The sequence below is a fragment of the Roseateles sp. GW821-FHT02E12 genome, from assembly GCF_059421665.1.
This window is the reverse complement of the sequence record NZ_JBWKVK010000003.1, coordinates 112,140-169,810: the sequence shown is the minus strand read 5'-3', so window position 1 is coordinate 169,810 and position 57,671 is coordinate 112,140. Positions and strand designations below refer to the sequence as shown.

Annotated in this window: 48 protein-coding genes (2 of these 48 cut by a window edge); 19 read left to right on the top strand and 29 right to left on the bottom strand. The window is 67.3% G+C overall.

Going from position 1 to position 57,671, the window contains the following annotated elements; translation table 11 throughout:
- The 7 genes from AC07V5_RS18770 to AC07V5_RS18740 all read left to right on the top strand — a co-directional run.
- On the top strand, positions 1-1,749 hold the 3' portion of the coding sequence (locus AC07V5_RS18770; protein WP_495117229.1) for a tetratricopeptide repeat protein. 21 nt of this gene lie to the left of the window's left edge; only the last 1,749 of its 1,770 coding nucleotides appear in the window; the start codon falls outside the window, past its left edge; it ends in the stop codon at positions 1,747-1,749.
- Positions 1,746-3,371, top strand: a complete 1,626-nt coding sequence (locus tag AC07V5_RS18765; protein ID WP_495117228.1) for a toll/interleukin-1 receptor domain-containing protein — start codon at positions 1,746-1,748, stop codon at positions 3,369-3,371. Before AC07V5_RS18770 ends, AC07V5_RS18765 begins: the two co-directional genes overlap by 4 nt.
- 76 nt (positions 3,372-3,447) lie before the next feature.
- Positions 3,448-4,482: an asparaginase gene (locus AC07V5_RS18760; RefSeq protein WP_495117227.1), complete on the top strand. Its 1,035-nt coding sequence runs from the start codon at positions 3,448-3,450 to the stop codon at positions 4,480-4,482.
- 89 nt (positions 4,483-4,571) lie between these two features.
- A complete protein-coding gene (locus AC07V5_RS18755; protein ID WP_495117226.1) occupies positions 4,572-5,213 on the top strand; it encodes a TetR/AcrR family transcriptional regulator in 642 nt (213 codons plus the stop codon).
- The gene (locus tag AC07V5_RS18750) at positions 5,210-6,655 is read left to right on the top strand and encodes an efflux transporter outer membrane subunit (RefSeq protein WP_495117225.1); all 1,446 of its coding nucleotides are present in this window, start codon (positions 5,210-5,212) and stop codon (positions 6,653-6,655) included. Before AC07V5_RS18755 ends, AC07V5_RS18750 begins: the two co-directional genes overlap by 4 nt.
- Positions 6,656-6,660: 5 nt before the next feature.
- Complete coding sequence (locus tag AC07V5_RS18745) at positions 6,661-7,761, top strand: efflux RND transporter periplasmic adaptor subunit (protein ID WP_495117224.1); 1,101 nt, start codon at positions 6,661-6,663, stop codon at positions 7,759-7,761.
- A gap of 14 nt (positions 7,762-7,775) precedes the next feature.
- Positions 7,776-10,865 (top strand): efflux RND transporter permease subunit, encoded by a 3,090-nt coding sequence (locus tag AC07V5_RS18740; protein WP_495117223.1) that lies wholly within the window; start codon positions 7,776-7,778, stop codon positions 10,863-10,865.
- Here AC07V5_RS18740 and AC07V5_RS18735 read toward each other — a convergent pair.
- The 6 genes from AC07V5_RS18735 to hutC all read right to left on the bottom strand — a co-directional run bounded on the left by AC07V5_RS18735 (position 10,852) and on the right by hutC (position 17,261).
- Entirely contained in the window at positions 10,852-12,405 is a 1,554-nt protein-coding gene (locus AC07V5_RS18735) for a methyl-accepting chemotaxis protein (protein ID WP_495117222.1), read from the bottom strand. The genes AC07V5_RS18740 and AC07V5_RS18735 overlap by 14 nt on opposite strands.
- 148 nt (positions 12,406-12,553) lie before the next feature.
- Positions 12,554-13,951 carry a formimidoylglutamate deiminase gene (hutF, locus tag AC07V5_RS18730; RefSeq protein WP_495117221.1) on the bottom strand — a complete coding sequence of 466 codons (1,398 nt, stop codon included), beginning with the start codon at positions 13,949-13,951 and terminating at the stop codon, positions 12,554-12,556.
- Entirely contained in the window at positions 13,939-14,739 is an 801-nt protein-coding gene (gene hutG, locus AC07V5_RS18725) for an N-formylglutamate deformylase (RefSeq protein WP_495117220.1), read from the bottom strand. Before hutG ends, hutF begins: the two co-directional genes overlap by 13 nt.
- Positions 14,736-15,926 (bottom strand): imidazolonepropionase, encoded by a 1,191-nt coding sequence (gene hutI / locus AC07V5_RS18720; protein ID WP_495117219.1) that lies wholly within the window; start codon positions 15,924-15,926, stop codon positions 14,736-14,738. Before hutI ends, hutG begins: the two co-directional genes overlap by 4 nt.
- Complete coding sequence (locus tag AC07V5_RS18715) at positions 15,923-16,504, bottom strand: HutD/Ves family protein (RefSeq protein WP_495117218.1); 582 nt, start codon at positions 16,502-16,504, stop codon at positions 15,923-15,925. The genes hutI and AC07V5_RS18715 overlap by 4 nt, the downstream gene beginning before the upstream one ends.
- Positions 16,505-16,529: 25 nt before the next feature.
- Entirely contained in the window at positions 16,530-17,261 is a 732-nt protein-coding gene (gene hutC / locus AC07V5_RS18710; protein ID WP_495117217.1) for a histidine utilization transcriptional repressor HutC, read from the bottom strand.
- A 66-nt stretch (positions 17,262-17,327) separates the two neighbouring features.
- On the opposite strand from hutC, the gene hutU reads away from it, so the two are divergent.
- Genes hutU through AC07V5_RS18695 form a run of 3 tightly spaced genes read left to right on the top strand, consistent with a single transcriptional unit; the run spans position 17,328 to position 21,341 of the window.
- A complete protein-coding gene (gene hutU, locus AC07V5_RS18705) occupies positions 17,328-19,016 on the top strand; it encodes a urocanate hydratase (RefSeq protein ID WP_495117216.1) in 1,689 nt (562 codons plus the stop codon).
- 8 nt (positions 19,017-19,024) lie between these two features.
- Complete coding sequence (gene hutH, locus AC07V5_RS18700; protein ID WP_495117215.1) at positions 19,025-20,530, top strand: histidine ammonia-lyase; 1,506 nt, start codon at positions 19,025-19,027, stop codon at positions 20,528-20,530.
- Positions 20,531-20,585: 55 nt separating this feature from the next.
- Entirely contained in the window at positions 20,586-21,341 is a 756-nt protein-coding gene (locus tag AC07V5_RS18695) for a hypothetical protein (protein WP_495117214.1), read from the top strand.
- 28 nt (positions 21,342-21,369) lie between these two features.
- On the opposite strand, the gene clsB is transcribed toward AC07V5_RS18695, so the two are convergent.
- The 11 genes from clsB to AC07V5_RS18640 form a co-directional block, all read right to left on the bottom strand.
- On the bottom strand, positions 21,370-22,632 hold the full coding sequence (gene clsB / locus AC07V5_RS18690) for a cardiolipin synthase ClsB (RefSeq protein WP_495117213.1): 1,263 nt from the start codon (positions 22,630-22,632) through the stop codon (positions 21,370-21,372).
- A gap of 143 nt (positions 22,633-22,775) precedes the next feature.
- Entirely contained in the window at positions 22,776-23,567 is a 792-nt protein-coding gene (locus tag AC07V5_RS18685; RefSeq protein ID WP_495117212.1) for an endonuclease/exonuclease/phosphatase family protein, read from the bottom strand.
- On the bottom strand, positions 23,564-24,037 hold the full coding sequence (gene nudB / locus AC07V5_RS18680) for a dihydroneopterin triphosphate diphosphatase (RefSeq protein ID WP_495117211.1): 474 nt from the start codon (positions 24,035-24,037) through the stop codon (positions 23,564-23,566). Before nudB ends, AC07V5_RS18685 begins: the two co-directional genes overlap by 4 nt.
- 42 nt (positions 24,038-24,079) lie before the next feature.
- Positions 24,080-24,865, bottom strand: coding sequence for an NPP1 family protein (locus tag AC07V5_RS18675; RefSeq protein ID WP_495117210.1), 786 nt, complete (start codon positions 24,863-24,865; stop codon positions 24,080-24,082).
- A 72-nt stretch (positions 24,866-24,937) separates the two neighbouring features.
- Positions 24,938-25,741, bottom strand: a complete 804-nt coding sequence (locus AC07V5_RS18670) for a curli production assembly/transport component CsgG (protein WP_495117209.1) — start codon at positions 25,739-25,741, stop codon at positions 24,938-24,940.
- 142 nt (positions 25,742-25,883) lie between these two features.
- Positions 25,884-27,677 (bottom strand): aspartate--tRNA ligase, encoded by a 1,794-nt coding sequence (gene aspS / locus AC07V5_RS18665; RefSeq protein WP_495117208.1) that lies wholly within the window; start codon positions 27,675-27,677, stop codon positions 25,884-25,886.
- Between the two features lie 87 nt (positions 27,678-27,764).
- On the bottom strand, positions 27,765-28,484 hold the full coding sequence (locus AC07V5_RS18660) for a DUF502 domain-containing protein (protein WP_495117207.1): 720 nt from the start codon (positions 28,482-28,484) through the stop codon (positions 27,765-27,767).
- On the bottom strand, positions 28,457-28,762 hold the full coding sequence (locus AC07V5_RS18655) for an FmdB family zinc ribbon protein (protein ID WP_495117206.1): 306 nt from the start codon (positions 28,760-28,762) through the stop codon (positions 28,457-28,459). The genes AC07V5_RS18660 and AC07V5_RS18655 overlap by 28 nt, the downstream gene beginning before the upstream one ends.
- Before the next feature lie 55 nt (positions 28,763-28,817).
- Positions 28,818-30,281 carry a high affinity choline transporter 1 gene (locus AC07V5_RS18650; RefSeq protein ID WP_495117205.1) on the bottom strand — a complete coding sequence of 488 codons (1,464 nt, stop codon included), beginning with the start codon at positions 30,279-30,281 and terminating at the stop codon, positions 28,818-28,820.
- A gap of 66 nt (positions 30,282-30,347) precedes the next feature.
- The gene (gene ubiB, locus AC07V5_RS18645) at positions 30,348-31,910 is read right to left on the bottom strand and encodes a ubiquinone biosynthesis regulatory protein kinase UbiB (protein WP_495117204.1); all 1,563 of its coding nucleotides are present in this window, start codon (positions 31,908-31,910) and stop codon (positions 30,348-30,350) included.
- Positions 31,907-32,452, bottom strand: coding sequence for a hypothetical protein (locus tag AC07V5_RS18640; protein WP_495117203.1), 546 nt, complete (start codon positions 32,450-32,452; stop codon positions 31,907-31,909). The genes ubiB and AC07V5_RS18640 overlap by 4 nt, the downstream gene beginning before the upstream one ends.
- A gap of 136 nt (positions 32,453-32,588) precedes the next feature.
- On the opposite strand from AC07V5_RS18640, the gene AC07V5_RS18635 reads away from it, so the two are divergent.
- The 8 genes from AC07V5_RS18635 (at position 32,589) to rfbC (ending at position 41,312) form a co-directional block, all read left to right on the top strand.
- Positions 32,589-33,977 carry an undecaprenyl-phosphate glucose phosphotransferase gene (locus tag AC07V5_RS18635; protein WP_495117202.1) on the top strand — a complete coding sequence of 463 codons (1,389 nt, stop codon included), beginning with the start codon at positions 32,589-32,591 and terminating at the stop codon, positions 33,975-33,977.
- Entirely contained in the window at positions 33,967-35,214 is a 1,248-nt protein-coding gene (locus tag AC07V5_RS18630; protein ID WP_495117201.1) for a hypothetical protein, read from the top strand. The genes AC07V5_RS18635 and AC07V5_RS18630 overlap by 11 nt, the downstream gene beginning before the upstream one ends.
- Entirely contained in the window at positions 35,214-36,233 is a 1,020-nt protein-coding gene (gene galE / locus AC07V5_RS18625) for a UDP-glucose 4-epimerase GalE (protein WP_495117200.1), read from the top strand. Before AC07V5_RS18630 ends, galE begins: the two co-directional genes overlap by 1 nt.
- 16 nt (positions 36,234-36,249) lie before the next feature.
- Complete coding sequence (locus AC07V5_RS18620) at positions 36,250-37,683, top strand: mannose-1-phosphate guanylyltransferase/mannose-6-phosphate isomerase (protein WP_495117199.1); 1,434 nt, start codon at positions 36,250-36,252, stop codon at positions 37,681-37,683.
- Positions 37,684-37,746: 63 nt separating this feature from the next.
- Positions 37,747-38,802, top strand: coding sequence for a dTDP-glucose 4,6-dehydratase (rfbB, locus tag AC07V5_RS18615; protein ID WP_495117198.1), 1,056 nt, complete (start codon positions 37,747-37,749; stop codon positions 38,800-38,802).
- Positions 38,803-38,969: 167 nt separating this feature from the next.
- On the top strand, positions 38,970-39,866 hold the full coding sequence (rfbD, locus tag AC07V5_RS18610) for a dTDP-4-dehydrorhamnose reductase (protein WP_495117197.1): 897 nt from the start codon (positions 38,970-38,972) through the stop codon (positions 39,864-39,866).
- The gene (rfbA, locus tag AC07V5_RS18605; RefSeq protein ID WP_495117196.1) at positions 39,863-40,759 is read left to right on the top strand and encodes a glucose-1-phosphate thymidylyltransferase RfbA; all 897 of its coding nucleotides are present in this window, start codon (positions 39,863-39,865) and stop codon (positions 40,757-40,759) included. Before rfbD ends, rfbA begins: the two co-directional genes overlap by 4 nt.
- A gap of 1 nt (position 40,760) precedes the next feature.
- A complete protein-coding gene (rfbC, locus tag AC07V5_RS18600) occupies positions 40,761-41,312 on the top strand; it encodes a dTDP-4-dehydrorhamnose 3,5-epimerase (protein WP_495117195.1) in 552 nt (183 codons plus the stop codon).
- Positions 41,313-41,316: 4 nt separating this feature from the next.
- Here rfbC and AC07V5_RS18595 read toward each other — a convergent pair whose 3' ends face one another.
- The 5 genes from AC07V5_RS18595 to AC07V5_RS18575 all read right to left on the bottom strand — a co-directional run bounded on the left by AC07V5_RS18595 (position 41,317) and on the right by AC07V5_RS18575 (position 46,875).
- Complete coding sequence (locus AC07V5_RS18595; RefSeq protein ID WP_495117194.1) at positions 41,317-42,642, bottom strand: UDP-glucose dehydrogenase family protein; 1,326 nt, start codon at positions 42,640-42,642, stop codon at positions 41,317-41,319.
- A 138-nt stretch (positions 42,643-42,780) separates the two neighbouring features.
- Positions 42,781-43,788: an NAD-dependent epimerase gene (locus AC07V5_RS18590; protein WP_495117193.1), complete on the bottom strand. Its 1,008-nt coding sequence runs from the start codon at positions 43,786-43,788 to the stop codon at positions 42,781-42,783.
- A gap of 39 nt (positions 43,789-43,827) precedes the next feature.
- A complete protein-coding gene (locus tag AC07V5_RS18585) occupies positions 43,828-44,577 on the bottom strand; it encodes a WecB/TagA/CpsF family glycosyltransferase (RefSeq protein ID WP_495117192.1) in 750 nt (249 codons plus the stop codon).
- Positions 44,570-45,712, bottom strand: a complete 1,143-nt coding sequence (locus tag AC07V5_RS18580) for a glycosyltransferase family 4 protein (RefSeq protein ID WP_495117191.1) — start codon at positions 45,710-45,712, stop codon at positions 44,570-44,572. The genes AC07V5_RS18585 and AC07V5_RS18580 overlap by 8 nt, the downstream gene beginning before the upstream one ends.
- An 8-nt stretch (positions 45,713-45,720) precedes the next feature.
- Positions 45,721-46,875, bottom strand: a complete 1,155-nt coding sequence (locus tag AC07V5_RS18575) for a glycosyltransferase family 4 protein (protein WP_495117190.1) — start codon at positions 46,873-46,875, stop codon at positions 45,721-45,723.
- A gap of 175 nt (positions 46,876-47,050) precedes the next feature.
- On the opposite strand from AC07V5_RS18575, the gene AC07V5_RS18570 reads away from it, so the two are divergent.
- The gene (locus AC07V5_RS18570) at positions 47,051-49,456 is read left to right on the top strand and encodes a heparinase II/III domain-containing protein (RefSeq protein ID WP_495117189.1); all 2,406 of its coding nucleotides are present in this window, start codon (positions 47,051-47,053) and stop codon (positions 49,454-49,456) included.
- Between the two features lie 19 nt (positions 49,457-49,475).
- On the opposite strand, the gene asnB is transcribed toward AC07V5_RS18570, so the two are convergent.
- The 7 genes from asnB to gmd form a co-directional block, all read right to left on the bottom strand.
- A complete protein-coding gene (asnB, locus tag AC07V5_RS18565; protein WP_495117188.1) occupies positions 49,476-51,356 on the bottom strand; it encodes an asparagine synthase (glutamine-hydrolyzing) in 1,881 nt (626 codons plus the stop codon).
- A gap of 155 nt (positions 51,357-51,511) precedes the next feature.
- Entirely contained in the window at positions 51,512-52,399 is an 888-nt protein-coding gene (locus AC07V5_RS18560) for a glycosyltransferase family 2 protein (protein WP_495117187.1), read from the bottom strand.
- Positions 52,377-53,300 (bottom strand): glycosyltransferase family 2 protein, encoded by a 924-nt coding sequence (locus tag AC07V5_RS18555; RefSeq protein ID WP_495117186.1) that lies wholly within the window; start codon positions 53,298-53,300, stop codon positions 52,377-52,379. Before AC07V5_RS18555 ends, AC07V5_RS18560 begins: the two co-directional genes overlap by 23 nt.
- The gene (locus AC07V5_RS18550; RefSeq protein ID WP_495117185.1) at positions 53,297-54,751 is read right to left on the bottom strand and encodes an O-antigen ligase family protein; all 1,455 of its coding nucleotides are present in this window, start codon (positions 54,749-54,751) and stop codon (positions 53,297-53,299) included. Before AC07V5_RS18550 ends, AC07V5_RS18555 begins: the two co-directional genes overlap by 4 nt.
- A complete protein-coding gene (locus AC07V5_RS18545; RefSeq protein ID WP_495117184.1) occupies positions 54,748-56,268 on the bottom strand; it encodes a lipopolysaccharide biosynthesis protein in 1,521 nt (506 codons plus the stop codon). Before AC07V5_RS18545 ends, AC07V5_RS18550 begins: the two co-directional genes overlap by 4 nt.
- Complete coding sequence (fcl, locus tag AC07V5_RS18540; protein WP_495117183.1) at positions 56,268-57,242, bottom strand: GDP-L-fucose synthase; 975 nt, start codon at positions 57,240-57,242, stop codon at positions 56,268-56,270. Before fcl ends, AC07V5_RS18545 begins: the two co-directional genes overlap by 1 nt.
- A protein-coding gene (gmd, locus tag AC07V5_RS18535) for a GDP-mannose 4,6-dehydratase (RefSeq protein WP_495117182.1) crosses the window boundary here: on the bottom strand, positions 57,235-57,671 show its 3' portion. Its footprint extends 688 nt past the window's final position; only the last 437 of its 1,125 coding nucleotides appear in the window; its start codon lies beyond the right edge, outside the window — the gene reads right to left on this strand; the stop codon is at positions 57,235-57,237. The genes fcl and gmd overlap by 8 nt, the downstream gene beginning before the upstream one ends.

Sequence of the window (57,671 nt, the reverse complement as noted above, 5' to 3'; positions counted from 1 at the left end):
CGGCGCATGCCGAGGCTCTGGCTGGCCGCAGCGCTCGCCTCGATGGCGATGCTCTTTCCTTTCGAGGCGATGTCGGCCACGGAATGGTTGGTGAACGACATCGTCCGCAACGGCGCCTCAGCTGACACCGCCGACCTGCAGATCCGCGGGCCCGGCGCCTCCGCCGCCGGCACGGTCACGGTGCGGCGCCAGCACTCGCTGCCAGTCGGCACCACCCTATGGGTGCCGCAGGGCATCCGCATTCAGCTCGAAAGCCCGAACGGGCAGCTCATCAGCAGTCACGACGTCGGCAGTGCCATCAAGCTGAGCACCGTCAGCGCGCGTGGCGAGTCCTACGACGTGCAGTCGGGCAACTGGCTCTTCCAAGTCCGAAGGAAGCTGGATTTCTTCAACGTCCAGGTGCGCTCTGTATCGGCGCAAACTCGCGGGACGACTTTTTCAGCGGGTGTCGACGAAGCGGCCGGCGGCGCGCGCTACGAAGTGCTGCAAGGCAGCATCCAGATCCGCTATCCGAAGCTCGCGCGCATTGGCACCAACGTCGACGCGCTGGTGCTGGCCAACGAGACGATGGCGGCCGGCTCTCCGGCCAAGACCTTCGCATTCACACCCGAGAGCTACCTGCTGACGTTCGGCAACTACGGCGAAGCCGTCACGTATTTCGCGCAACGGCTCGCCGAGGCCAGGCAGGCTCACGACAGCGACGCGATGGTCGACATGCTGATCGCACTCGGCGACGTCTACAGCCTGCTGGGCGAAGCCGAGAAGGCCTTGCCGCCCTACACGGAGGCACTGGACCTGATGCGAAGCACGTCCGAAGGCTATTGGCAGGCGGTACTGCTGGGACGGCTGGGTGGCGCCCACCAGAGGCTGGGCAACTTCGGCGAGGCCATCGGCTACTTCGAGAAAAGCATGGCCCTGCACGCGCAGCAGGCACCGCGCGAGGGGGAGTTCACGGTCGCGGAGCAGGCTTCCAACCTGGCAGCGGCCGTGCTGGCAGCAGGGAAGTACCGCTGTGCCCGACGTTTCAGCGAGAAGGTTCTCGCGCAACTGTCGTCCCAGTATGCGGGCCGCAACCACCCGGCTTTCGCCCAGTTGCAGGGCGTGATGGGCAGCGCCGCCTACGGTTTGGCAACCTACGAGCAGGCCGCGGTTGCCCACCAGGCCGCGCTGGACATTCAGCTGCGCCTGCGCTTCGCCGCTCGGCGCGCCGACGGCCTCACGTACCACGAGGACGTGGTCGAAGCCCTGAATGCGCTGGGCCGAGACTTGTCGGCGCTTCGGCGCCTGGAGCCTGCGCAGGAGACTCACCAGCAGGCGTTGAAGATCGCCAAGACCCTCTTCACGGGTCCGCATGCGATGCAGGCTGATGCGCTCCACGGCCTGGCGTTGGTCTTGGCCGGCCGCGGCCGCCATGTCGAGGCGCTCGCTGAACATCAACGGGCGCTGGCCCTGCTGGAGTCGGCACCGCGTGACGTGCTCAGGCTTGGGTCTGCGCATGTCTACATCGGCGAGACCCAGATCTCGGCAAACCGGCCGGCGGCGGCAGTAGCCAGCCTGCTGAAGGCGAAGGACTTGCTTCGGGAGAAGATCGCCAACCAGGTGCATCCGGTCTTCATCGATCTCTACACCGACCTGGCGACTGCCTACACCCGCTGGGGTGGTCACGCCGCCGACGCTGCCGCCGCGCGGGCGACGGCACAGGATATCGAGCGCCGCGTGCAGGCTGGCGAGTCCGAATGTCCGGCATGAGGGTGCGCCACTACCTGCTGTTCTTCGTGCTGCTGCTGGCGCTGACGGCTGCACTGCAGCAGGCACTGGCGGGGCTGGACTGGCGGGTCTTCAAGGCTCTGCACACTCAGCGAGCCGTCTGGCCGGACGACTTCCACCTCGTCGACGTGGAATGGAACGGCAACCCTGCCACCACCAAGGAGTTCAGGCTTGAGCTGGGGCGCACCCTGCGCGCACTGGCCGACACCAGGCCAGCGCGCGTGGTGATCGATTTCTCGATCAGTTCACTGCCACTGGTACTGGACGAACTGGCAGCCGACATCAAGGCCTTGAAAGACGCCGGCACCCAGATCTACGCGGCAGTCGACGTGCTGGACCCCCTGAGTGGCGAGGTCAAACCCGACTACATCCAGTTCCATGCCGAGCAGGCCGTGTACAACCAGCTGACGGGCTACGGGCACACCGAGCTGCATGTCGTGCGTGACACCGTCTGGTACCGCCCCTGCGAGCCGGGCACTGCCGGCACGGCTGCCGAAGGCATGTGCATACCGTCTTTGCCGCTCAGCGTGGCCGAGGACCAGCGCGTGGACGGCCAGAAGCAACGCGACTCGCAGCCTGTCGTCGTCAGCATCGGCCCGCCGTCGAGCGTCGCCGGCCACATCTGGCGACGGGACGCCGAAAGCGGAAGGTTCGTACCGGCCGAGCCCGTGGCCGGCAAGGCAAGCAGCGCGCAAGCCGCTTTCCGCAATGGGGTGGTGATCGTCGGGAACCTGAAGCACGACCGCATTGGCATCATCGGCAACCGGCCCGGCCCTGAAGTGCTGGGATGGGCGCTGGCCGGCCAATTGGCAACAACCGACCAACGGCCGCTGAAGCTGCTGGTGCAGCCGGGCTGGCTCGAAGGCTCCGTGGTCGTGTTCTCGGCCCTGGCCGTGTGGGCCTTCTCCACGTTGAATCGCAAGGTGCCGGCGCTTCGCCTGAACATCCCTGCGGCATGGGGGGCGGCACTGGTGCTCATGCTGCTGTTGCTGGCACTCACGGTGCTCGGCCTGAGATATGCGCTGAATGCCGTCTATCCCCAGGTGACGATGGTGGCCCTGACCATGCTGTACGCGGTCAGCCTGGCCGCGCACCGCAAACACATGCAGCTGCGCACACGTGCCATCCAGGAAGACGTATCGGGCAGCGCCGCCGCGCCAGAGCCCGAGGAGGCCATCGACGTCTTCATCAGCTACTCGCGCACACCCAAGGAAAACGCGGCCTGGGTGAGAGAGAACCTGGTCGCGCCGCTCACCAAGATGAAGATGGACGACCGTCCACTGCGCGTGTTCTTCGACGAGAGCTCGATTCGCGTCGGTGTGCAGTGGTACTACAAGCTGGCCGTCTCCATACAGGCCAGCCGCTGCTTTGTCGCCGTGTACAGCCCGGAGTACCTGCGCAAGGACTTCTGCAACTTCGAGCTGAACAAGGCGGCGGCGCGGCATGTGAAGGACAAGGGCTTCACCATTCTGCAAATCCTGCGCGACGAATCGATCACGCTTCCACTGGTGACCAACCACATCCAGGCGATGCCTGCCGGCACGCCGAAGGAAATGGCAGACATGATCCTGGCGGCATTGAAAAACCCGGCGCAGTACCGTTGAGGCTGTCATGGGCACCCGCCCTCACCGGTCTCCGATGACCCGTTGAGCGCAAGCCCCGGGCGCCTAGACTGCCCCCATGAACCCCGTCCTCATCGAAGTCCTGCGCGGCAGCGCCGTCGAGTCCCGCCACGCCGGTGCGCTCGCCATCGTCGACGCCTCGGGCACCGCGCACACGGCCCTGGGCGACATCGACCGGCCCATCTTCCCGCGCTCGGCCGTCAAGCTGCTGCAGGCCCTGCCGCTGGTGGCCAGCGGCGCGGCCGAGGCGTTTGGGCTGACCGACGCAGAACTCTCACTGGCCTGCGCCTCGCACAGCGGCGAGCCCGAGCATGTGGCCACCGCCGCCGGCGTGCTGGCCAAGCTGGGCCTGACGGCCGACGCGCTGGAATGCGGCACGCAGTGGCCCAGCCGCGAGCCGGTGCTGCGCGGCATGGTGGCGCGCGGCGAGCTGGCCACGCCGCTGCATAACAACTGCTCGGGCAAGCACAGCGGCTTCGTCTGCGTGGCCTGCCTGATGGCGCGCAACGCGGGTGCCGAGCCGGCCGAGTTCGTGCGCGGCTATGTCGCGGCGGAGCACCAAGTCATGCGCGAGGTGTCGGCCGCGCTGTCGGCAGCGACGGGCGTGGACGTCGAGCAGGCGCCGCGCGGCATCGACGGCTGCTCGATCCCGACCTTCGCCCTGCCCCTGCGCTCGCTGGCCCAGGCCTTCGCCCGCTGCGGCACGGGCCAGGGCCTGTCCGACGGTAACGCCCGCGCCGCGCGTCGGCTGCGCCAGGCCGTGGCGGTGGCGCCCTTCATGGTGGGCGGCACCGACCGCTTCGACACCCGCGTCATGCAGGCCTTCGGCGAGCAGCTCTTCTGCAAGATCGGCGCCGAGGGCGTGTACTGCGCGGCGCTGCCCGAGCTGGGCCTGGGCGTGGCGCTGAAGATCGACGACGGCGCCGTTCGCGCGGCCGAAGCTGCATTTGCCGCCGTCGCTGCGGCACTGCTGAAAGATGAAGGCGAACTGCTGGCCAGCTACAGCCACCTGCAACTGCGCAACTGGCGCGGCACGGACGTTGGCTCGCTGCGCCCGGCGGAGGCGCTCACCCGCGCGCTCGCCCCGCACTGAAGCCATCGGGCTGAAACCATCGCGCCACGACAAGAAACGATACAAAACGAGACCAAGCAAGCGCTTGATTGGCTTTACAGTGCGGCTCCATGCCTGCTGCCAAGCCGCCTACCCCTGCCGCACTGCCGCCCCGTGACCGCCTGTTGCAGGAGGCCATGCGCCTGTTCGGCGAGCGTGGCGTGGATGCCGTGCCCACCCGCGAGATCTGCGCCGCGGCCGGTGTGAACCCCGGCGCCATCCACTACCACTTCGGTGACAAGGACGGCCTTTACACCGAGGTGCTGCGCCTGCCGGTGCGCGAGCTGCAGCAGCAGCTGGCCGGTTTCGACGACGCGGGTTTGAGCCTGCACGAAGCGATCTGCCGCTTCCTGCGCCCCTTCCTGTTCGACGACGGCGCCTGCAGCGCGCAGCTCTTCTTCCGCGAGATGCAGGCGCCCAGCCCCATCTTCATGCAGACCGTCGCGCAGGAAGTCGGCCCCATCTTTGATCGCTTCGCCGGCCTGCTGGCCCGCCACGCCGGCCTGGCCGAGCCCACGGCCGCCATCCACCAGCTCGCGATGGGCCTGCAGGCGATGGCGCACGACTACTCCATGACGCGGCCGATGCTGGACGCCTTCCACCCCGAACTGCTGGCCGACGACCCCCAGCTCGAACGCACCTGCGCGCGCCTGGCCGACTGGGGCTGCGCCCTTGTCGAGTACGAGCGCGCCCAACACGCCAAGCCCCAATGAATCGACGCCTCCTCCTCGCCGCACCTCTGCTGGCGCTTCTCGCCGCCTGCACGACGGCCCCGCCCGCCGCGCCACCCGCCGCCGCGGCCATTCCGCCAGCCTGGCGCTCGCCCCTGCCCCACGGCGGCAGCACCGCGGCGCTGAACACCTGGTGGCAGGCCTTCAGCGACCCGCAGCTGGCCCGCCTCATCGAGCGCGCACAAGGCCAGAGCCCCACGCTGGCCCAGGCCGCCGCACGCCGCCGCCAGGCCGAAGCCGGTGCCGCCCAGGCCCGTGCCGGGCTGCTGCCCCAGCTCAACGCCAGCGCCCAGGCGCAGCGGGGTCGCGCGCTGAACGGCATTCCCGGCGACAGCACCCAGGCCAGCGGCCAGTTCAACGCCAGCTGGGAGCTGGACCTCTTTGGCGGCCATCGCGCCGCCGCGGCCGCTGAAAGCGCCCAGGCCACGGCCGCAACGGCCGACTGGCATGCCGCCCGCGTCAGCCTGGCCGCCGACGTGGCCCAGGCCTACATCCAGCTGCGCCTGGCCCAGGCGCGCGAGGAATCCGCCGAGCTGGACGCGCGCTTTGCCGATCAGATTGCCGGCTGGGCTCGCCAGCAGCAGAAGGCCGGGCTCTTCAGCGCCAGCGACGCCGCGCTGCTGAACACCGAGCGCGCCGTAGCCGTGGCCTCGCGAAGCCAGTGGCGTGCCGAGGCGCAGATCGCCCTGCAGACGCTGGCCCTGCTGTGCGGCGAGCGCGCCGATGGCCTGGCCGCCGAACTGGCGCCGCCCGCGATCGCCACCGAGGGCTTCGAGCTGCGACGCGACCAGCCCAAGGTGCCCGGTTTCGACGTGAGCGCCCTGCCCGCCCAGCTGCTGGCCCAGCGCCCCGACCTCGCCGCCGCACACCAGCGCTGGCTGGCCGCCGTGCAGCAGCAGCGCAGTGCCGAGGCCCAGCGTTATCCGCAGCTCAGCCTGACGGCGTTGGCCGGTGAGACACGACTGCGCGCGGGCGGCGCGAGCAGCAACGGCTCGATGTGGGCGTTTGGCCCCAGCCTGACGCTGCCCATCTTCGACGGTGGCCTGCGCCGCGCCCGCGTGCAGGGCGCCGAGGCCGCGGCCGACGAAGCCGCAGCCGCGCTGCAGCAACGCTGGCAGACCGCCGTGGCCGAGGTGGAGGAAGCGCTGCAACGCGTGGCCGCCGGCGCCGAGCGCGAGCGCGAGGTGGACGCCGTGAAGCGCGAGTGGGAGGGCATTGCTCGCCGCTCCGGCGCCCAGGCCCAGGCCGGCCTGCAAAGCGGCGCCCAGCGCAACACCACTTTCCGCAACGCCCTGGCCGCCTACGACGCCGTGCTCAGCGTGCGCGCCGAACACGCGCTGGCCTGGATTCGCCTGTACCGCAGCCTGGGTGGCGGCTGGAACGCCGACACCCTCACGAACACGAACACCGCATCCCTGCGCTGAACGCCATGAAGCCCCTGAAAATTTCCACTCCCCTGCTGACCACCGCGCTGACCGTTGCGCTGGCTGTGGCCTTTGTCGTCGCCCTGTCCAGCGGTCCCGCCTTTGCCGAGACTGCAGCGAGCGCGGCGCCCAAGCCAGCGCTGACCGTCAAGCGCGTGCTGGCCCAGGCCGGCACCTGGCCGCAGACGCTGTCCGGCACCGGCTCCATCGCCGCGTGGCAAGAGGTCGTCATCGGCGCCGAGATCGGCGGCCAGCGCCTGGCTGCATTGAATGTCGACGTGGGCGACCGTGTGAAGAAGGGCCAGCTGCTCGCCAGGCTGAGCCCCGGCACGCTGGAGGCCGACCTCGCTGCCGGCCGCGCCGCGCTGCTGGAGGCCGAAGCCTCCGCCCGCGAGGCCCACCAGACGGCCGAGCGCGTGAAGACGCTGCAAGGCAGCGAGGCGCTGTCGCCACAAGCCATCGACCAGGCGCTCGCTGCAGACGCCGCCGCGCAAGCCCGCGTGGCTGCGGCACGAGCGCGCGTGCAGGCCGACCAGCTGCGCCTGTCGTACACGCAGATCACCGCACCGGACGACGGCATCATTAACGCCCGCCTGGCCACACCCGGCGCGCTGGTACAGCCGGGGCAGGAACTCTTTCGCCTGCAGCGCCAAGGCCGCCTGGAGTGGCGCGCCGAGGTGCCGGGCGCCGAGCTGGCACAGCTCAAAGCCGGCCAGCTCGTGCGCGTGCAGCCCAGCGGGGCGCCAGCCGTGGAAGGCCGCATCCGCCGGGTCGCGCCGCAGATCGACCCGCAGACGCGCAACGGCCTCGTCTACGTGGACCTGAAAGCTGCAGAACCACTGCGCGCCGGCCTGTTCGCGCGCGGCGACTTCGTGCTCGGCGACAGCGCCGCGCTGACGCTGCCGCAGAGCGCCGTGCTGCTCCGCGATGGCTTCAGCTATGTCTTCCGCATTGATGGCAGCAAGGTGCGCGAGCAGAAGGTGCAGATCGGCCGGCGTGAGGGCGCGCGTGTCGAAGTGCGCTCCGGGCTGACAGCCGGTGCTGCCGTTGTCGAGTCGGGCGTCGGCTTCCTGGCGGACGGCGACACCGTTCGCGTGGCCCAGTAAGGAAAGACGCCACCATGTTCAACGTCTCCCGCTGGTCCATCGCCAACCCGGTGCCGGCCATCATGCTTTTCATCATGCTGACGGCAGCCGGGCTCTACGGCTTCAAGCAGATGAAGATCCAGCAGTTCCCCGACATCGAACTGCCCACCATCGTCGTCAGCGCCTCGCTGCCCGGCGCCGCGCCGGCGCAGATGGAAACCGAGGTCGCACGCAAGATCGAGAACTCGCTGGCGGCCGTGCAAGGCCTCAAGCACCTCTACACCAAGGTGCAGGACGGCATCGCCACCGTGACGGCCGAGTTCCGGCTGGAGAAGCCGCTGCAAGAGGCGCTGGACGACACCCGCGACGCCGTCGCGCGCATCCGCGCCGACCTGCCGGCCGACCTGCGCGACCCGGTCATCACCAAGATGAACCTGTCGGGCATGCCCATCCTGACCTACACGGTCTCCAGCACCCGCATGGACGACGAGGCGCTGTCCTGGTTCGTCGACAACCAGGTGGCCAAGCGGCTGCTGGCCGTGCGCGGCGTGGGCTCGGTGGCACGCGTGGGCGGCGTCAGCCGCGAGCTGCGCGTGGAGATCGACCCGGCCCGGCTGCTGGCGCTGCGCGTCAGCGCGGCCGATGTGTCGCGCCAGCTCAAGCAGGTGCAGCAGGAGGCGCCCGGTGGCCGCGCGACGCTCGGCGGCGCCGAGCAATCGCTGCGCACCATCGCCACCGTGCAAAGCGCGGCCGAGCTGGCGGCGCTGAGCATCCCGCTGCCAGACGGCCGCCACGTGCGACTGGACCAGGTCGCCACGGTCAACGACACGCTGGCCGAGCGCCGCAGCGGCGCCTTCCTGAACGGGAAGCAAGTCGTCGGCTTCGAGATCGTGCGCGCCAAGGGCGCCGGTGAGGTGGATGTGGCCGAGCGCCTGCGTGCCGCGCTGGAGGAGCTGAAGGCTGCCCACCCCGACATCACCGTCACCGAGGCCTTCAACTTCGTCGACCCCGTCATCGAGAACTACAACGGCAGCCTGACGCTGCTGCTCGAAGGCGCGCTGCTGGCCGTGCTGGTGGTGTGGTTCTTCCTGCGCGACTGGCGCGCTACCTTCGTCAGCGCCGTCGCACTGCCGCTGTCAGCGATTCCGACCTTCCTCGTCATGTACTGGATGGGCTTCACGCTCAACGTCGTGACGCTGCTGTCGCTGTCCCTCGTCATCGGCGTGCTGGTGGACGACGCCATCGTCGAGATCGAGAACATCATGCGCCACCTGGTGATGGGCAAGACGCCGTTGGAGGCCGCACGCGAGGCGGCCGACGAGATCGGCCTGGCCGTCATCGCCACCACCTTCACGCTGATCGCCGTCTTCCTGCCCACGGCCTTCATGAGCGGCGTGGTCGGCAAGTTCTTCGTGCAGTTCGGCTGGACGGCCTCCATCGCGGTGTTCTTCTCGCTGGTCGTCGCTCGCATGCTGACGCCCATGATGGCGGCCTACATCCTCAAGGCCCCGAAGCGCGCGCACAAGGAACCGTTCTGGATGGCGCGCTACCTGCGCGCCGCGCGCTGGGCGTTCACGCACAAGGGCAAGACGATGGCCATCACGGCCGCCTTCGGCGTGGCGGCCTGCACGCCGCTGTTCATGGGCGCGATTCCCGGCGCCTTCATGCCGCCGGACGACCTGAGCCAGACGCAGATCAGCATCGAGCTGCCGCCCGGCAGCACCTACGAGCAGACAGCGGCCATCGCCGAGCAAGCCCGCGCCGCGGCCGCCGCGCATGCGCACGTGAAACTGGTTTACACCGCTGTTGGTGGCGGCAGTGCCGGCGGCGACCCGTTCGCGATGAGCGGCGCGGCCGAGGCCCGCAAGGCCACGCTGACGCTGAACCTGACCCCACGCCACGAGCGCTCCGGCATCAGCAAGCAGCAGATCGAACGCGAGCTGCGCGAGCGGCTGGAGAACATCGCCGGCGCGCGGCTGAAGGTGACTTTCGGCGGCTCCAACGAGAAGTACCAGCTCGTGCTGGCCGGCGAGGACGGCGAGCAGCTCGCCGCGCACGCCGCCAAGGTGGAGAAGGAACTGCGCGCCCTGCCCGGCATCGGCCAGGTAACGAGCAGCTCCAGCCTGCAGCGCCCCGAGCTCATCGTGCGGCCGGACGCCGCGCGTGCGGCGGACCTGGGCGTGTCCACCGCAGCGATTGCCGACACGCTGCGCATCGCGACCGCGGGTGACTACGACCAACTGCTGCCCAAGCTCAACCTGAGCCAGCGCCAGGTGCCCATCGTCGTGCGCCTGCCCGATGCCGCGCGCGCCGACCTGGCCCTGCTGGGCCAGCTCACCGTACCCGGCACGCGTGGCCCGGTGCCGCTGCAACAGGTGGCCGATCTGCAGGTGACCAGCGGCCCGGCCCAGATCGACCGCTACGACCGGCTGCGCAACGTCAACTTCGAGATCGAGCTGAACGGCCAGCCGCTCAGCGAGGTGCAGGCCGCCGCGGCCGCCCTGCCCAGCATCGCCACGCTGCCGCCGGGCGTCAGCAAGGCCGAAATCGGCGATGCCGAGGCCTTTGCCGAACTCGGCCAGGGCTTCGCGCTGGCCATGGGCACGGGTGTCGCCTGCATCTACATCGTGCTGGTGCTGCTCTTCCACGCCTGGGTGCAGCCGGTCACGATCCTGGGCGCGCTGATCCTGTCGATCCCGGGCGCCATCCTGGCGCTGTTCGTCACCGGCACGGACCTGTCCATGCCGGCCATGATCGGCATGATCATGCTGATGGGCATCGCGACGAAGAACTCCATCCTGCTGGTGGAATACGCCATCGTCGCCCAGCGCGAGCAGGGCCTGACGCGGCTGGAAGCGCTGCTGGACGCCTGCCACAAGCGTGCGCGGCCCATCGTCATGACGACGCTCGCGATGGGCGCCGGCATGCTGCCGATTGCCCTGGGCTTCGGCACCGACCCGAGCTTCCGCGCCCCGATGGCCATCGTCGTCATCGGCGGGCTGATCACCAGCACCTTCCTGAGCCTGCTGGTGATCCCGGTGCTCTACGAGATCGTCGACGACATGATCGAGCGCGCCGGGCGGCTGCGCCGCCGGCCCGCACAGGAGCAGATCAGCTCAGCTTGAACACCGCCACCGACTGCGACAGCTCATCGGCCTGCTGCTGCAGGCTGTGAGCAGCAGCGGCGGACTCCTCGACGAGGGCGGCATTCTGCTGCGTCATCTGGTCGAGGTTGGCGATGGCCTGGCCGATCTGGCCGATGCCGGTGCTCTGCTCGCCGGTGGCGTGGCTGATCTCGGACACGATCGAACTGACTCGCGCAATGGCGTCGATGATCTCGTGCATGGTCTGGCCGGCCTTGGCCACCAGGGCGGTGCCGCTCTCCACGCTCTCGCCGCTGCTCATGATCAGCGACTTGATCTCCTTGGCGGCTTCCGCCGAGCGCTGGGCCAGGGTGCGCACTTCGCCGGCCACCACCGCAAATCCACGGCCCTGCTCGCCGGCCCGTGCAGCCTCCACGGCCGCGTTCAGCGCCAGGATATTGGTCTGGAAGGCGATGCCGTCGATGACGGAAATGATGTCGCCGATCTTGTTGGACGAGGCGCTGATGCGGCCCATGGTCTGCACGACCTCGTCCACCACCGCGCCGCCCCGGCGCGCCACCTCGGCGGCATCGCTGGCCAGCTGGTTGGCCTGGCGGGCCGACTCGGCGTTGTGGGTGACGCTGGCGGTCAGCTCCTCCATCGCCGAGGCCGTTTCCTGCAGGTTGGACGCGGCCTGCTCCGTGCGGTTGCTCAGGTCCTGGCTGCCGGTGGCCACCTCGCGTGAGGCGGTGGCGATGCTGTCGGTGCTGTGGCGCACGCCGGTGACGACCTTGGCCAGCGAGTCCTGCATGCCCTGCACGCCGCGCATCAGGGCGGAGGTTTCGTCACGCCCCTCCACACGCACGGGCTCGCTGAGGTCCTGGCCGGCGATGCGTTCCGCCGTCTTCACGGCATAGGCCAGCGGCGCCAGGATGGAGCGGATGTTGAGCGCCGTGTAGCACGCCAACAGCAGCACCGCGGCGATGACGACCCCCATCAGGTTGCGTCGGATGTCCTGCTCATGCTCGTCCAGCAGCGCCACTTGCTGCGCCGAATGCTTGTCCACCCTCTCCGTCATCTCAGCCAGCGCCTTGTCCAGCGCTCGCACGGGGCCCTTGACGGGTTCCATCGCCTGATTGGCCGCCGCCGTATCGGCGAACTCGCCCTTGAGCACCCGCTCGAGGATGCCGCTGAAGCCGCCTCGGTAATCTTGCAGCGCCTTCTGCAACTCCTCTGGCATGCGCTTCACGTCGGCGGGCACATCGAGCTTGGCGATGTTGCCAAGGCTGGTGGAGACCTTCTCGAAGGTCTCGTTCCACTCCTTGCGGTAGCGCTCGACGGCCTTGGCGTCAGCCAGGTTGATGAGCAGGTCCTTCTCGTAGCGGCGCAGGTTGCCGACGCCGGCACGCACGCCGGCCAACTGGGTCAGCGACTCGACGTCGTTGTCCACGTAGTGCACGAATTCGGCCTTGGACTGCGCCAGGCTGCGCAAGCCCTGAAGGCCGACGACGAGCATCGCCAAAACCGCGAGTGCTGCGAGCGCGAGCAGCCGCGCCTTGATCGTGAAATCGCTGAGCTTCATCACCACTCCTCATCACGAGCCAAACCGCAACGGGCGGCAGCCGTCGTCCCTCGCTGCCGCAGCCTGTCGACCCAGGAGTGATCACAGCGGCGTGATTTATTAGAGGTCGTGGCGCGAGACTAGTCCTTTGCCGGGCCGCCGCCAAGCCTCAGGCGCCTGGGTTGGGGTCAGGCGACCACAGCTCGCGCATCGCCGCCTCGAAGGCATCACCCACGCGCTGTGGCGCCCGCCAGGGCCGCGCCCGGCCGGCCACCCAGACGGATTGCCAGGGTGAGCCGTTGCTGCCGAAGACGACAGCGTCGAGCAGGGCCTCGTCGGGCAAGCCACGCAGGGCGTCGGCCTCGCGGTTCAGCACCAGCGCGTCGGCGCGCGCCCCCGGCGTGAGGCCCCAGGCCGTGAAGCCGGCCGCACGGGCGCCACCGGCCACGGCAGCGTCGAACAGCCGCGCCGCGCTGGACGGCTGGCTGCCCGGTGCCGACGCAACGTTGCGCTGGCGCAGCGCCAGACGCTGGCCGTACTCCAGCCAGCGCAGCTCCTCCACCCAGCCGCGCGTGACCTGGCTGTCCGAGCCCACCGTCAGCGGCACGCCGTTGGACAGCCAGCTCGGCAGGTCGGCCAGGCCGTCGCCGAGGTTGGCTTCGGTACCCGGGCAGATGACGATGCCCGCGCCGCTGCGGGCCACGGCCTCGATCTCGGGGCTTTCGGCATGCGTGGCGTGCACGAGCTGCCAGCGCGGGTCCAGATGACCCTCGTCGGCCAGCCATTGGATCGGGCGCTTGCCCGTCGCCTGGAGGCAGTCGGCCACCTCGGCCGTCTGCTCGGCGACGTGGATGTGGATGGGCAGGTCTGCCGCGCCGACAAGGCTGGTCAGGCGGGCGATGTCCTGCGGCGAGGCACCGCGCAGCGAGTGCAGGGCCACACCGGCGTTCACGCGCGGCAGGCCGGCGGCCATGACGCGCTGGCTGGCACGCCAGGCCCAGTCGGCGTCGGCGGCAAAGCGGTGCTGGTCGGGCCTCAGCGCCGTGTTCGATCCGTTCAAGCCAAAGCCGCTGCGCGTGTAGACCACGGGCAGCAAGGTCAGGCCGATGCCGGTGTCCTCGGCGGCTGAAGCCAGCGCCCAGGCCATGTCGAGTTCGTCGTCGAAGTGCTGGCCTTCGGCGGGATGGTGCAGGTAGTGGAACTCGCAGACCTGGGTGTAGCCGCCGCGCAGCATCTCGGCATAGAGCTGGCTGGCCACCGCCCGCAGCTGCTGGGGCGAGATGCGCAGGGCCAGCGCGTACATGCGGTCGCGCCAGCTCCAGAAATCGTCCTGGCCGGCCTCGCGGCGCTCAGCCAGGCCGACGAAGGCGCGCTGGAAGGCATGGCTGTGCGCATTGACCAGGCTGGGGATGACGGGGCCGGCCAGCGCCTCGGCATCGGGCGGCGCCGGCACGTTGACGGTGATCTCGGACCAGTGGCCGCTCGCGTCGACGCTCAGCAGCACGTCGCGCTGCCAGCGGCCATCCACCCAGGCCAGGGGGGCGTGGAGTCGCTTCAGACCGGGCATGCGAGCAGCTCCTGCAGCAATTGCTTGATGAGCGGCGCGACCTGGGCAGCCAGCACCTCATCGAAGGCGCCCGCCGGGTCGACGGCCTCGTCCATGTAGCAGCGCTGGCACATCTCCAGCTGCACGGCGTGCACGCCCTGGCCGGGCTGGCCATAGTGGCGCGTGATGTAGCCGCCCTTGAAGCGGCCGTTGACGACCTGGCTGAAACGCGTCTGGCTGGCCAGCAGCGCGCCCAGGCGCTCGGTGACGGCCGGCGCACAGGCCGCGCCGTCGGCAGTGCCGAGGTTCAGGGCCGGCAGCTCGCCTTCGAACAGCCAGGGCAGCTCGGAGCGGATGCTGTGGCCGTCGAAGAGCAGCGCATGGCCATGCTGCTCGCGCAGGCGCGCCAGCTCCGCCGCCAACGCCGAGTGATAGGGCTGCCAGTAGGCCTCGCGGCGCGCGGCGATACCGGCCGCATTGGGCCCGGCGCCATCGGCGTAGAGCGGGTCGTCGGAGAAGAAGCGCGTGGGCACCAGGCCGGTGCCGCCGGCAGCGCCAGGATAGAGCGGCTGGTCGTCCGGCGGCCGGTTCAGGTCGATGACGTAGCGGCTGTAGCGCGGCACGATGAGGCTGGCACCGAGCTCGTCGGCCAGCGGGCCGTAGAGCCGCTCCAGGTGCCAGTCGCTGTCCTCGCTGGCCAGGGCACGGGGTACGAGCTGATCGGCCAGCTCAGGCGGGATTTCTATGCCGACGTGCGGCAGGCTGATCAGCAGCGGCACACGGCCCTGCTGCAGACGAAAGACGCTCATGCTTCTCCCTGGTTTGCGTGATGCACCCGTTCTATCAGCGGGTTATGTCCAAAGCATGCTGCCAGCTCTCGCGGATGTCCGCTATCCCAGACACAGAAATCGGCACGCTGCCCCGCCACGAGCTGGCCCCGATCCTTCAGCCCAAGGGCGCGCGCACCGTTGACCGTCAGGCCGCGCAGCGCTTCCTCGGGCGTCAGGCGGAACAGCACACAAGCCATGTTCATCATCAACAGGGGCGACAGCGTTGGCGAGCTGCCCGGGTTGTGGTCGGTCGCGATGGCGATGGGGACACCGGCCTGGCGCAGCTGTTGAATAGGTGGCAGCCTGGTTTCGCGCAGGGCGTAGAAGGCGCCCGGCAGCAGCACCGCCACCGTGCCGGCCTCGGCCATGGCCTGGATGCCGGCGTCGCTCAGGTATTCGAGGTGATCGCAGCTCAGCGCCCGGTAGCCGGCGGCGAGCTGGGCGCCCCCCTGGTCGCTCAGCTGCTCGGCATGCAGCTTCACGGGAAGGTTGAGGCGCTTGGCGGCATCAAAGACACGCGCAACCTGGGCCGGGCTGAAGGCGATGTGCTCGCAGAAGGCGTCCACCGCATCGACGAGGCCCGCCTCGTGCAGATCGGGCAGCCACCGGCAGACGGCGGCGATGTAGTCGTCGGCGTCGGCAAACTCGGGCGGCAGCGCGTGGGCGGCGAGATAGGTCGTGCGCACGTCCAGGCCCAGAGGGCCGAGCTGGCGCGCAACGCGCAGCATGCGGGCCTCAGTGGCGGCGTCCAGGCCGTAACCGGACTTGACCTCCACCGTCGTCACGCCCTCGGCGATCAACGCCAGGGCACGCTTGGTGGCCCAGGCCAGCAACTGGGCTTCAGTGGCGTCGCGCGTTGCGGCCACTGTTGACTTGATGCCGCCGCCGGCCTTGGCGATGTCTGCGTAGCTGGCGCCATGCAGGCGCTGCTCGAACTCGCCCGCGCGGTTGCCGCCGTAGACGAGGTGGGTGTGGCAATCGACGAAGCCGGGCGTGACGAGTGCTCCATTCAGCTCGACGACCTCGTCGGCCGGCGGCGCGCTCGCGGTCGGGCCGACCCAGCGCAGCAGGCCGCTGTCGTCGACAAGCAAAGCCCCGTCGTCGATCAGGCCCCAGCCGCTGTCGCCCGCCAGCGTGGCGAGGACCCCACCGCGCCAGAGCTTCATCCCTCGTCGCTCCAGGTCAGCCACCAGGCATTGCCCTCGCCGGTGAAGACGCAGCTCTGCGTTACCGGCTGCTCGCACCAGGCCAGCGTCAGCGGCGCCATCGGCATGGCGCGGTGGCCGTGCTCCAGCAGGCCGCCGTTGACGGTGAACAGGCCCACCCAGGGCGTCTTGGGCAGCAGCACGTGGTGGGCCGATTCGAGCTCCAGGTTGCCGCGCCGCTCCATCACGTTGAGGACCTCGGTCGGGCCCTTGATGAGCTCGGCCTCCGGCGCCAGGCCGCCCTCGAAACGCAGCGGCTCGTCGCCGATGCTCTGTGGCCAGTCGAACAGGCGCAGCCCGGCACCGCCGATGACGGCCAGCCAACGGTGCACGCCGGGGAAGGCCGAGAACGGCCCGTCTCGCTCGACGCGAGCAACGCTGATGCGCAATGCCCAGTCATGGGCATGCGGCCAGGCGAGCAGCTCACGCGTCGTTCCGCCCTTGTTCTTCCAGGCCTGCGGCTCCAAGTCGGCCGCGCTGACCTTGCTCCAACTCATGTTCTTGTCCTTGCGCTTCTGGCCGTACGGCCAACCGCGCATTTTCCGCAGCTCTGTGCGGCCCGGCTCATGCCGAGAAGCTCCCTTGCAATTGGTAACGTACACCAGGGTGGGTGAGTTTCACGCTGGTTACGGCGGCACCGCGGCTGTAGGTGATGCGTTTGACGACCAGGCAGGGGTCGCGGCGGTTGATGCCGAGCAGCTTGGCTTCGACCTCGCCGGGCAGCGCCGCCTCGATCATGTAGCGCGCCTCGGACAGCGGCGCCACTTCGAGCAGGTAGTGCGTGGGCGTGATGCGCGTGAAATCCTGCACCAGATAGTCCGGCGCGCACGCCGGGTTGACGGCCCGCTCCTCGCACTGGATGGCGACCCCGTTCTCAAGATGCGTAATCAAGCTCAGGTAGATGGGCGCCCCCCGCTTGAGCCCCAGCTCGGCCGCCTGCTGCGGCGTGGCCTTGCCTTTGGTCAGGGCGTGCACGCGTGCCTCGTGCGTGCCGCCGCGCTCGACGATTTCCTCATGCACGTCGCGCACGTTCAGCGTTGACGAAATGCGGTGCAGCTGGGCGACGAAGCTGCCCACGCCCTGAACGCGCTCGATCAACCCCTCCTGCACCAGCTCGCGCAGCGCCCGGTTCACCGTCATGCGGCTGACCTCGAACTGGCCGACCAGCGCGCCTTCGCTGGGCAGCAGGTCGCCGGCCACCCAGTGGCTGCTGGCGATGCCTTCGCGCAGATGGTTCTTGACCTTGAGGTACTGGGGTTCGGGGCCTGTAGCTGACGTTCGGGGGCTTCTGGGCATGGCGCCATCCTAGTTGACTTGACTTGTATAGACAACTAGAGTTCGCGGCACTTTCAGGAGTACCCGATGTCCGCTTTGCCCCGTTCCGCTCCCCGCCCAGTGAAGGCGCCCACCGGCACCCAACTCAGCTGCAAGAGCTGGCTGACCGAGGCCGCCTACCGCATGCTGCAGAACAACCTCGACCCCGCCGTGGCCGAGAACCCGGACGCGCTGGTCGTCTACGGCGGCATCGGCAAGGCCGCGCGCAACTGGGACGCGTTCGACGCGATCTGCAAGTCCCTGCGCGAGCTGAACGACGACGAGACGCTGCTGATCCAGTCGGGCAAGCCGGTGGGCGTGTTCCGCACCCACCCGGACGCGCCGCGCGTGCTGCTGGCCAACTCCAACCTCGTGCCGGCCTGGGCCACCTGGGAGCACTTCCACGAGCTGGACCGCAAGGGTCTGATGATGTACGGCCAGATGACGGCCGGCAGCTGGATCTACATCGGCAGCCAGGGCATCGTGCAGGGCACCTACGAGACCTTTGCCGAAGCGGCCCGCCAGCATTACGGCGGCGTGGCCAAGGGCAAATGGGTGCTGACCGCGGGCCTGGGCGGCATGGGTGGCGCCCAGCCGCTGGCGGCCACCTTCGCGGGCTTTTGCTCGCTGAACATCGAGTGCCAGCAGTCGCGCATCGACTTCCGCCTCAAGACCCGCTATGTGGACGAGCAGGCGTTCGATCTGGACGACGCGCTGGACCGCATCGCCAAGTACACCGCTGCCGGCGAAGCCAAGTCCATCGCGCTGCTGGGCAACGCGGCGCGATTGATCCCGGCCCTGGCCGAGCGCTGCAAGCTGGGCACGGCCATCAAGCCCGACTTTGTGACCGACCAGACCTCGGCGCACGACCTCATCCACGGTTATCTGCCGGCCGGCTGGAGCGTGGAGCAGTGGAAGGCTGCAGCGGCCGACCCGGCCCAGCACGCCGAACTGAAGGCCGCCGCCGCCAAGAGCTGCGCCGACCACGTGAAGGGCATGCTGGCCTTCCAGCAGATGGGCATCCCCACGGTGGATTACGGCAACAACATCCGCCAGGTCGCCAAGGACCAGGGCGTGGCCAATGCCTTCGACTTCCCCGGCTTCGTCCCCGCCTATGTGCGCCCGCTCTTCTGCGAAGGCAAGGGCCCCTTCCGCTGGGTGGCCCTGTCGGGCGACCCGGAAGACATCCGCAAGACCGACGCCAAGCTGAAGGAGCTGTTCCCGCAACACGCGGCGCTGCACCGCTGGCTGGACATGGCCGCCGAGCGCATCGCCTTCCAGGGCCTGCCCGCGCGCATCTGCTGGCTGGGCCTGGGCGAGCGCCAAATCGCCGGCCTGGCCTTCAACGAGATGGTGAAGAGCGGCGAGCTGAAGGCGCCCATCGTCATCGGCCGCGACCACCTGGACAGCGGCTCCGTTGCCAGCCCGAATCGCGAGACCGAAGGCATGAAGGACGGCTCGGATGCAGTCTCCGACTGGCCGCTGCTGAACGCGCTGCTGAACACCGCCGGCGGCGCCACCTGGGTATCGTTGCACCACGGCGGCGGCGTGGGCATGGGCTACTCGCAGCACTCGGGCGTCGTCATCGTGGCCGACGGCACCGAGGCAGCCGCGCAGCGCCTGTCCCGCGTGCTGTGGAACGACCCCGGCACCGGCGTCATGCGCCACGCCGATGCAGGCTACGAGACTGCCGTCGCCTGCGCCAACAAGAACGAACTGAACCTGCCTTCCTTGTGAAGTCTTCTATGAAACTCATTCCCGGACAACTGACGCTGGCCCAACTCGCCGACATCGCCGCAGGCCGCGCCGCGCTTCAGCTCGACGACTGGGCGCCCGTGGACAAGAGCGCAGCCCTCGTGGCAGCCGCAGCCGCGGGCGACGCACCGGTCTACGGCGTCAACACCGGCTTCGGCAAGCTGGCCAGCACGCGCATCGCCAAGGACCAGCTCGCGGCCCTGCAACTCAACTTGATCCGCAGCCATGCGGTAGGCGTTGGCGCGCCGATGTCGCCCGAGGTGGTGCGGCTGATGCTGGCCACCAAGGCCGGCAGCCTGGCGCGCGGCTTCTCGGGTGTGCGCCGCGAGGTCATCAACGCGCTGCTGGATGCCTTCAACGCCGGCTTCGTGCCCTACGTGCCCTGCCAGGGCTCGGTCGGCGCGAGTGGCGACCTGGCGCCGCTGGCCCACCTGACGCTGGCGCTGATGGGCGAAGGCGAGGCGCTGGTGAAAGGCCAGCGCGTGTCGGCCCGCGACGAGCTGGCCCGCCTGGAACTGCAGCCGCTGACGCTGGCCGCCAAGGAAGGCCTGGCCCTCATCAACGGCACCCAGGCCAGCACGGCGCTGGCCCTGCACGCGCTGCTGCGCTTCGAGGGCTTGTTCGGCACGGCTCTCGCCAGCGGCGCGATGACGCTGGACGCCGCACGCGGCAGCGACGGCCCCTTCGACGATCGCATCCACCAGGTGCGTGGACAGCCAGGCCAGATCGAGGTGGCCGGCATCTACCGCGAGCTGCTGGCGGGCAGCGCCATCCGCGCCAGCCACCGCGAGGGCGACGAGCGCGTGCAGGACCCGTACTGCCTGCGCTGCCAGCCCCAGGTCATGGGTGCCTGCCTGGACCAGGCCCGCCACGCCGCCAAGGTGCTGGTGTGCGAGGCCAATGCGGTGACCGACAACCCGCTGGTGTTCGAGGACGTCATGCTGTCGGGCGGCAACTTCCACGCCGAACCCGTCGCCTTCGCGGCCGACAACCTGGCCCTGGCCATCGCCGAGGTCGGCGCCATTGCCGAGCGCCGCATCGCCATGCTGATCGACCCGGGCATCTCGCGCCTGCCGCCCTTCCTGACGGCCGACGCCGGCCTGCACAGCGGCTTCATGATTGCCCACGTGACGGCCGCGGCCCTGGCCAGCGAGAACAAGAGCCTGGCCCACCCGGCCAGCGTGGACAGCCTGCCCACCAGCGCCAACCAGGAAGACCACGTGAGCATGGCCACCTTCGCCGCGCGCCGCCTGCACGCGATGCTGGACAACACGGCCCACATCGTCGCCATCGAGCTGCTGGCCGCGGCCCAGGGCATCGACTTCCTGCGCCCGCTGCAGAGCTCGGCGCCGGTGGAGGCCCTGCACACGCGGCTGCGCGCGGACTGCGCGAGCATGCCGGCCGACCACTACCTCGCGCCGGACATCGAGCGCGCGGCGGCGCTGGTGCAGGCCGGTGTGCTGGCGGCGCCGAGCGCGCCGGGCTTCGCCCGCTGACGCGCCAGCAGGCGCCGTGCGGCGCAGAATGGGGCAGGCTTCTCGCACTGCCGCCATGCCGCCTCTTGCTGCGCTCGCTGCACCCGCCATCCTCGCAGCCCTGCTCGTCGGCGCGCCGGGCCGGGCGGCGGCGGCCGATGGCGGCGGCGCCATGCTCATCCACCACATCCCGCTGCCAGGCGACGGCCCCGATGGCGTGCCCAACCTGCCCATGGCCGGGCGCACGGCCATCTGGGCGCACCAGGCCGGCCTGGTGCTGCGCTGGCAAGCCGTGCCCTTCAAGCGCAGCCTGCACGAGCTGCAGCGCAACCGTGAGCCCTTCTGCGTGCTGGGCGTCTTCGACACTGCCGAGCGCCACCGCTTCGCGCGCTTCTCGCGGCCCATCCACCGCGAGGAGCAGCAGGTCTTCCTGGCGGCCAGCCGCACGGCCGACACGCTGAGCCGGCTGCCCAGCGCGCGGGCTGCGCTGCAGGACAAGCGCTTCAAGCTGCTGGTCTACGACGGTGTGGCCTACGGCGGCCCGCTGGACGGCTGGATCGCACAGCGCAGCCCGCCGCCACTGAAGGTGGGCGCGAGCACCGCCAAGCTTGCACCCATGCTGGTACGCGGCCATGCCGATTTCACGATCTCCGTCGCGTCCGAGTTGCAGGAACTGCGCCGCCGCGGCGAGCCCGACGCGCAGAACATCGAGGCCGTGCTGCTGCCCGGCATGCCGCCACCGCCGCTACGCCACCTGGCCTGCAGCCTGCGTGTGCCGGCCGAGTGGGTGGCGCGCTTCGATGCGGCCATCCGGGCCAGACCGGCGCCTTGATACTTCCCGTCAGACGTTCGGTGAGGCGTCAGTAGCGCCCGGCCGCCCCGGCCACGCGCAGGAAGACGTAGGCAAACCACGCCACGACGGCCCGGTGCACCCAGGCGCGCAGGCCGGTGCCGCCGCGCTCGCCAACGCGCTTGGACGCGACGATGGCGGTCTCGATCTCCTCGGCCAGCCGTGCGGAGAAGCCAGCGTCGCGCACGATGACATTGGCTTCCAGGTTCACCAGCAGCGACAGCGGGTCGATGTTGGAGCTGCCCACCGTGGCCCATTGCCCGTCGACGACGGCGACCTTGGCATGCAGGAAGGCCGGCGTGTACTCGTAGATCTCGACGCCATGGCCCAGCAGTTCGGCGTAGAGCGCCTCGGCGGCCCAGCCGGCCAGCCGATAGTCCAGCTTGCCCTGCAGCAGCAGGCGCACGCGTACGCCGCGGTCGGCCGCATGGCGCAATGCCTGGCGGATGCGCTGGCCGGGATAGAAATACGGGCAGACCAGGTCGACGCTGCTGCGCGCCTCACGGATGGCGTCCGCGTAGGCATGCTCGATGGTGCGGCGCCGGCGCAGGTTGTCGCGCAGCACGAAGGCCGCGCTGATGGGTTGCAGCCGCGACGGTGGCTCGGCCAGGCGCTGCGGGCCGCGCCAAAGCTGGGTCAGCCACAGGCCGAGGCGGCGGCGCAGCGGTACGTAGTCGAGCAGGGCGTCGTCGAAATCCCGCCCCAACCAGGCACGCGACCAGATCGAGCGCACGCTCTGGTCGACGAGGCCGACGAGGCCGCCGCGCAGCTGCACGGCGAAGTCCAGCCGCGGCAGCTCGGTCACGCCGTGGTGCATGTCCAGGCGGTCATCGATGACGTTGATGCCGCCGACGAAGGCCTGCTCGCCGTCGACGACGCAGAGCTTCTGGTGCAGCCGGCGCAACTGGCCCGGCTGGAACCAGTGCCACCAGCGGTTCATGGGCCTGAACACCGCCAACGCCACACCGCTGCCGGCAAAGCGCTCGCGCAGCGCCTTGATGCTGGCGTTGCTGCCGAAGCCGTCGACGACGACACGCACACGCACGCCGCGCCGGTCCGCCGCCAGCAGCGCGTCGGCCAGGGCCAGCGAGGTCTCGTCGTGGTGAAAGATGTAGGTGGCCAGCCAGATTTCGCTGCGCGCGTGCCGGATGGCCTCGTGCATGCGCGGGAAGAGCTGGTCGCCGCCGCGCAGCAACTCGACCTCGTTGCCACCGACGAAGCCGGGGTCGGCGGCATGATGCCGACGGCGCCGCTTCGACCCGAGCTGTCTCACTTAGGCACCCCTCGCGCTTCGCGCTGCCCAGCCAAGCGGGGGCTGAGCCCCTTCGGACGGCCGTGCGGCGTCCATGGCACCCCACGCGCTTCGCGCTGCCCCGCCAAGCGGGGGCTGAGCCCCTCCGGGCGGCCGCGCGGGGCTCATTCGAGCGCCAGCTCCACCAGCAGCGGCAGGTGGTCGGACATGCGTGCCCAGCTCGGGCCGCGGGGCACCTGCACGCCGGTGCAGCGCAGGCCGCTCATGTAGATGCGGTCGAGCGCGAACACCGGCAGCCGCGAAGGAAAAGTGGGGGCCCGTGCCCGGCCATGCGGCGGTGCCGCGCGGCGCAGGCCATGGGCCCGCATCGGCACGTCCAGGCGCTCGCCCCAGTCGTTGAAGTCACCGGCGACGAGAACGGGCGCACCCGCCGGCACGTGCTCGCGCACGAAAGCGGCAAGGCGGTCGACCTGGCGCATGCGGCTGGAATGGATCAACCCGAAATGCGCGACGACGACATGCACGACGGCGCCCTGCCAGTGCACGGGCACGTGCAGCAGGCCGCGCTGCTCGAAGGAGTGATCCGACACGTCGTGGTGGCCGATGTCCCCCAGGGGCCAGCGGGACAACAGCGCATTGCCGTGCTCGCCGAACTTGGTCGTCGCATTGGTGCGGTAGGCCACCTCGTAACCGTCGGGCGCGAGGAACTCCGCCTGGCCTTTCTCGGGCCAGCCGAACCAGGTGCGGTCGAAGAAGGCCGCCTCACGGTGGTGGAAGAGGCGCACCTCCTGCAGGCAGACGAGGTCAGCGTCCAGCGCCTCGACGCCCATCTGCAGGTTGTGGATCTCCAGCCGCTTGGCCGGCCCCAGGCCGCGCACACCCTTGTGGATGTTGTAGGTCGCCACACGCAGTACGGCGCCGGGCGCATGGGGGGTGGGGCGGGCGACTGATCTCATGGCGTGGTCATGGCACTGAAGCGCGGCAGCTGCAACACTGCCTCGGCATTGGAGGGCGAGAAGCAGCGATCGGCCGCTTCATGCCAGGGCAACCAGACCCAAGATAAATGCTCGCGCGGCGACAGCGTGGGCGTCAATGCCGACGGCAGTTGTAGGCCGAAGACGTGTTCGGTGTTGCGCGTGACGCCCGGCGCGTAGCGATGGCGCCAGTGGGGGTAGATGTCGTAGACGTTGGCGAGGTTCCAGTCGCGCAGCTCGCCGCCGACGGTGGCAATGTCGAAGCCGGTTTCCTCCAGCACCTCACGGCGCGCGGTCTCTGCCGGTGCCTCGTCGAGTGCATCCTTGGAGCCGGTGACGCTCTGCCAGTAACCGGGGTGGTCGGCACGCTCGATCAGCAGCACCTGCAGATCGGGCGTGTGGATGACGACAAGGACCGATTCGGGGATCTTGTAGGGCACGGCAGGGGGCATGCGAACAGCATAGCCGCGCACCTGCCGGCCCGGAATGGCCCGTCAGGGCTTGGAGGCTTCGATGCTGGCCTGCGTGAACTCCGGGTACCCCGAGGGCCGGAAGGTGTTCAGGTTGGTCAGGAAATTGTTGTCGCGCAGCGGGATGGTGGCCGAGCCGTAGTCATAGGCATTCAGCTTGTTGCGCATCTGCTCGTTCGTCACGCTGTCGCCATGCACCTCGTACCAGCTGACGATGGTGGGCGTGACGAACTGGCCGTAGCCGTTTTCGGCAGCCTCGGTGGCGCCAGCCATGCGCATGGCATGGGTCGTCACGCCGTCCTTGTGATAAACGATCTTGACGTGGCCATACTGCATCGGCAATTGGGCCGCCGCAACGTTGTAGAGCTTGCCGTGGGCGCTGTAGCCGGCGTGGGTGACGACGCCGTTCTTGGTCCAGACGGCCGCATGCTCCCAGTCGTGGCGGTGGCCGCCGCCGAAGACGGTGGCCTGGTCCTTCAGGAAGTACAGCGCGTAGAAGTGGCCGCAGTAGGTGTCGACACCGCTGCGCAGGCAGGCGTGGCGGTGGAGTGTGTTGGACAGATCCAGGAAGTTGCTCGCACGGCAGCCGCCGGTGATGCTGCCGCTGGGGTTGAGGCCGGCGTTCTGGCGGCCATCGCGGGCGACACCGGCGCTTGGCAGGCAGCCGTCACCGTCGAAGTCGAACACCGGGTAGGTGCTGCGGATATCGATGGTGCGCGGCAGCGCCTCGTCCAGGCGAGGGAAGTTGTCGGCGTGGGCTGCGGCGGCCAGGGCCAGCAGCGAGATCAGCACGGGAAGGGTCTTTTTCATGCGGCAATCCAGACGGGGGGTGAGGAAGGCCGCGACTGTCGCGGCGGCGCATGTCGCCGCCGTGAAGCCAGATCACCCGCCTTGCTGCTTGCGCTTGGTGGCCACCTCGGGCGGCAGCTCCTTGGCCTGCAGCTCGCGCACTTGGGCAACGAGCTGGTTGTGGGCGTCCAGGAAGGCCGCGGCGATGACCTTGCCTTCGTTGGAATTGCTCCAGCCCGCACCGGCCGCCCCGCCGAGCTTGCCCAGCACCGCGCCGCCGACGCCCAGGTCCGCCACCTCGACCGAGCCGGTGGCTGCGGCGATCTGCTCCGTCGTCTCGTTGTCGGTCAGCAGGAGCGCGGCCTGCGCCTGCTTGAGCTTGACCTGCTCGGCCGCCCCGACCAGCTTGTTCAGATAGGGAATGGCCTGCAGGATGCCGCCGATCTGGCGACCGGCGTCCTGCTCGCTGAAGGTGAGGCTGGGCGTCAGGCTGTACTGGGCCTCGTAGCCCTTGCCCTTGTGCACGGTGCTGCCCTGCTGGCGCAGGATGCCGGCGTCCTTGAGTTCCTGCTCGCGCACGGTCGCCTTCAAACCCGCCGCACGGTCGACAACGCGGAAGCAGCCGCTCTGCTGGGCCAGCAGCCGCACCAGGGGCACAGGGCTGGAGGGCAGTTGGTAGCTGCTGGAGTAGGCGTAGCCGTTGGGGTTCTCGACGAGGGCCAGCGTCGCGACCGGTGCATCGCATTTGACGAGTTCGCGGCTGGCCTTGTGGGCACCGGACGGGCCGGCGGAGCCACTGATCACCGAGCCGCCTTCACCCAGCGAGGTGGAAGACTTGCCGCAGCCGGCCAGCAGCAGAGCGACAAGGGGAAGAACGAGCAGAGGGCGGGTGTTCATCGCTGGGAGTCTGCCTCGCCGCTGAAGTCGATCCGTCCCAGGAACGCGGGACGATCAGCCCCTCGCCCCCGGGGTCTGCCGGTGCCAGCACCCAAGAAAAAAGCCTCGCGAGGGCGAGGCTTTCGGGCCGAACCGGTAAGGCTTACTGCGCTGCAGCAGCGGAGTTGCGCAGGCGGATGTGCAGCTCGCGCAGCTGCTTCTCGTCCACCAGCGACGGTGCGCCGGTCAGCAGGCACTGGGCGCGCTGGGTCTTGGGGAAGGCGATGACGTCGCGGATGGAATCGGCCTTGGTCATCATCGTGACGATGCGGTCCAGGCCGAAGGCCAGGCCGCCGTGCGGGGGGGCACCGTACTGCAGCGCGTCCAGCAGGAAGCCGAACTTGATGCGCTGGTCTTCCGCGCTGATGTTCAGCGCCTCGAAGACCTTGGCCTGCACCTCGGCGCGGTGGATACGCACCGAGCCGCCGCCCAGCTCCCAGCCGTTGAGCACCATGTCGTAGGCCTTGGCAATGCACTTGCCCGGGTCCGACGTCATCAGGTCCTCATGGCCGTCCTTCGGTGCCGTGAACGGGTGGTGAACGGCCGCCCAGCGGTTGTTCTCTTCGTCGTGCTCGAACATCGGGAAGTCGACCACCCACAGCGGTGCCCAGACGTCGTTGAACAGGTCGTTGGCCTTGCCGAACTCGCTGTGGCCGACCTTCAGGCGCAGCGCGCCGATAGCGTCGTTGACGACCTTGGCCTTGTCAGCGCCGAAGAACAGCAGGTCGCCGTCCTGCGCGCCGGTGCGCTTGAGGATCTCGGCAACGGCTTCGTCGTGCAGGTTCTTGACGATGGGCGACTGCAGGCCCTCGCGGCCCTTGGCCACTTCGTTGACCTTGACCCAGGCCAGGCCCTTGGCGCCGTAGATCTTGACGAACTCGGTGTAGGCGTCGATCTCGCCGCGGCTCATGGTCGCGCCCTTGGGCACGCGCAGCGCAACGACACGGCCGCCCGGCGTGGTGGCCGGGCCGGAGAAGACCTTGAAGTCCACCGTCGTCATCGCGTCGGTCAGTTCGGTGAACTCGAGCTTGACGCGCAGGTCGGGCTTGTCGGAGCCGAAGCGGTGCATGGCTTCCGAGTACTTCATCACCGGGTAGTCGCCCAGCTCCACGTTCAGCGCCTTGCGGAAGACGTGGCGGATCATGCCCTCGAACATCGAGCGGATCTCTTCCTCGGTCAGGAACGAGGTCTCGATATCGATCTGCGTGAACTCGGGCTGGCGGTCGGCGCGCAGGTCCTCGTCGCGGAAGCACTTGGTGATCTGGTAGTAGCGGTCGAAGCCCGACACCATCAGCAGTTGCTTGAACAGCTGGGGCGACTGCGGCAGCGCGAAGAAGTGGCCGTCATGCACGCGGCTGGGCACAAGGTAGTCGCGCGCGCCTTCCGGCGTGCTCTTGGTCAGCATCGGCGTCTCGATGTCGACGAAGCCGTGCTCGTCCAGGAACTTGCGCACTTCCATCGCGACGCGGTAGCGCAGCATCAGGTTGTTCTGCATGTACGGGCGGCGCAGGTCCAGCACGCGGTGCGTGAGGCGGGTCGTCTCGCTGAGGTTGTCCTCGTCGATCTGGAAGGGGATGGGCACCGACGGGTTCAGCACCTCGATCTCGTGGCACAGCACTTCGATCTTGCCGCTGACGAGGTTGGCGTTCTCGGTGCCGGCCGGGCGCGCACGCACCTTGCCGACGATCTTGAGGCAGAACTCGCTGCGGACGTCTTCGGCGATCTTGAAGCTGTCGGCGCGGTCGGGGTCGCAGACGATCTGCACGAGGCCTTCACGGTCGCGCAGGTCGATGAAGATGACGCCGCCGTGGTCGCGGCGGCGATGGGCCCAGCCCATCAGGGTCACGGTCTGGTCGAGCAGCTTTTCGCTGACTTGGCCGGCATAGCAGGTACGCATGGTGTTCTTCTCCGAATTCTTTGCAGGGGTGTCTGGTGGGCGCTGACGGACTCGGTGGTCCTCAGGATTGAACGCCTGCCGGGGCGTTCAACCCGGCTGATTTCGCGCGGCGTCCGCGGCAGCTGCGACGGGGTCGCCGGCATGCGGCATCGGTGACACGGTGCCCATCGAGATGATGTACTTGAGCGCCTCGTCCACCGACATCTGCAGCGGCTTGATGTCGGCGCGCGGCACGATGAGGAAGAAGCCTGACGTCGGGTTGGGCGTCGTCGGCACGTAGAGGCTGACGTGCTCCTGCTCCAGGTGGCAGGCGACCTCGCCGCTGGGCGTGCCGGTCACGAACGCAATCGTCCAGGAGCCTTCACGCGGGTATTGCACGAGCACGGCTTCGCGGAAGGCGTTGCCGCTGCTGGAGAACAGCGTGTCCGACACCTGCTTGACCGAGCTGTAGATGCTCTTGACGATGGGGATGTGGGACATCAGCCGGTCCCACTGCGTCAGCAGCCATTGGCCGAAGATGTTCGCCACGAACACGCCAGTGGCCAGCAGCCCGCCGGCCAGGATGACGATGCCGAGCCCGGGCACATGCTGCAGCCCCAGGATGCCGGCACGCCAGGCGCCAGGCATGACCAGGGCCAGCGCCGCCAGCAGCGAGCCGAAGACGCCGTTGACGACGTCCAGCACCTGGGCGAGCACCCAGATCGTGATGGCCAGCGGCAGCCAGACCAGCAGGCCGGCAACCAGGTATTTTCTAAATGACGCGCCCACGAAGCTTCCGGTCAGTGGCAGGCGCAGGAGCCGCCGCAAGGGGTGGAGGACGAGGAAGCCGGCGATGCCGAGGCTTCGGCCTTGGCCGCATCGGGCTTGGCCGCTTCAGCAGCCGGGGCCGCAGGGGCGGACGAGCCACCCTTGAAATCGGTCGCGTACCAGCCCGAACCCTTGAGCTGGAAGCCCGCCGCGGTGACCTGCTTGGAAAAACTCTCCGCCGCGCAGGCGGGGCAGATGGTCAGCGGCGCGTCGGACAGCTTTTGCAGCACGTCCTTGGCGTGGCCGCAGGCGCTGCAGCGGTAGGCGTAGATTGGCATGGCGGGTCGGTGAGGGGCGAAAAGCCCGACATTTTAGCGGGGCGCCGCCGCCAGCTCAGCCGTGGGGCGGCAGGTGGTGGCTGACGTGCTCGTGCCGGTTGGTCAGCCACTGCGGCGCGAGCGACCCGGCCACCATGCCAACCAGGGCCGCCAGCAAGCCGGCGAGCTGGGCCGGAAAGACCTCGCCCCAGGTGCTCACCTGCGGGAAGAAGGCCACCCAGACGGCGATGCCGGCAAAGATGGAGAACACGGCGCCCTGGGTCGTCGCACGGCTCCAGTACAGCCCGAAAACCAGGGGCACGAACGCCGCCACCAGGGTCACCTGGTAGGCGGAGCTGACGAGGTCATAGATGGACGTGCCCTGCAGCGCGATGGCGTAGGCCAGCACGGCGAACGCGAAGATGACCAGCGTCACGCGCATGGCCACCAGCGACTGCTTGTCGCTCATGCCGGGGCGGATCTGCTTGAGGATGTTCTCGACGAAGCTGGTCGTCGGCGCCAGCAGCGTGGCCGACGAGGTGCTCTTGATGGCCGACAGCAGCGCGCCGAAGAACAGGATCTGCATGAACAGCGGCATGTGGCCCATGACGAAGCTGGGCAGCACGCGCTGGTAGTCGTTCTGGGCCAGTTCCAGCGCCTTGTCGCCCATGACGGCCACGGCGGCCAGCACGATGAACATGGGCACGAAGGCGAAGGCGATGTAGCTGAAGCCGCCGATCATGGCGCCGCGCTGTGCCGTCTTGGCGTCCTTGGCGGACATGACGCGCTGGAACACGTCCTGCTGCGGGATGGAGCCGAGCATCATGGTCAGGCCGGAGCCGAGGAACATGGCCATCTCGGTGAAGGTCGGGTTGGGCAGGAAGCGGCCGAGGTCGCGGCTCTTGGCCAGGTCCAGCACCTTGCCGGCGCCGCCGGCCAGGTCCGAGGCGAACACCGCGATGACGCTCATGCCGATGACCAGCACGATCATCTGGATGAAGTCGGTCCAGGCGACGGCCAGGAAGCCGCCGATGACAACGTACACCAGCACCGCCAGCAAGCCGACGACCATGCCGGTCTGCGGGCTCATGGCGCCGTCGGTCAGGATGTTGAACACCAGGCCCAGGGCCGTGACCTGGGCGGCCACCCAGCCCAGGTAGCTCAGGATGATGGCCAGCGAGCAGAACACCTCGACGCCCTTGCCGAAGCGCTGGCGATAGAAGTCGCCAATGGTCAGCAGGTTCATCCGGTACAGCCGGGCCGCGAAGAAGGCGCCCACCAGCACCAGGCAGAAGCCGGCGCCGAAGGGGTCTTCCACCACGGCACCCAGGCCTCCCTGCACGAACTTGGCCGGCAGGCCCATGACCGTCTCGGCACCAAACCAGGTCGCGAAGGTCGTCGTGACGACCATGATCAGCGGAAGGCTGCGGCCGGCGATGGCGAAATCCGCCGTGTTCTTGATGCGCGTGCCGGCCCAGACGCCGATGCCCAGCGTACCGAGCAGATAGAGCACGACGAAAACGATCAGCGTGGTGTTCATGGGCGTAGGAACGGGGTTGGGCCGAAAAAGTGGCGCGGATTATGAAGGCGGCTCAAGCCGCACGACCTAGAGGCCGAGGTCGAGAAAGCGCAGTGCCAGCCACGCAAGAGTGATGCCCAGCGCAAAACCGGACGCCCCCCACAGCAGGCCGGACAGCAGCCGGTTCGTGCTGCGCAGCTCGCGCACCAGGGCGCGCATCTCCGCATCTTCACCGCGCAGGGCCTGCACCTTCAGCGCATCGTGCAGCAGGCGAGGCAATTCGGGGATCAGCTGGGCGAAGCGCGGCGCCTCCTTCATCAGCTGCTTGTTGAACGCCGGCCAGCCGACCTGTTCGTTCATCCAGCGCTCCAGGAAGGGCTTGGCCGTGGCCCAGAGGTCCAGTTCGGGGTCGAGCTGGCGGCCCAGGCCCTCAACGTTGAGCAGCGTCTTCTGCAGCAGCACGAGCTGGGGCTGGATCTCGACGTTGAAGCGGCGCGAGGTCTGGAACAGGCGCATCAGCACCTGGCCCAGCGAAATGTCCTTCAACGGGCGGTCGAAATGAGGCTCGCAAACGGCCCGCACCGCGCTTTCCAGCGCGTCGACGCGGGTCTCGGGCGGTACCCAGCCCGAGGCGATGTGCAGCTCGGCCACGCGCTTGTAGTCGCGCTGGAAGAAAGCGATGAAGTTCTGCGCGAGGTAGTCCTTGTCCACCTCGGTCAGCGTGCCGATGATGCCGAAGTCCAGCGCCACGTAGCGACCGAAGGTCTCGGGCGCCAGGCTCACCTGGATGTTCCCCGGGTGCATGTCGGCGTGGAAGAAACCGTCGCGGAACACCTGCGTGAAGAAGATGGTCACGCCGTCCCGGGCCAGCTTCTTGATGTCGATGCCGGCGTCCAGCAGCGTCTGCAGCTGGGAGATGGGCACGCCCTTCATGCGCTCCATCACGATGACCTCGGAGCTGCACAGGTCCCAGTGCATCTCGGGCACCAGCACCAGGTCCAGGCCGTCCATGTTGCGACGCAGCTGGGCGGCGTTGGCCGCCTCGCGGACGAGATCGAGCTCGTCGTGCAGATACATGTCGAACTCGGCGACGACTTCGCGCGGCTTCAGGCGCCGGCCGTCGGCCGAGAAGCGTTCGATCCAGACGGCGAGCTTGCGCATCAGCGCCAGGTCGTCGTCGATGACGTCCAGCATGCCGGGGCGCAGCACCTTGACGGCCACCTCGCGGCCATCATTCAGCGTTGCGAAATGGACCTGGGCGATGCTGGCGCTGGCCACGGGTTCGGCGTCGAAGCTGGCGAACAGCGCTTCCAGGGGCCGCCCGAAGGCACGCTCCACCATCTCGCGCGACACCGCCGCCGGAAACGAGGGCACGCGGTCCTGCAGCTTGGCCAGCTCCTGCGCCACGTCGTGAGGCAGCAGGTCGCGCCGCGTCGACAGCACCTGGCCGAACTTGACGAAGATGGGCCCGAGCCGCTCCAGGGCCAGGCGCAGGCGCACGCCGCGCGGCTCCTGCCAGCGCCGGCCCAGCCGGGTGACTCGCCTCAGGACCTGGAACCGACGGCGGCGCAGGCCCGACAGGGCCAGCTCATCGAGACCGAAGCGCCAGACCGTCCACAGGATGACCAGCAGACGCGAGACAAACCTCATGCGCCGCTACCGGCCGTCGTGGTCGCGAAACGCGCGGCCATGCCCGACAGGGAGCGCCGCAGCGTGCGGCCGAACTGGGCCAGTTGGCGGGCCGCCAGCGGCCCGACGATGCCGGCCAGGTCGTCCTCGACGTCCCAGCGCAGGTTATCCATCAGCCAGCGCATCTCACCGGCAAAAGCTGCGTCGCCCTGCACGCTGACCGTCGGCGCCTCGCCGGTGAGCGCCCCCAGGGCCAGTTTGGCCGGGTTGGACGCGTCGATCTCGATGCGCAGGCCGCCCTGTCCGGCAGGTGCCGCATCAAGGCGCTCGAACAGCCCCGCAGGCGTCACGCCCAGTATCAAATCAGGCGCGGCAGGCAAAAGAGCCGGCCAACGCGCCAGATGCACCACCAGCGCACGCCCGGCCAACGGCTGCAGACGCTGCGCCGCGATGGGCTCCCGCGACACGACATGGTTGATCAGCAACAGGAGGCGATCCTGCAGGGCCGGCATCAGCAACGGCGCGAGCGAAGGCAGGGGCGGCATGGGCCAGGGAGAGGACATGGACAAGATTGTAGGCAGCGGACCTTGAACAAGGGACGCGCACGGTTAGGTTGTCAAAATTGTTGGTAGAGAATCCCCGGAGTTTTCCAGCCCCCACCGCCGGCCCCGCGCCCGAGATATCACCAAACCCGCCACGATGTTTGAGGACCGCAGCTACAAGAGGACGTTCTACAGCGCACCGCAGTCGGTCGAGTCCCTGATTGCCGCCTTCCTCGAGCCCGGCATCATCGTTCTGACCTTCCTGTTCGTGAACGGCCATTTCGACGAGCCGGTGCTGCGTCCGACCCTGACGCTGTGCCTGCTGGTGTTCGCCCTCACCTTCCCGGGGCGCAATCGTTTCAACGACCACCCCGCCAGCGCCATCGTCGACGTGCTGTCGTCCTGGCTGGTGCTGCTGGGCATCCTGGTGCTGTGCGGCTACGCCACGAACAGCCTGCACTACTTCGAGAATCAGGTGCTGCTCTGGTGGGCCGTCATCACGCCCGTTGCCCAGATGGCGGCCATCGAGACCGGCCGGCGCATCCAGCAATGGCGGGCCAGCGACCCCAGTGCCCGGCGCACGGCCGTCATCGTCGGCGCAGGGCCGCTGGGCCACAAGGTGACCCGCGCGCTGCGCGAGACCCAGGGCGTCATCTGCCTCGGTTATTTCGACGACCGCAGCCCCGATCGCCTGCACCCCGAGGCCGGGACATCCATCCTGGGCACGCTGGCCCAGCTCAGCGACTTCGTGCGCGACAAGAGCGTGCGCGAGGTCTACATCACACTGCCGCTGGGCTCGCAGCCGCGCATCGTCGAGCTGCTGGAGCAGGTGCAGGGCACGACGGCGTCGCTTTTCTTCGTGCCCGACGTGTTCGGCATCAGCATCATCCAGGGCCGCTTGCAGGACATGAACGGCGTGCCCGTCGTCGGCATCTGTGAAACCCCTTTCACCGGCACAAACCAGCTCGTCAAGCGGCTCAGCGACATCGTGCTGGCCACCCTCATCCTCATCCTGATCTCGCCCGTGCTGCTGATGGTGGCGATTGGCGTCAAGCTCAGCTCGCCGGGGCCCATCATCTTCAGCCAGCGCCGCAATGGCCTGGATGGCGAGGAGATCGTCGTCTACAAGTTCCGCTCGATGCGCGCGCTGGACAACGGTACCGTCGTCAAGCAGGCCACCAAGGACGACCCGCGCATCACGCCCTTCGGCGCCTTCATCCGCCGCACCTCGCTGGATGAGCTTCCCCAGTTCATCAACGTGCTGCAGGGCCGCATGAGCATCGTCGGCCCACGCCCGCATGCGGTCGCGCACAACGAGGAATACCGCAAGCTCATCAAGGCCTACATGGTGCGGCACAAGGTCAAGCCCGGCATCACTGGCTGGGCCCAGGTCAACGGCATGCGTGGCGAGACCGACACCATCGACAAGATGAAGGCGCGCGTCGAATACGATCTGGAATACCTGCGCAACTGGTCGCTGGCCCTGGATTTGCAGATCATCCTGCGTACCGTGAGGCTGGTGGTGTTTGATCGACATGCCTATTAAGCCCACCCGTTTCCCCTACCGCTGGACCACGCTTGCAGCGCTGGTCTCGGCCACTGCCCTGGCCCCATCAGCCCAAGCCCAGACGGACGACACGACGCCGTTCTATGTCGGCGGCTCGCTGGGCGTCTCGCACGTCTCGAATGTCTTCCGGCAGGCGAGCACCAACAACAGCGACACCGTCATCAGCACCGGGCTGCTCGCCGGCCTGGACCAGCGCTTTGGCCGCCAGCACGTGACGGTGGACGGATCGCTGCAGAACAACCGTTACTCCACCAACAGCGCGCTGAACAACCAGTCGTACACGCTGCGCAGCGCGCTGGCCTGGCAGACGGTGGGCAACCTGTCGGGCACGCTCAGCGCCACATCCAGCCGTTCGCTCGCCGACTTCAACATCGGTGGTGGCGTGAACCCGATCTTCGAGAAAAACACCGAACGCAACGACGAGTACGCCGCACTGGTCAGGCTCGGCGTGGCAACGCGCTATTCGCTCGAAGGCGGCTGGACCTACAAGCGGCGCGACTTCAGCGCCGCCGAGTACGACCGGTTTGTCTTTCACCAGAACACCGGCCTGCTCGGTATCTACGCCATGCCGGGTGGCAACGTGAGGCTCGGCCTGGTGGGTCGCCACGCCAAGGGCCAGTACCCGCGCTACCCCACCGGCCTCGTATTCAATCCGGACACTTTGCGGTTGGAAATTCGCAGCGAAGTCGACGACTACACGCGCGACGACATCGACTTCACGACCAACTGGAACACCGGTGGCAGCAGCACGCTGAACACGCGCCTGAGCCGCAGCCGCGTGAAAAACACCCTCAGCGCACTGCGCGATTTCAGCGGCACGACCGGCGCGATTGGTTGGAACTGGCGGCCGACTGCAAAGATCCAGTTGGGCATGCAGTATTCGCGGGACACCGGCCAGGAAACAGCGGCCGGCGCGACCGACGTGAACCGGCTCTACACCAGTTGGCGGCTCAACGGCAGCTATTTGCTGACGGGCAAGCTCACGCTGAACGCCAGCGCCAACCGCAATCGCAGCCATCGCGCCAACGATTCGGGTGCGCAGCTGGCGGATGCGTTCGACAACGACAAGGCCTACGGCCTGGGCCTGAGCTGGGCCTTCTCTCGCGGCCTCAGCCTCTCCTGCCAGTACAACCACGCCAGCCGCGACAGCAGCGTGGCGCAATACGTCTACAGCGCCAACAGCTACGGCTGCACGGGCCAAGCCATCGTCTACTGATGCCTACCATCCTGCTCACAGGTGCGGCCGGCTACATCGCGTCGCACACCTGGCTGGCGTTGCAGCAAGCCGGCTACCGGGTCGTCGGCGTCGACAACTTCGTCAACAGCTCGCCCGTCGTGCTGGAGCGCCTGGCCGAGTTGGCCAGCGCGCCGATTGAATTCGAGCGCGCGGACGTCAGCGACGCGGCCGCCATGGACGAGATCTTCGGCAGCTACCGGCCGGCCGCCGTCGTCCACTTCGCCGCCTACAAGGCCGTGGGCGAGTCGGTCAGCCAGCCGCTGGCCTACTACCGCAACAACCTCGGCGGCCTGATCAACACCTGCGAGGTGATGAAGCGCCACGGCTGCACGCGCATCGTCTTCAGCTCCAGCGCCACGGTCTACGGTGCGCCCGACCAATTGCCGCTGCGCGAGGACGCGCCCACCTCGTCGACCAACCCCTACGGCGCCACCAAGCTGATGGGCGAGCAGATCCTGCACGATGTGGGCGTGGCCGACCCCGCCTGGCAGACCGCCTGCCTGCGCTACTTCAACCCGGTCGGCGCCCACGAAAGCGGCCGCATCGGCGAAGACCCGCGCGGCACGCCCAACAACCTGATGCCCTACGTCGCCCAGGTCGCCGTGGGCCGGCGCGCCAAGCTCGCGGTCTTCGGCAACGACTACCCGACGCCTGACGGCACCGGCGTGCGTGACTACATCCACGTGAGCGACCTGGCCGAGGGCCACGTCGCCGCACTGCGCTGGCTGCTGGCAAACACCGGCTCGCTGACAGTCAACCTCGGCACCGGCCAGGGCTATAGCGTGCTCGACCTGGTGCGGGCGTACGAAGCCGCCAGCGGCCGCAGCGTGCCCTATGAAATCGTCGCCCGCCGCCCTGGCGACATCGCAGCCTGCTGGGCCGACCCGACGCTGGCCCGCGACACCCTTGGCTGGGAAGCCAAACTCGACCTCGCCCGCATGTGCGAGGACAGCTGGCGCTGGCAACACGACAATCCCCACGGATTCAAACCTGCCTGACACAGGCAACACAACAATGATCCAGGTCCAACCCGTCATCATGGCCGGCGGCTCCGGCACCCGGCTCTGGCCGCTGTCCCGCGCCGGCTACCCCAAGCAATTCCTCGTGCTGTCGGGCAACGAGAGCCTGTTCCAGCTCGCCGCGCGCCGCCTGGCCGCGCTGGCCTCGCCTGACCTGGAACTGGCCGCACCATGCATCGTCGGCAACGAGGAGCACCGTTTCCTCGTGCTGGATCAGCTGCGCGAGACCCGCCTGGAGCCGAGCAGCGTGCTGCTGGAACCCTGCGGCCGCAACACCGCGCCCGCGCTGACATTGGCCGCGCTGGCCGCGCTGGAAGGTGGCAACGACCCCGTGCTCGTCGTCACGCCGGCCGACCAGACCGTCACCCATCCCGCCGCCTTCACCGCGGCGCTGCAGGACGCGGTGCGCATCGCAGCCGAAGGCGCTATCGCCATCCTCGGCATCACGCCCGACCGCCCCGAAACCGGCTACGGCTACATCCGCACGACGGGCGATTCCGCCGGCCTCGCGGTTGCGCAGTTCGTCGAGAAGCCCGATCTGGAAACCGCCCAGCGCTATCTGGCCGAAGGCGACTACTACTGGAACAGCGGCATGTTCGTGCTGCGCGCCAGCGTCTGGATGAAGGCGCTGGAGCGCTTCCGCCCCGACATCGCCACCGCCACCCGCGCCGCCTGGGACGCGCGCAAGACCGACGCCAAGTTCGTGCGCCCCGGCAAGGCCGAATTCGCTGTAGTGCCCAGCGAGTCGGTCGACTACGCCGTCATGGAGCGCTGCCCCGGCACGGACATCCCGCTGCGCATGGTGGCGCTGGACGCAGGCTGGAACGACCTGGGTGCCTGGGAGGCTGTCTGGCAGGTGGCCGAGAAGGACGCCGACGGCAATGCCTTCGTCGGCGACGCGCTGATCGCCGACAGCAAGAACACCCTCGTGCACGCCACCAGCCGCCTGGTGGGCGTCGTCGGCCTGACGGACATCATCGTCGTCGAGACGGCCGATGCCGTGCTGGTCAGCGACCGCTCCCGAAGCCAGGAGGTCAAGCAGATCGTCAACCGCCTCGGCGCCGAGCAGCGCGGCGAGCACGCCCTGCATCGCAAGGTGCACCGCCCCTGGGGCTGGTACGACAGCATCGACAACGGCCCGCGCCACCAGGTCAAGCGCATCATGGTCAAGCCGGGCGCATCGCTCAGCCTGCAGATGCACCACCACCGCGCGGAGCACTGGATCGTCGTCAGCGGCACGGCCGAGATCGTCAACGGCGACAAGACCATCCTGCTGACCGAAAACCAGTCGACCTACATCCCGCTGGGCCAGACACACCGCCTGGCCAACCCGGGCAAGGTGCCGCTGGAAATCATCGAGGTGCAGTCGGGCTCCTACCTGGGTGAGGACGACATCGTTCGCTTCGAAGATACCTACGGCAGGACCTGAACCCCTGGCTGTAGCGCATGGCGCTACGCTTGCGCCATTGGCATCACGTACAGCGACAACCTTATGACAATTCTGGTCACCGGCGGCGCCGGCTTCATCGGCAGCAACTTCGTGCTGGACTGGCTGCGGCAGTCCGATGAACCGGTCGTCAACCTTGACGTGCTGACCTACGCCGGCAACCCCGAGAACCTGGCCTCGCTGGCGGGCGACTCGCGCCACGTCTTCGTCAAAGGCGACATCTGCGACCGCACGCTGGTCGACACCCTGCTCGCCACGCACCGCCCGCGCGCCCTCGTCCATTTCGCGGCCGAGAGCCATGTGGACCGCTCCATCCACGGCCCTGGCGCGTTCATGAAGACGAACGTCGACGGCACGTTCACGCTGCTGGAGGCCACACGCGCCTTCTGGTCGCAGCTCGACGACACCGCCAAGGCTGCCTTCCGCTTCCATCACGTCTCGACCGACGAGGTCTACGGCTCGCTCAAGCCCAGCGATCCACCCTTCGCCGAAGACAACGCCTACGAGCCCAACAGCCCTTATTCAGCCAGCAAGGCCGCCAGCGACCACCTCGTACGCGCCTGGCACCACACCTACGGTCTGCCCGTAGTCACGACCAACTGCTCCAACAACTACGGGCCCTATCACTTCCCCGAGAAGCTGATCCCGCTGATGATCGTCAACGCCCTCGCGGGCAAGCCGCTGCCCGTCTACGGCGACGGCCAGCAGATCCGCGACTGGCTTTACGTCACCGACCACTGCAGCGGCATCCGCGCCGTGCTGGCGGGCGGCAAGCTGGGCGAGACCTACAACATCGGCGGCTGGAACGAGCAGGCCAACATCGACATCGTCAAGATCGTCTGCGCGCTGCTCGACGAACTCCGCCCCTCCGCCGACGGCCCCTACGCGCGCCTCATCACCTACGTGAAGGACCGCCCCGGCCACGACCGCCGCTACGCCATCGACGCGCGCAAGATCGAGCGCGAACTGGGCTGGCGCCCGGCCGAGACCTTCGAGACCGGCATCCGCAAGACCGTGCAGTGGTATCTCGACCATCCGGACTGGGTCGCCCGCGTGCAAAGCGGCGCCTACAAGGACTGGGTCACCAAGCAATACGACTGATGAAATGAAGCCCCTCGTCCAAGGAATACCTTGGCCGGTCCCCCGAGGGGACGGCGATGCTTGCGCCATTGAGCCGCAAGCACATCGCCAGCGCAGGCCGGCTAGGGAGCGGCCCGGCGCTCGGCCCGCAAACTACTCGTACCGCAAATGGGGAACGGACAGCTGATATGAAGATCCTTCTCCTTGGCAAGGGCGGCCAGGTCGGCTGGGAGCTGCAACGCTCGCTGGCCGTGGCTGGCGAGGTCGTGGCGCTGGACTTTGCCGACGGTGCCGACTTCGCACAACCCGACGCCTTGCTCGCCAAGGTCCAGGCCATCGCGCCCCAGGTCATCGTCAATGCCGCGGCCCACACCGCCGTCGACAAGGCCGAAAGCGAGCCCGAACTCGCACGCCAGATCAACGCGAAGACGCCCGCCCTGCTGGCCATCGAGGCCAGGCGCACCGGCGCGCTGCTGGTGCACTACTCGACGGACTACGTCTTCGACGGCAGCGGCAGCCATGCCCGCGACGAAGACGCGCCCACCGGCCCGCTGAGCGTCTACGGCGCCACCAAGGCCGAGGCCGAGGACGCCATCCGGGCCAGCGGCTGCCAGCACCTCATCCTGCGCACGAGCTGGGTCTACGCGGCCCGGGGCGGCAACTTCGCCAAGACCATGCTGCGCCTGGCTGGCGAACGCGATCAGCTCAAGGTCATCGCTGACCAGATCGGGGCGCCCACCGGCGCCGAACTGCTGGCCGACCTGACCGTGCCCATGATGCGTGCCGCCCGCGTGAACCCAGCCCTCGTCGGCACCTATCACGCGGTGGCCGGCGGTGCGACGAGTTGGCATGAGTACGCCTGTTTTGTCATCGAATTCGCCCGTGCCCGTGGCGTCAACATCCGGGTCACGCCCGACCAGATCCTCGCCATCCCGACGAGCGATTACCCGACGCCCGCCAAGCGCCCGCTGAACTCGCGCCTGGCCACGGGCAAGCTGCAGCAGCGCTTCGGCCTGCACCTGCCGTCCTGGCAACAGGGGGTCGAGCGCATGTTGAACGAAATCCTGCCGGAGGCCCAAGCATGAGCACACACAACAAGACCCGCAAAGGCATCATCCTCGCCGGCGGCTCCGGCACCCGCCTGCACCCGGCTACGCTGGCCGTCAGCAAGCAGTTGCTGCCGGTCTACGACAAGCCCATGGTCTATTACCCGCTGAGCACGCTGATGCTCGCGGGCATCCGCGACATCCTGCTGATCAGCACCCCGCAGGACACCCCTCGCTTCGAAGCCCTGCTCGGCGACGGCTCGCGCTGGGGCCTGAACATCAGCTACTGCGTCCAGCCCAGCCCCGACGGGTTGGCCCAGGCCTTCATCCTCGGCCGCGATTTCGTCGGCGGTGCCCCGAGCGCCCTCGTGCTGGGCGACAACATCTTCTACGGCCACGACTTCGCCGGGCTGCTGGGCAATGCCACGACACGCGCCGAGGGCGCCAGCGTCTTCGCCTATCACGTGACCGACCCCGAGCGCTACGGCGTGGTCGACTTCGATGCCCAGCAACGTGCGCTGTCCATCGAAGAAAAGCCGAAAAGCCCGAAGAGCAACTACGCCGTGACGGGCCTGTACTTTTACGACGAGCAGGTCTGCGACATCGCCGCCGCCATCAAGCCCAGCGCCCGAGGCGAGCTCGAAATCACCGACGTCAACGCCCAGTACCTGCGCCAGGGCCAGCTCAATGTCGAGATCATGGGCCGTGGCTATGCCTGGCTGGATACCGGCACCCACGACAGCCTGCTCGAAGCCGGCCAGTTCATCGCCACGCTGGAAAAGCGCCAGGGCCTGAAGGTGGCTTGCCCGGAAGAGATCGCCTACCGCGCCGGCTGGATCGACGCTGCTCAAGTGGAGGCCCTGGCCAAGCCACTCGCCAAGAATGGCTACGGCCAATACCTGCTGAAACTGTTGACCGACCGCGCCTTCTGACATGAATTTGATCCCCACCGCCCTGCCCGAGGTCCTGCTCATCGAGCCCAAGGTCTTCGGCGACGCGCGCGGCTTCTTCGTGGAAAGCTGGAACGAGGAGCGCTTCAACAAGGCCCTGGGCTACGACGTTCACTTCGTGCAGGACAACCACTCTCGCTCCTCGCGCGGCGTGCTGCGCGGCCTGCACTACCAGCTCAACCCCCATGCCCAAGGCAAGCTGGTGCGCTGCGTGAGCGGCGTCGTGTTCGACGTGGCCGTCGATCTGCGCCGCTCCAGCCCCAATTTCGGCCGCTGGGTGGGCTCTGAGCTCTCGGCCGAGAACCAGCGCCAGATGTGGATCCCACCGGGCTTCGCACACGGCTTCGTGGTCTTGAGCGAAACGGCCGACTTCCTCTACAAGACCAGCGGCCGCTACGCGCCGGAATGCGAAGGCGCCGTGCGCTGGGACGACCCGACGGTGGGCGTCGCCTGGCCTTTGGATGGCATCACGCCGCAGTTGTCCGCCAAGGACATCGCGGCGCCACTGCTGGGCGCCGCGAAGACCTTCGACTGAAGGCTCAGCCTCTGCCGATGCCCCGGTAGTCGATACCCAGCGTCTTCATCAGCTTGGGGTCGTACAGGTTGCGGCCGTCGAAGACGACAGGCGCCTTCAACAGCGCCTTGATCGCGTCGAAGTCCGGCGTGCGGAACTCCTTCCACTCCGTGACGATGAGCAGCGCGTCGGCGTTCTGGAGCGCATCCTCGGCGCGCTTCACCAGCCTGACGTCGTCACGTGGGCCCAGCACGCGCGACGCCTCCACCATGGCCACCGGGTCATAGGCCTGCACCGTCGCACCGCGCTTTGTCAGCTCGTCGATGACAACGAGTGCCGGCGCCTCGCGCATGTCGTCGGTGTCGGGCTTGAAGGCCAGGCCCCACACGGCGAAGCGGCGACCTGCCAGGTCGTCACCGAAGCGCTCGACGACCTTGTCCACCAGCACACGCTTCTGGCGCTCGTTGGCCTCTTCCACGGCCGTCAGGACCTGCAGCGGGAGCCCCAGGTCGGCGGCCGTCTTCACGAGAGCCTTCACATCCTTGGGGAAGCACGAGCCCCCGTAGCCAGCCCCCGCGTAGAGGAACTGGTAGCCGATGCGCGGGTCGGAGCCGATGCCACGGCGCACCAACTCGATGTCGGCACCCACCTTCTCGGCCAGCAAGGCCAGCTCGTTCATGAAGCTGATGCGCGTGGCCAGCATCGCGTTGGCGGCGTACTTCGTGAATTCAGCGCTGCGCACGTCCATGATCAGCATGCGGTCCTGCGTGCGGTTGAACGGCGAGTAGATGGCGCGCATCAGCAGCGTAGCCTGCTCGTCATCGGAGCCCACGATGATGCGGTCGGGCTTCATGAAGTCCTCGACCGCCGCGCCTTCCTTCAGGAACTCGGGGTTGGAAACGACGGCGTAGGCCATGTCGCCGCGGCCTCGCTTTTCCAGCTCTTCCTGGATCGCTGCACGAACCTTGTCGGCAGTGCCAACCGGCACCGTGCTCTTGTCCACGACGACCTTGTAGTCCGTCATGCGCTGCCCGATGGAACGCGCGGCGGCAACGACGTACTGCAGGTCGGCAGAGCCATCTTCATCCGGCGGCGTACCCACGCCGACGAACAGCAGCGTGCCGTGATGCACGGCGTGGTCCACGTCCGTCGTGAACTGCAGGCGGCCGGCCGCGACGTTGCGGCGCACCACTTCCTTCAGGCCCGGCTCGTGGATGGGGATCTCGCCCGCGTTGAGGATGCGAATCTTCTCCGGGTTCACGTCCAGGCAGACGACGTGATTGCCCATCTCGGCCAGGCAGGCGCCGGTGACCAGGCCCACGTAACCAGTTCCGATGGCGGTGACTTTCATGCCGTGTCTCGTTCAGTGCGGTAACGGCGTTGTAATGACCGAACGTGACAGGCTTGTGGAAGCCAGTGCCCTCAGGTGGCTTCAAAAAACGGACACAAAAAAGCCGCCCGTGGGCGGCTTGCACTGCGGGAGCTCCGGTCAGACCTTGTAGTAGTCCCGGTACCACGCGACGAATCGCTTGATGCCGTCCGGAACGGGCATCGCCGGGCGGAAGTCCGTCCAGGCCGCCAGTTCCTCGACGTCGGCATGCGTGGCCGGCACATCGCCGTCCTGCAGTGGCATGTAGTTCTTCACCGCCTCCTGGCCCACGGCCTGCTCGATAGCCTCGATGAAGCTCATCAGCTGGATGGGCGCGTGGTTGCCGATGTTGAAGACCCGGTAGGGCGCGCTCGAGCGTGCCGGATCGGCCTTGGCGGGGTCGTAGTCGGGGTCGGAGGTGGCCGTGCGGTCCAGCACGCGCACGACGCCTTCGGCGATGTCATCCACGTAGGTGAAGTCGCGGATCATCTTGCCGTGGTTGAACACGTTGATGGGCCGGCCTTCGATGATGGCCTTGGTGAACAGAAAGAGGGCCATGTCCGGCCGTCCCCAGGGCCCGTAGACCGTGAAGAAGCGCAGGCCCGTCGTCGGCAGGCCGAACAGATGCGAATACGTGTGGGCCATCAGCTCGTTGGCCTTCTTCGTGGCGGCGTAGAGGCTGATGGGGTGGTCGACGCTGTGGTGCTCCGAGAACGGCATCTGCGTGTTGCCGCCGTAAACGCTGGAGCTGGACGCGTAGGCCAGGTGCTGCACGCCGCTGTGGCGGCAGCCTTCGAGGATGTTCGTGAAGCCGACGATGTTGCTGTCGATGTAGGCGTGCGGGTTCTCGATCGAGTAGCGCACACCGGCCTGGGCGGCCAGATGCACGACACGGTCGAAGCGCTGTTCAGCGAACAGCTTGGCCATGCCTTCGCGGTCGGCCACGTCCATCTTCACGAAGCTGAAGCCGGGCTTGGACGTCAACCGCGCCAGGCGGTCGTGCTTGAGCTGCGGGCTGTAGTAGTCGTTCAGGTTGTCCAGGCCGACGACCTGGTCTCCGCGTGCCAGCAGGATCTGGCTGACATGCATGCCGATGAAGCCGGCCGCGCCGGTGACGAGAACTTTCACGCGAGAACCTCCGAAGAACAGCGCGGGATTGTCGCCGCTTCAGCCGCGCAGCAATTGCTTGGCGGCCCCCCAGATGAAGAGGCTGTTCGTGACCAGATACCGCCGCCACAGCCGCCGCGGCTCGCTCACCAGGCGATGCAGCCACTCCAGGCCGGCGCGCTGCATCCACAGCGGCGCACGCTGGATGGTGCCGGCGTGGTAGTCGAAGGCGGCACCCACGCCCACCATCACCGCCCTCACCTGGCCACGTTGGGCCGCCATCCACTGCTCCTGCTTGGGGCAGCCCAGTGACACCCACACCGTGCCCGCACCGGAGGCGTTGATGGCCTCGACGTCACGCGCCAGTTCCTCCGGCGTTGCCTTGCGAAACGGCGGCGACACGGCACCAGCGATCACCAACCCCGGGAATGCCTCGCGCAGCCGCTGCTGCAGCAGCACCAGCGTCTCGTCGGTGCCGCCGTACAGGTAGATGGCCTCGCCGCGCCGGCCGGCCTGCTCGCAGTAGCGCCACATCAGGTCCGGCCCATTGATGCGTTGCTGGCCTTCAACACCCTGGCGCCGCATCATCCAGGCCACCGGCGCGCCATCGGGCGTGACGAGGTCGGCCTCGCGCAGCACCTGGCCAAAGGCTGGATCCTGGCTGCCAGTCACCACGGAATGCGCGTTGGTGATGCACACATAGCGGCTCTCGCGGCCTGCGGCCCAGGCGCCGATGCGGCCGAGCGCCTCGTCCCAGGTCAACGCGTCCAGCAACTGGCCGAGCACGGGGATGCGGCGGCGCTCAGTCATGTCGGGGGCCTTCATCAATCGCTTCCTGGTAGATCGCCATCAGCTGCGCGTAGTTGCGCTCTGCGGTGTAGTTCGTCTCGTAGTGCAGGCGCGCCCGACGCCCCATTGCCGCCATCTCGTCTGGGTGCGCGATGGCCCAGCTCAGGCGCTCGTTCAGGGCTGTCGCATTGCCGGGCTCGAAGAGCAGGCCCGTGACGCCCTCTTGCACCAATTCCGCCATTGCGCCCAACCGGCTGGCAATGACCGGCAGGCCGCAGGCAAACGCCTCGACAAGCGTGCGGGGAAAATTTTCGTAGCAGATGCTCGGCAGGACGAGCGCGCTGGCCTCACGCATGGTCGCCGCAACGACGGTCAGCGGCTGTGCGCCAAGGCCGTGCAGCCCGGCCGCACCTGCCACGACGTCCGCCAACGGGCCGTCACCAATGACGCGAACCCGCTCCGACAATCCATGCGCGGCGGCCGCCAAGGTCTCCACGCCTTTCTCCGCCGACAAGCGCCCGACAAACAGCAGCCCGCGCCTGACCGATGCCTCGGCAGCCGGCAGATCAGCAAAGTTGGGCTTCACCCGCAGACGTGAGGCCGGCACACCGCCCTCGACGAACTTGCCGCGCGCAAACTCCGTCAGTGCGATGAAGCGATTCACCCGCCGCTGCCAGGTGCCCAGGCCACGGTGCAGTATCAGCATGCCGGCCAGCACCGTGCTCTGCGCCACGGAGCCGCGGTAGCAACCGCGCACAGCCCCGCGCCAGGGCAGGCGCCCGACACAGTCCTCGCACACTCGGCCTTCGCGCAACAGCATCGCCTGGGGGCAAAACAGGCGGAAGTTATGCAGCGTTTGCACCACGGGCACACCGGCGTCCTGCGCCGCCCAGTGGATGGCGGGCGACATCAGCGGAAAGCTGTTGTGCACGTGAACCACATCGGGCCTGAAACTCTGGCAGCGCTCGGTCATCTGCCGCGCGGCGGGCCGCGACCAGAGCGTGCGCCCGACGAGCTCGATTCGCCCCATGCCGGCGATATCGTCGTTGTGCACCTGCATGAGCTCAACGTCTGCGCCATGGGCACGCAGCAGCGCCACCTCATCGTCCACGACGCTGTCCTCGCCACCCCTCTGCTGGTAGGCGTTGTGGGCCACAAGCACCCTCATGGCTGCCCCCGCCGGATCGGTGCCGCAAGTGCCCCCAGGACGCCTTCGGTGAAGCGCCGCGACATGTTTTCCAGCGTGTAGCGCCGCCCATCCTCCAGGCACCGGTTGCGCAGAGCTGCGTGGCGTTGAGGGTCGCGCAGCAACGCCACGCTTTCCTGCACGAACGCCGCGAGGCTGTCCTGCGTGACCAGGCTGTTGCGGCCAGCCTCCAGATAGGCGATCTCGGGCCCATGCGTCGGCAGCTCCGTCGTCACCAAGGGCAGGCCGGCCACAAAGGCATCCTGAACCGCCAGGCCCACGGCGCCGGGGTGCAGGTAGATCTGCGCCAGCGACAGCGCCAGCGCCTTGTCCGCACCGCGCCGCACGCCCAGGAACTTGACCCACGGCTCGCGCGCCGCGGCCTCGGCCACCAACGCCTGCTGCGGGCCGCCACCGACAACGATCAGCTCGAAACCTGGCAGCTGCGCCCGCATCGCACGGGCGGCATCGAGCAGGAAGTCGATGCGCTTCTCCGCATAAAGCGAGCCCACATAGATCCCCAGCGGCCCATCACCCAGCCCCAGTTGCGCCCGCAGCGCAGCCTGAGCCTGCGGGGTCACGGCGTCGAGCTGGCCACGAAGCTCCGTGGTGTCCACGGCGTTCTCCAGCACCGTGATGCGTTCGGCCGGGAAACCCAGGCCTTGCACCATGTCGCTGCTCAGGGCCGTATAGCCCAGCCACCAATCGGCGCGCAGAGCCAACTTGGCCTTGAACCGCTCACGCATGCTGCCGCGGTCGCCTTGCAAGTTGCCGCCGTGGCCCCACAGCACGACCCGCCGCTCCGGCGCGCCGAATTGCTCGGCCAGATTGCACACCAGCTTGTTCTCGGCAGTAATAACGGTCACGGCCGCGTCCTTCGCCAGCCGCCCGAACGGCTGCCAGCAAACCCGGCCGCCCAGCCAATAGCGCGTGGGCAACCGCGTTGCCCAGCTCAGCTCGCCGCCGTCGCGCTTGGAGGCCTCTTCCACTGTCGGCTCGCCGTAGGCCAAGCGCAAATCCAGGCCCGCGGCACGCAGTTCGGCCCGCAGGATCTCGAAGAAAGGAACTCGGTAGTGGGTGAGGCGTCGCTGGACGACGAGCACCTGTCGTGGCGCGGCGGATGCGATGGGCATGGATGACTGGGCAGGGGCTGCGAAAGTGTAGGCCGTCACCGTAGCGACACTCCGTTACGCCCATCAACTCGTGTCCCCGTGCCAGGCTTCACGCGGGGTTATCGTGCATGCATCGACAGCCACAGGCCTCATGGCAACAATGCGAGCTGCTGTACCTGCCCGCTCAAGGATCTCCATGAAATTGCCGCCCTCTGCCCTGCCCTGCACCCTGGGCGTCCTCACCAGCCTGGCCTTGGCCGGCTGCGGAGGCGGATCGGCAGGCGACAAGCAGGCCACGGCGTCCGCGCAGGTTAGCCCGGTGACCGAGGCGGCAAGCGCGGCCGTTACGGTCGCTGCCGCCGAAGCCGCCAGCGAGCCCGCCAGCGCCGCGTCGGCCGCCGCAAGCGAGCCGACCGCCACCGTCAAGATCGCAGCCGCCACGGCCGCCGCCGACGGCACCAAGACCATCGCCACGACCGCGAAAACAGGCACCGCGACTGCCACCGCAACCAACTCCTCCGCCACGGGCAGCCCGACCACCAGCACCGGGACGAACGCCGGCGCCACCGTCAAGGCGGCCGCCACGACGGTCGCCACCCCGAGCGCGGTGGCAACAGCCATCAGTGCGCCGACGGGCAGCACCCCCGTGGCCGCGCCAAAGGCCGCCGCGGCGGCGCCCACGCGCTACTCACCACTGTGGACGCTGGCCGTCGACGAGTCGCTCGCAAAGGCCAGTGCATTGACTGGGATGGCCCTGCTGACCTCCGTCTCTACGGGCATCTTCAATGGCGCACGAACAGCCAAAGAGGATTGGACCGCACTGGCTTCGAAATACAAGAGCGACACCATCATCGCCAACTGGGTGAAAACCGAGCAGGCTCGTGTAGATCCTTGGATGGCCAAGAACTTCGAGCGCGCCGATCTCCTCGGCGGCTGGGTCAACTACTACACCGACGCCAAGACTGGCCTGCTGTTGAAGTGGACGCCGGATGATCCAGAGCCGGCCAACGGCACGACGGATCCCACAAAACGTTTTAAGGCGGCCTGGGTCGCCCAAGGTCGCACCTACAACATCGCGCAGATGCAAACTGCTGCGCGAATCTATCGAGCGACCGGTCTGACCAAGTACGCAGAATGGGCTGCCAAACAGCTCGACTTCTACGCGCAGCAATACACAAAGTGGCCTGTCAGCACCTATGAGGGGCGCAGCACGATGTACATGCAAGGTCTGGACGAGGCAGTCGACCTGTTCTCCATGATCGACACGGCACGCCTGCTGGACAGCTATGCCGGCACCACTCGCGCGGCTTCTTGGCGAAACCAGCTCTTCATGCCGATGGCCACCAATCTGAAGAGCACCAGCGCGCCCAAGAGCAACATCCAACTCTGGCATGCGTCGGCCATTGCCGCTATCGCGATGCGCTACAAGGACGCGACGCTGTTGGACTACGCGATCAACGATCCAGCCGGTATTCAAGCAAACATGGCCGCCGGCTTGACGGCTGACAACCTGTGGATCGAAGGCAGCTTTGCATACAACACGTATGTCATCGAGTGCCTGTCCAAACTTCTCGTCGCAGCTGGCTTGGAAGGCTATCCCGACCGGTTCACGGCACAGGCCGATGCCGCCCTGCGCATGCTGTTGGCACCGATGGAGTACCGCTTCGACGACGGCAGCCTGCCAAACCCGGGCGACAGTACGAGCGCGCAAACCGTCATCAACAACCTATCGCATTGGTATCTGTTCCGCACGATGCCGACTTACTGGGGCGTGTCAGTCGCGTCAGGTTGGAAGACTTGGGAGATGCTTACGGACCCGCCGGCAGCCAACAAGTCCTCCACGGCGCCACTCATCCCCACCGCCACCACCAAGAACTTCGAATCGCTGCGCTGGACCACTCTGCGCGCGGGTAGCTGGCAAGCCTTCGTGCGCTATGGAGGTATGCAAGGTAATCATTGGTCTGATGAGTCTTTTAATTTCGAACTGCGTCACGGTGCAACAGCGATTGCAGTCGATCCCGGCACGATTACCTACGGCTCCCCCCAGCACTCGGGCTATTTCCAGCGCGGCCCCGCGGGCAATGTCCCGCTGGTCGATGGTGACAACCAGTCCAAGTGGGCGCCGGGCACGCTGACCAGCTTTGACCTCGCGAGCGCCACGGTGTCGGCCGAGCAGCCGCTGTTCCAGGCCGACGCCTCGGTTGGCCGCACATTCCGGCTCACGAGCAGCGGTCTGGTCGAGCAGTCGGTGCTCAAGGTACCCAGTGGCAAGACCAAGCGCCTTGGCATGACCTTCAGCAGCACCTGCGACATCGTGCCAGGCACGGGTGTCACGGTGGCCTCCGGCCAACCCGCCCTACCCGCAGTGACGGCCTTCGGCTACTGGACGAACACGGCCACCTACACGACAACTTCCAGCTGGAAGCTCACGCTTAAGTGCCCGAATAGCAAGAACTATGTGCTGCAGGTGTGGGGCCCCGGTGCACAGCGGCTCTACATCGGCAAGGCGCCCAACACGCCGATGCCGTCCACCCGCAATAGCATCTACTACGAAGTGAGTGGCGCCAGCGCGGTGTTCGAGAGCAGCATCACGGCCCAGTAGGCCGTGCGGCGCCGCAAGCTCAGATGTTGCGGATGCCGTTCTGCTGCAGCCAGACTGCTGTCATCAGATAACGCCAGACCGGGAAACCCGCTTCGGCATGGCGGGCGTCCGTCAGCTTGGGCGATAGCCGGTCCGATCGCCACAGCGACCGCTGGCGGAAGTCGGCGCCGCCGACGAGGTCAGACACCATCTTCTGCATCGGTGCATCGGCCATCCATGACGCGATCGGTGTGCTGAAGCCGATCTTTCGACCCGATTGGATGATCTGCCGCGGCACACGATGGGCGTAGGTGTCCCGCAGCAACCGCTTGGTCTGGCCTGAGCTGAACTTGAGGTCGTCGGGCAGGCTGAAGGCCAGTTCCATCAGGCGGTAGTCGATGAACGGCGAGCGGATCTCCACGCCCTGGCTCATGGATGACTGATCCTCGTAGTGCAGGATCTGGTTGAAGCCGTAGTCCGTCACCTGGCCGCGCAGATGACGATCGAGATTGCCGCCGCCCCAGACCATGCCGAGGTCGGGCAGATGGTGCCGGTGGCTGGTGCGGAACGCGGGGGCCAGCACTTCTGCCGTTTTCTCCTTGAATCGCGCACGCCACCGGGACGCCGCGCGCCGGCCCAGCATCGCCTTGGCGGTCTGAGCCAGCGTGCCTCCAACGCCCAAGCCCATCTCGCGGCGAATCGCTGATAGCTCACCGAGGGCGCGGGATGGTTGGGTCAATGCGAGGTCTAGAAGGCGGTAACCACGGATGTAGAACCCGTAACCGGCCCAGGCCTCGTCGGCGCCTTGACCGTTGATGACTACTTTGGTGCCGGCCGCGCTCACCTGTTGCATCAGCTTCCAGTGCACATAAGAGCTAGCGCTGCCCATGGGTTCCTGCATGGCAGCGCAATACGCGCCGAAGTCGTCAGCCAGATGGCCTGCGTTCGGCGTCAGCATGATGCCCTTGATGTGCGGGCAAGTAGCAAGCAGTAGGCGGATGGCTTCCGATTCGTCGACGGCATGGCCCGGGAACACGGCGCTGTAAGCCGTTACATCGGTGCGCGGCAGGCCACCGCTTTCGATGGCGTCGTTGACGAGAGTGGCCAAGATGGACGAATCGATACCGCCGCTTTGCAGCAAGGCCACGGGAACATCGGAGCGAAAGCGCAGACGCACTGCGTCAGTCAGCAAATGATGGAGGTACTCGGTGGCCTGCCCGTGGGACATGGACAGCGGCTCCTCGGGCAGCGCCCAGTAGGTGCTCTGAAGCGCCTTGCCCGTGCGCCATTCGAGATTGCACCCAGGCGGCAGCTCGCGGATGCCAGCAAAGAAGGTATCGCCATCATTCGTGCGATAGCCGTAGGCCAGGTAGTCGTGCAGTTTGGCGGGGTTCGCGTCCCTCAAGTCCAACACGGCTCGCAAGGCTCCAATCTCGCTTGCGAAATGCAACCGACCGCCCTGCTCGCAGTAGTACAACGGCTTGACGCCGAGACGGTCTCGCGAAAGAAAAAGCGATCGCGAACGCCGATCCCAGATGGCGAACGCCCACATGCCGTTGAAGCGCGACACGCAGTCGGCGCCCCATTGCTGATAGGCCCTGAGCAGCACCTCGGTATCACCGCTGGACGTGAACTCATGTCCCAGTGCCAGGAGTTCTTGCCGCAGCTCGACGAAGTTGTAGATCTCGCCGTTAAACACCAGCACCAGAGCGCCGTCGCTACTCAGCATCGGCTGAGCAGCGGCATCGCTGAGATCCAGGATAGCCAGACGACGATGTCCCAATGCCGCATGGGCATCCGCGTAGTGGCCCTCACCATCGGGCCCCCGGTGGGCAATCGCCGTCGTCATGCGCACCACCAAGCGCTTTAGCTCGACGACGTCTTGGTCCCGAGGGTCAACGACCCCACTGATGCCACACATACTGCCTCTACCCCTAGGGCGCATCCACCACGCATGGCCGACGCTTTCACCAAAAGTTACGTTTGCTTCGCAATGCTTTGCATTGAACAGCAAATTAGGGGGTAGCGACCTGACAGGAACATGTCCGCCACCACGTTCAAGTGGCGGGCATACCCCTAGGCGTGTTCACGCCACGCGAAATAACCCTGCCAACGCCCGATGAGCACGCCTGCGGCGCGGGCGAGGCCCGCCCACCCGCTGGAGCGCACCAAGGGCCATACAAGGGGGCCGATCAGTCCTCGCAAGACTGTAGCAATCGGCAGCCGATGCTTGGCGCACAACGCGCCCCAGCCACGGGCGCGATTGCGGGACGCGCGGTATTCGGCTTTCAAGCCCAGTGAGGACCGCTGCCCAAAAGCATGGTGCACTCGAGCCTCAGGCATCCTTTCGATGTGTGCGTTCCGATCAAGTAGACGCAAAAGGATGTCGGTCTCTTCACCGGCGCCGTACCACTGCCCGACACCCATTCGCTCGTCGAAGCCTCCAACGCTACGCGCCAGTCTCGCTCGGAGAAACAGCGTGATTGAACTCGCGTCACTTCCCTTGAATCGGCGCCAAGTGTCAAGCCTGAGCGGCGTATCGGATTCGGGCGTCACGCGATGGATCTGCTCCACCCAGCGAATCGCGATCCCGTCGACTAGTGGCGCTTGGTTCACGCGGTTTTGAACCGCGGCCAATGTATCCGGCTCATACCAGCAATCGTCGTCAGGGATGACGAGCCACTCACCCCTAGCGATTTGCATCCCTGCATTGCGTGCCGCGGACAAGTTTGGCTGTGGCAGCCGCAGATGCTGCACGCTCCAACCAAACCGTCGCGCGCGTTCCACGAACGGCAGAACGCGATCGTCGGGATTCTGATCAGCAACGATCAGCTCAAAATCTTGGCAGGTCTGAACCTCCAAGGAAGCCAGAAGCCTGCCGATCTCGTCGACACGGCCATAAGTGGCAAGGATGAGGCTGAAGCAGGGGGGACGCATAGCCTCACGCAGCTTGCCGGCGCGCACCCGGCCATGCAGAAGCGACCAGCCACTGCAAACCTGTACGCATCCAATAGAGCGGGTTGCCACGCGAAGGGGGCTCGCGCCAGAGGGCCCACGCGGCCGACCGTTCGCCAAGCGAATAGCGGGTTCGCGCGACATTGAGCCAATGTGAGCCAAGGAGGCGGCGTGCACCGCCTCGCAGGGGCGGTGGCGTCACACCGGACTCGAGGCGTTGTCTGAGCCGCCGATAGCAGGGCAGCAGTTCCGCAGGGCGCGGCGCCGTCGCGGTCGCGCTGCCGGGAACCTCCAGGCGATAGTCGACTAACGTTGTGCCGACATAGGCCACCGGCGCCGCTTCGGCCATCTGGAACCAGACGTCCTGATCCTCACCGAGACGCTCCCCAGTCTGGAATGCAATGCGACACGCATCCATCACATTACGGCGCAAGGCAATCGCGTTGGCGCATGTGAATGTGAGCCGACTCCAACGCCCATAGAAGTCATCAAGCAAAGCCGGCCCGAAGTCCAGTGCGACAGGTTTTCGTTGCCCGTCGGCGCGCAACAGGCAATAGCCCGTGGCCAGCATGCCAGCATCAGGAAACCGTTCCGCAAGATCTTGGAGCACCTTCAAGTGCCCGGGCGCAAAGCGGTCATCGGCATCCAGAAAAGCAAGCCAGTCGCCGCGTGCGGCCTGAATACCGGCATTGCGCGCAGCGGACACGCCGGCATTAGATTGGCGCAGCAATCGGACGGCGGGTAGCCCGAGATTCAACACCTGATCGGCACCACCGTCAGTGGATCCATCGTCAATGACGACAATCTCTAGCGGCTGAGGCTGTTGAGCCGCCGCGGAGGCTACGGCCTCTGCAACGAACTCGCGCTTGTTGTACAGCGGAATGATGACGCTAAAGCTAGGTGCACTCATGAGGTCAACGGAACAACCCCAGCACCATTCGGCGTGGCAGCCTGGGGGGCCCCGATTTGCGGTATGGCCACAGTAGCTGACCGCGAGAACGGTACGAGGACGAACATGAACCAAGCCAAATGGATGACGGTCTCTCCAACGAACAGACCCTCAAGCTCCAGCGGTGCCTCGGTCATCCAGCGGGACATCATCACAACGGCAAGCGCAATCGATACGCCGCGCGTGTACCGTGCTGCACGCAAGGACGCAGCGAGCATGCACACGACGTAGGCCAGCATCGTGACGCCCCCGAACAGCCCGGCACCCGATAGGCTTTGCAGCAGTTGATTGTGGGCGTGGAAGGCGAACGGCAGACCGACACGTGCACGATGCAGCGGCCCCCACACGTCGGGACCATAGCCGAACCAGAGGTTGGCCAACCAGGTGCGCCACGCTTCGCCCCAGATCGTCGCGCGCCCCGTCAGCGTCGACAGCTCATTGCCCGCTTTGGTGGCGGCGATCCTGTCGACGATGCGGCCAAGGTCGAGAAGCGCCAGGCCGACAACGACAGCCAGGGCAAGCAGCAGCATGGCCAATACAAACGCAGGTTTGACATGGCCCCGCTCATCGCGCCCTCGCCCGTAGAGCATAAGGACGAGCACGCAAACAAAGCCTGCAGCCCAGACTGTCTTTGACTGCGACAGCACGAAGACAAACAACAAGGACAGCCAAGCCAGCACGCTGACCCATGTTCGTGCGTAGGGCCGGTAGTACAGCAGTAGCGCCGACAGCAAAGCTAGTGGTCCGATGCTGTTGGCATTGGAGCCAAGGCCCCAGAGGCGAATCTTGAAACCGGGAATCCAACTGGGGTAATCGGTCTGTACAGCAAGCGACGGCAGCACAGCAGCCGTGATCAAACTGCCAACCATCATCAGTGTGAGCGCAACTTTGAGCGCATCGAGCGAGTGCTCAGTGCCCTCCGCACGCGCCAGAAAAACGGCGACGAACACCAGAATTGGGTAGTAGCTGTTATGAATGAAAGCGGGGTGAGCGCCAAAGGCCGCAGAAAGAACGTGAGTCGAAAGACTGAACAGCAGCAGAGTCACCAGCAACGCTTGGCCACCGACAGGCGCACTCCGATCCATCCGGCGGCCCATCAGCTTTGCGACGATCTTCGCGAAGCACAGCGCCAGCACGACCGCAGTCACAGCTCGCATGATGCCGCCCCCGCCTGCGCCCTCCAAGCTGCCGATGGTTCGGATGTCCATGGACGCGTACTTCAGATTGCGCCCTGACAACAAACTGCTCACGGCAATGCCCAGGCAGAGCGCCACCGGTATAGCGGGAAGCGTCCAGCGCGAGAAGCGATTTTCCAGGGACAGGAACATTCCCTGCACTAGCACGAGGCTGAGCGCAAAGACCAGAGCGATACCGCTGTAGTACAGCGTTCCGATCAGTTCAGCGTTGTTCATCTTGTCTCACTCTCACGCGGCCCAAGAAAGGCCAGAAGCCTAGCGGCGCCACCGGGCAGCCGATGCAGGACGCGTCCGAACAGCACGCGCAACTCAGCACTGATCAGAGGCGGGCAAAGGTACAACAAAGCAAAGGCTAGCGGCAGCCCCGCGGCCACGCCAGCGCCAAGGCGTTGAGGTGCGCTGAGCCCTAGCAAAACATGATCCAGCGCAGCCAGCGTCAATGCGCATGCCAGCGACAAAGCCACGCCGCCACGCAGCGCACGCCAGAGTTCCACCAAACGCAACGCGGTGCGCTGTGCAGTGATGCGCAGCACGACGACCAAGCGCAATGCGAAGAAAGCCAACGCGGCCCAAGCGACAGCAACGACGCCATACTGGGCGGCCCAAATGCAGACCAGAGCCCAGATGATGGCCATTGGCCACTGGCTACGCAGTTCGTCTGATGGCCGGCCGGCCGTCCACAGCAAAGGCGTGCAAAGACCGAACATCATGAAGAGCGGCATCGCCAGCGCCAGCGGTGCACACACATCCGCCGCATCACGCCACTTAGCACCGTAGAGAGTCAGCACGAAAGGCTCGGATAGCACGGCAGTCGAGGCAAAAATCGGCATGACGAACAGTGCCACGGCGCCCATCAGCCCCAGGAAGGCACGGCGTGTCTCTGCTTGGCCATCACGCTCCGCAGCACGTGAAGCGGCCGAGAAGAACACTGGCTGCACAACGCCTAGAAGGCTGGCACTGGGGCTATACAGCAGGTTGTAGGTCTGGCTGTACAGGCCCATATCACGCGAAGGCAACAAGCGGCCCACGACAGTACGGTCGATGTTGGCGATGAACCAGTTCAGCATGTTGGTGATGAACACGACACCCCCGTAGGCGCCCTGCCCTCGTGCGTCTTCGTACCACAGCAGCGGCTTGAGTGGGTGTCGAACCTGAGCGTAAGCAATGATTCCAGCCAGTACGGCCTGAACGCTCCAGGCGGCCACGAGCGACCACACCGCATGTCCACCCACCGCCAGTGGAATGCCGACCAGCACGAAACCGATGAAGTAGCTGAGGATCTGGCCCATTTGCAGAGCGCGGTAGTTCAACTCACGCTTGAGCAGGTTCATGGCCGGCGCAGCAAGCGCGTTGACGAGGCACAGCAGCGATAGCGCACGCACGACTCCCACAGCACGCGGCTCACCGAAGAAGGCCGCGATCGGGCCGGCTGCCAGCGCCACCAACGCGGCGACACTGCCGCCAAGCAGGATCTGCCAAGTGAAGACGAAGCGTATGTCGCGCTCGTTCACCGTGGGCTTTTGGATCAGGCCATAAGCCAGCCCGACATCGGCAAAAAAGAGGCTGAACGTGATGACCAGCGTGCCAATGGCGAAGACGCCGTATTCAGTCGGGCCAAGCAAACGCGCCAGCACGACCTGAGAGCCAATCTGAAGCATCATGCGCACAACTGTGCCGCCCGCGCCCCAGAAGACAGCCGAGATCGACCGTGCGGCCAGCCCCGGGCCCGACATCAAGCGCTCCCGGCCGCGACTCGATCGAAGCGCTTCTGGAAATCGGAATATGCGAAAGCGATTCCGTCGCGTAGAGCGGTGCGTGCGCACCAGCCGCGGCTGGCCAGCAGGCTCACGTCCATCAGCTTGCGCGGCGTGCCGTCGGGCTTGCCGGTGTCGAAGACGAGTTCGCCACGGAAGCCAACGACCTCGCAGACGAGGGTGGCCAGTTCGCGGATGGTGACGTCCTCGCCGACACCAACGTTGACGAGCACGTCTTCGGCGCCGGTCTCCATCAGGTGCACGCAGGCATCGGCCAGGTCGTCGACGTAGAGGAATTCGCGCAGCGGTGTGCCGGTGCCCCAGACGACGAGTTCCGTGTCGCCGCGCTGCTTGGCCTCGTGGGCCTTGCGGATCAGCGCGGGCAGCACATGGCTGTTCTGCAGGTCGTAATTGTCGTTGGGGCCGTAGAGGTTGGTCGGCATCGCGCTGACGTACTGCCGGCCGTACTGACGGTTGTAGCTTTCGCAGAGCTTGATGCCGGCGATCTTGGCGATGGCATAGGGCTCGTTGGTGGGCTCCAGCGGGCCGGTGAGCAGGCTGTCCTCGCGCAGCGGCTGCGGCGCGAGCTTGGGGTAGATGCACGACGAGCCGAGGAACATCAGCCGCTGCACGCCGGCCAGATGCGCCCCGTGGATCAAGTTGGCCTCGATCATCAGGTTCTGGTACAAGAACTCGGCGCGGTAGACGTTGTTGGCCTGGATACCGCCGACCTTGGCCGCGGCGATGAAGAGGTAGTCGGGCTTGTGCTCTTGCAGCCAGGCGTGCACGGCGCGCTGATCGAGCAGGTCGAGCTCCTGGCGGCCAGCGGTGAGCACGTTGGCGTAGCCACCGGCTTGCAGGCGGCGCACGAGGGCGGAGCCAACCATGCCGCGGTGGCCCGCGACGAAGATGCGCGCGCTCTTCGGCAAGGGCGCCGCCGCAACCTCACTCATGGTGGTCGTAGGCCTGGAAGCCGGCGAGCTTGACGAGGCTGTCGCGCTTGGCAGCGGTGTAGTCGGCCTGCACCATCTCGGCAACGAGCTCCTTCAGCGTGGTCTTGGGTGTCCAGCCGAGCTTTTCCTTGGCCTTGGTCGGGTCGCCCAGCAGGGTTTCGACCTCGGTGGGGCGGAAGTAGCGCGGGTCGACCTTGACGATGACGTCGCCGACCTTGCACTTGGCCTTGTTGCCTTCAACCTTGGCGACGCGGGCAACTTCCTGCTCGCCCTCGCCTTCGAAGGCAACGCTGATGCCCAGCTCGGCCGCAGCGAACTCGACGAACTGGCGCACGCTGTACTGCACGCCGGTGGCGATGACGAAGTCTTCAGGCTTGTCCTGCTGCAGCATCAGCCACTGCATCTCGACGTAGTCCTTGGCGTGGCCCC

Excerpts from the sequence above, each read along its gene's own strand:
- AC07V5_RS18650 (WP_495117205.1), bottom strand. The coding sequence starts at position 30,281 with ATGAACACCACGCTGATCGTTTTCGTCGTGCTCTATCTGCTCGGTACG.
- AC07V5_RS18620 (WP_495117199.1), top strand. The coding sequence starts at position 36,250 with ATGATCCAGGTCCAACCCGTCATCATGGCCGGCGGCTCCGGCACCCGG.
- rfbA (WP_495117196.1), top strand. The coding sequence starts at position 39,863 with ATGAGCACACACAACAAGACCCGCAAAGGCATCATCCTCGCCGGCGGC.
- AC07V5_RS18740 (WP_495117223.1), top strand. The coding sequence starts at position 7,776 with ATGTTCAACGTCTCCCGCTGGTCCATCGCCAACCCGGTGCCGGCCATC.
- AC07V5_RS18675 (WP_495117210.1), bottom strand. The coding sequence starts at position 24,865 with ATGAAAAAGACCCTTCCCGTGCTGATCTCGCTGCTGGCCCTGGCCGCC.
- ubiB (WP_495117204.1), bottom strand. The coding sequence starts at position 31,910 with ATGAGGTTTGTCTCGCGTCTGCTGGTCATCCTGTGGACGGTCTGGCGC.
- hutG (WP_495117220.1), bottom strand. The coding sequence starts at position 14,739 with ATGAGCGTCTTTCGTCTGCAGCAGGGCCGTGTGCCGCTGCTGATCAGC.
- AC07V5_RS18755 (WP_495117226.1), top strand. The coding sequence starts at position 4,572 with ATGCCTGCTGCCAAGCCGCCTACCCCTGCCGCACTGCCGCCCCGTGAC.
- fcl (WP_495117183.1), bottom strand. The coding sequence starts at position 57,242 with ATGAGTGAGGTTGCGGCGGCGCCCTTGCCGAAGAGCGCGCGCATCTTC.
- rfbB (WP_495117198.1), top strand. The coding sequence starts at position 37,747 with ATGACAATTCTGGTCACCGGCGGCGCCGGCTTCATCGGCAGCAACTTC.
- aspS (WP_495117208.1), bottom strand. The coding sequence starts at position 27,677 with ATGCGTACCTGCTATGCCGGCCAAGTCAGCGAAAAGCTGCTCGACCAG.
- AC07V5_RS18760 (WP_495117227.1), top strand. The coding sequence starts at position 3,448 with ATGAACCCCGTCCTCATCGAAGTCCTGCGCGGCAGCGCCGTCGAGTCC.
- AC07V5_RS18640 (WP_495117203.1), bottom strand. The coding sequence starts at position 32,452 with ATGTCCTCTCCCTGGCCCATGCCGCCCCTGCCTTCGCTCGCGCCGTTG.
- AC07V5_RS18635 (WP_495117202.1), top strand. The coding sequence starts at position 32,589 with ATGTTTGAGGACCGCAGCTACAAGAGGACGTTCTACAGCGCACCGCAG.
- AC07V5_RS18685 (WP_495117212.1), bottom strand. The coding sequence starts at position 23,567 with ATGAGATCAGTCGCCCGCCCCACCCCCCATGCGCCCGGCGCCGTACTG.
- AC07V5_RS18575 (WP_495117190.1), bottom strand. The coding sequence starts at position 46,875 with ATGCCCATCGCATCCGCCGCGCCACGACAGGTGCTCGTCGTCCAGCGA.
- AC07V5_RS18735 (WP_495117222.1), bottom strand. The coding sequence starts at position 12,405 with ATGAAGCTCAGCGATTTCACGATCAAGGCGCGGCTGCTCGCGCTCGCA.
- AC07V5_RS18630 (WP_495117201.1), top strand. The coding sequence starts at position 33,967 with ATGCCTATTAAGCCCACCCGTTTCCCCTACCGCTGGACCACGCTTGCA.
- hutI (WP_495117219.1), bottom strand. The coding sequence starts at position 15,926 with ATGAAGCTCTGGCGCGGTGGGGTCCTCGCCACGCTGGCGGGCGACAGC.
- hutU (WP_495117216.1), top strand. The coding sequence starts at position 17,328 with ATGTCCGCTTTGCCCCGTTCCGCTCCCCGCCCAGTGAAGGCGCCCACC.
- galE (WP_495117200.1), top strand. The coding sequence starts at position 35,214 with ATGCCTACCATCCTGCTCACAGGTGCGGCCGGCTACATCGCGTCGCAC.
- AC07V5_RS18595 (WP_495117194.1), bottom strand. The coding sequence starts at position 42,642 with ATGAAAGTCACCGCCATCGGAACTGGTTACGTGGGCCTGGTCACCGGC.
- asnB (WP_495117188.1), bottom strand. The coding sequence starts at position 51,356 with ATGTGTGGCATCAGTGGGGTCGTTGACCCTCGGGACCAAGACGTCGTC.
- hutH (WP_495117215.1), top strand. The coding sequence starts at position 19,025 with ATGAAACTCATTCCCGGACAACTGACGCTGGCCCAACTCGCCGACATC.
- AC07V5_RS18750 (WP_495117225.1), top strand. The coding sequence starts at position 5,210 with ATGAATCGACGCCTCCTCCTCGCCGCACCTCTGCTGGCGCTTCTCGCC.
- AC07V5_RS18550 (WP_495117185.1), bottom strand. The coding sequence starts at position 54,751 with ATGAACAACGCTGAACTGATCGGAACGCTGTACTACAGCGGTATCGCT.
- nudB (WP_495117211.1), bottom strand. The coding sequence starts at position 24,037 with ATGCCCCCTGCCGTGCCCTACAAGATCCCCGAATCGGTCCTTGTCGTC.
- AC07V5_RS18555 (WP_495117186.1), bottom strand. The coding sequence starts at position 53,300 with ATGAGTGCACCTAGCTTTAGCGTCATCATTCCGCTGTACAACAAGCGC.
- AC07V5_RS18695 (WP_495117214.1), top strand. The coding sequence starts at position 20,586 with ATGCCGCCTCTTGCTGCGCTCGCTGCACCCGCCATCCTCGCAGCCCTG.
- hutC (WP_495117217.1), bottom strand. The coding sequence starts at position 17,261 with ATGCCCAGAAGCCCCCGAACGTCAGCTACAGGCCCCGAACCCCAGTAC.
- rfbD (WP_495117197.1), top strand. The coding sequence starts at position 38,970 with ATGAAGATCCTTCTCCTTGGCAAGGGCGGCCAGGTCGGCTGGGAGCTG.
- rfbC (WP_495117195.1), top strand. The coding sequence starts at position 40,761 with ATGAATTTGATCCCCACCGCCCTGCCCGAGGTCCTGCTCATCGAGCCC.
- AC07V5_RS18545 (WP_495117184.1), bottom strand. The coding sequence starts at position 56,268 with ATGTCGGGCCCGGGGCTGGCCGCACGGTCGATCTCGGCTGTCTTCTGG.
- AC07V5_RS18715 (WP_495117218.1), bottom strand. The coding sequence starts at position 16,504 with ATGCGCGGTTGGCCGTACGGCCAGAAGCGCAAGGACAAGAACATGAGT.
- AC07V5_RS18655 (WP_495117206.1), bottom strand. The coding sequence starts at position 28,762 with ATGCCAATCTACGCCTACCGCTGCAGCGCCTGCGGCCACGCCAAGGAC.
- hutF (WP_495117221.1), bottom strand. The coding sequence starts at position 13,951 with ATGCCCGGTCTGAAGCGACTCCACGCCCCCCTGGCCTGGGTGGATGGC.
- AC07V5_RS18745 (WP_495117224.1), top strand. The coding sequence starts at position 6,661 with ATGAAGCCCCTGAAAATTTCCACTCCCCTGCTGACCACCGCGCTGACC.
- AC07V5_RS18570 (WP_495117189.1), top strand. The coding sequence starts at position 47,051 with ATGAAATTGCCGCCCTCTGCCCTGCCCTGCACCCTGGGCGTCCTCACC.
- AC07V5_RS18670 (WP_495117209.1), bottom strand. The coding sequence starts at position 25,741 with ATGAACACCCGCCCTCTGCTCGTTCTTCCCCTTGTCGCTCTGCTGCTG.
- AC07V5_RS18765 (WP_495117228.1), top strand. The coding sequence starts at position 1,746 with ATGAGGGTGCGCCACTACCTGCTGTTCTTCGTGCTGCTGCTGGCGCTG.
- AC07V5_RS18585 (WP_495117192.1), bottom strand. The coding sequence starts at position 44,577 with ATGACTGAGCGCCGCCGCATCCCCGTGCTCGGCCAGTTGCTGGACGCG.